At 59.7% G+C, this 49,485-nt stretch carries 60 protein-coding genes and 2 pseudogenes; 29 read left to right on the top strand and 33 right to left on the bottom strand.

Annotated features, from left to right (window positions below):
- Positions 1–3: 3 nt before the first annotated feature.
- Positions 4–480 (bottom strand): hypothetical protein, encoded by a 477-nt coding sequence (locus tag F6X40_RS34305; RefSeq protein ID WP_187630901.1) that lies wholly within the window; start codon positions 478–480, stop codon positions 4–6.
- Positions 481–714: 234 nt separating this feature from the next.
- On the opposite strand from F6X40_RS34305, the gene F6X40_RS34300 reads away from it, so the two are divergent.
- Positions 715–1,608 (top strand): hypothetical protein, encoded by an 894-nt coding sequence (locus tag F6X40_RS34300; RefSeq protein ID WP_187630900.1) that lies wholly within the window; start codon positions 715–717, stop codon positions 1,606–1,608.
- 222 nt (positions 1,609–1,830) lie between these two features.
- On the opposite strand, the gene F6X40_RS34295 is transcribed toward F6X40_RS34300, so the two are convergent.
- The 10 genes and pseudogenes from F6X40_RS34295 to F6X40_RS34255 form a co-directional block, all read right to left on the bottom strand.
- A complete protein-coding gene (locus F6X40_RS34295) occupies positions 1,831–2,496 on the bottom strand; it encodes a hypothetical protein (protein WP_187630899.1) in 666 nt (221 codons plus the stop codon).
- 264 nt (positions 2,497–2,760) lie between these two features.
- Positions 2,761–3,060 (bottom strand): annotated as a pseudogene (locus F6X40_RS34290) (HU family DNA-binding protein); the annotation flags it as partial.
- 36 nt (positions 3,061–3,096) lie between these two features.
- Complete coding sequence (locus F6X40_RS34285; protein ID WP_187630898.1) at positions 3,097–3,258, bottom strand: hypothetical protein; 162 nt, start codon at positions 3,256–3,258, stop codon at positions 3,097–3,099.
- A 75-nt stretch (positions 3,259–3,333) separates the two neighbouring features.
- Positions 3,334–4,617 (bottom strand): RNA-guided endonuclease IscB, encoded by a 1,284-nt coding sequence (iscB, locus tag F6X40_RS34280; RefSeq protein ID WP_187630897.1) that lies wholly within the window; start codon positions 4,615–4,617, stop codon positions 3,334–3,336.
- 289 nt (positions 4,618–4,906) lie between these two features.
- Positions 4,907–5,209: an SPRY domain-containing protein gene (locus F6X40_RS43685; RefSeq protein ID WP_410452558.1), complete on the bottom strand. Its 303-nt coding sequence runs from the start codon at positions 5,207–5,209 to the stop codon at positions 4,907–4,909.
- A 55-nt stretch (positions 5,210–5,264) separates the two neighbouring features.
- Positions 5,265–5,675: an HU family DNA-binding protein gene (locus F6X40_RS34275; protein WP_187630896.1), complete on the bottom strand. Its 411-nt coding sequence runs from the start codon at positions 5,673–5,675 to the stop codon at positions 5,265–5,267.
- A 399-nt stretch (positions 5,676–6,074) separates the two neighbouring features.
- The gene (locus tag F6X40_RS34270; RefSeq protein ID WP_187630895.1) at positions 6,075–7,274 is read right to left on the bottom strand and encodes a hypothetical protein; all 1,200 of its coding nucleotides are present in this window, start codon (positions 7,272–7,274) and stop codon (positions 6,075–6,077) included.
- A gap of 227 nt (positions 7,275–7,501) precedes the next feature.
- A complete protein-coding gene (locus F6X40_RS34265) occupies positions 7,502–7,693 on the bottom strand; it encodes a hypothetical protein (RefSeq protein WP_187630894.1) in 192 nt (63 codons plus the stop codon).
- A gap of 78 nt (positions 7,694–7,771) precedes the next feature.
- Entirely contained in the window at positions 7,772–8,872 is a 1,101-nt protein-coding gene (locus F6X40_RS34260) for an NUDIX domain-containing protein (protein WP_187630893.1), read from the bottom strand.
- An 11-nt stretch (positions 8,873–8,883) separates the two neighbouring features.
- Entirely contained in the window at positions 8,884–10,596 is a 1,713-nt protein-coding gene (locus F6X40_RS34255) for an NAD+ synthase (protein ID WP_187630892.1), read from the bottom strand.
- A gap of 311 nt (positions 10,597–10,907) precedes the next feature.
- Between F6X40_RS34255 and F6X40_RS34250 the strand changes: the two genes are divergently transcribed.
- Both F6X40_RS34250 and F6X40_RS34245 read left to right on the top strand, forming a co-directional pair.
- Positions 10,908–11,150, top strand: coding sequence for a hypothetical protein (locus F6X40_RS34250; protein WP_187630891.1), 243 nt, complete (start codon positions 10,908–10,910; stop codon positions 11,148–11,150).
- A gap of 114 nt (positions 11,151–11,264) precedes the next feature.
- The gene (locus tag F6X40_RS34245; RefSeq protein WP_187630890.1) at positions 11,265–12,284 is read left to right on the top strand and encodes a hypothetical protein; all 1,020 of its coding nucleotides are present in this window, start codon (positions 11,265–11,267) and stop codon (positions 12,282–12,284) included.
- A gap of 177 nt (positions 12,285–12,461) precedes the next feature.
- Here F6X40_RS34245 and F6X40_RS34240 read toward each other — a convergent pair whose 3' ends face one another.
- Positions 12,462–12,845 carry a hypothetical protein gene (locus F6X40_RS34240; RefSeq protein WP_187630889.1) on the bottom strand — a complete coding sequence of 128 codons (384 nt, stop codon included), beginning with the start codon at positions 12,843–12,845 and terminating at the stop codon, positions 12,462–12,464.
- Positions 12,846–13,092: 247 nt separating this feature from the next.
- Between F6X40_RS34240 and F6X40_RS34235 the strand changes: the two genes are divergently transcribed.
- The gene (locus F6X40_RS34235; protein ID WP_187630888.1) at positions 13,093–14,178 is read left to right on the top strand and encodes a hypothetical protein; all 1,086 of its coding nucleotides are present in this window, start codon (positions 13,093–13,095) and stop codon (positions 14,176–14,178) included.
- A gap of 376 nt (positions 14,179–14,554) precedes the next feature.
- Here the strand turns inward: F6X40_RS34235 and F6X40_RS34230 are convergent, their stop codons facing one another.
- Both F6X40_RS34230 and F6X40_RS34225 read right to left on the bottom strand, forming a co-directional pair.
- Entirely contained in the window at positions 14,555–14,947 is a 393-nt protein-coding gene (locus F6X40_RS34230) for a hypothetical protein (protein WP_187630887.1), read from the bottom strand.
- Between the two features lie 376 nt (positions 14,948–15,323).
- On the bottom strand, positions 15,324–15,869 hold the full coding sequence (locus tag F6X40_RS34225; RefSeq protein WP_187630886.1) for a site-2 protease family protein: 546 nt from the start codon (positions 15,867–15,869) through the stop codon (positions 15,324–15,326).
- A gap of 390 nt (positions 15,870–16,259) precedes the next feature.
- Between F6X40_RS34225 and F6X40_RS34220 the strand changes: the two genes are divergently transcribed.
- Positions 16,260–17,609 carry an RNase H family protein gene (locus F6X40_RS34220; RefSeq protein WP_187630885.1) on the top strand — a complete coding sequence of 450 codons (1,350 nt, stop codon included), beginning with the start codon at positions 16,260–16,262 and terminating at the stop codon, positions 17,607–17,609.
- A gap of 88 nt (positions 17,610–17,697) precedes the next feature.
- Here the strand turns inward: F6X40_RS34220 and F6X40_RS34215 are convergent, their stop codons facing one another.
- Positions 17,698–18,000, bottom strand: a complete 303-nt coding sequence (locus F6X40_RS34215) for a hypothetical protein (RefSeq protein ID WP_187630884.1) — start codon at positions 17,998–18,000, stop codon at positions 17,698–17,700.
- A gap of 310 nt (positions 18,001–18,310) precedes the next feature.
- Between F6X40_RS34215 and F6X40_RS34210 the strand changes: the two genes are divergently transcribed.
- Complete coding sequence (locus F6X40_RS34210) at positions 18,311–19,549, top strand: cation:proton antiporter (protein ID WP_187630883.1); 1,239 nt, start codon at positions 18,311–18,313, stop codon at positions 19,547–19,549.
- Positions 19,550–19,945: 396 nt separating this feature from the next.
- On the opposite strand, the gene F6X40_RS34205 is transcribed toward F6X40_RS34210, so the two are convergent.
- Both F6X40_RS34205 and F6X40_RS43330 read right to left on the bottom strand, forming a co-directional pair.
- Positions 19,946–20,323: a hypothetical protein gene (locus tag F6X40_RS34205; RefSeq protein WP_187630882.1), complete on the bottom strand. Its 378-nt coding sequence runs from the start codon at positions 20,321–20,323 to the stop codon at positions 19,946–19,948.
- 942 nt (positions 20,324–21,265) lie between these two features.
- Entirely contained in the window at positions 21,266–21,538 is a 273-nt protein-coding gene (locus F6X40_RS43330) for an ATP-binding cassette domain-containing protein (RefSeq protein WP_222946247.1), read from the bottom strand.
- Between the two features lie 179 nt (positions 21,539–21,717).
- Between F6X40_RS43330 and F6X40_RS34195 the strand changes: the two genes are divergently transcribed.
- A complete protein-coding gene (locus F6X40_RS34195; protein WP_187630881.1) occupies positions 21,718–22,071 on the top strand; it encodes a hypothetical protein in 354 nt (117 codons plus the stop codon).
- Positions 22,072–22,180: 109 nt separating this feature from the next.
- On the opposite strand, the gene F6X40_RS34190 is transcribed toward F6X40_RS34195, so the two are convergent.
- The gene (locus tag F6X40_RS34190) at positions 22,181–22,939 is read right to left on the bottom strand and encodes a hypothetical protein (protein WP_187630880.1); all 759 of its coding nucleotides are present in this window, start codon (positions 22,937–22,939) and stop codon (positions 22,181–22,183) included.
- A 124-nt stretch (positions 22,940–23,063) separates the two neighbouring features.
- Here F6X40_RS34190 and F6X40_RS34185 point away from each other — a divergent pair, with 124 nt between their 5' ends.
- A complete protein-coding gene (locus F6X40_RS34185) occupies positions 23,064–23,615 on the top strand; it encodes a hypothetical protein (RefSeq protein WP_187630879.1) in 552 nt (183 codons plus the stop codon).
- A 466-nt stretch (positions 23,616–24,081) separates the two neighbouring features.
- Here F6X40_RS34185 and F6X40_RS34180 read toward each other — a convergent pair whose 3' ends face one another.
- From F6X40_RS34180 to F6X40_RS34160, 4 genes are all read right to left on the bottom strand, one after another.
- A complete protein-coding gene (locus tag F6X40_RS34180; RefSeq protein WP_316251868.1) occupies positions 24,082–25,755 on the bottom strand; it encodes a transposase in 1,674 nt (557 codons plus the stop codon).
- 1,147 nt (positions 25,756–26,902) lie between these two features.
- On the bottom strand, positions 26,903–27,091 hold the full coding sequence (locus F6X40_RS34170) for a hypothetical protein (RefSeq protein WP_187630876.1): 189 nt from the start codon (positions 27,089–27,091) through the stop codon (positions 26,903–26,905).
- Between the two features lie 229 nt (positions 27,092–27,320).
- A complete protein-coding gene (locus F6X40_RS34165; RefSeq protein WP_187630875.1) occupies positions 27,321–27,530 on the bottom strand; it encodes a hypothetical protein in 210 nt (69 codons plus the stop codon).
- Between the two features lie 29 nt (positions 27,531–27,559).
- Entirely contained in the window at positions 27,560–28,297 is a 738-nt protein-coding gene (locus F6X40_RS34160) for a hypothetical protein (protein WP_187630874.1), read from the bottom strand.
- A 310-nt stretch (positions 28,298–28,607) separates the two neighbouring features.
- Here F6X40_RS34160 and F6X40_RS34155 point away from each other — a divergent pair, with 310 nt between their 5' ends.
- The 3 genes from F6X40_RS34155 to F6X40_RS34145 all read left to right on the top strand — a co-directional run bounded on the left by F6X40_RS34155 (position 28,608) and on the right by F6X40_RS34145 (position 30,623).
- The gene (locus tag F6X40_RS34155; RefSeq protein ID WP_187630873.1) at positions 28,608–29,660 is read left to right on the top strand and encodes a glyoxalase superfamily protein; all 1,053 of its coding nucleotides are present in this window, start codon (positions 28,608–28,610) and stop codon (positions 29,658–29,660) included.
- 101 nt (positions 29,661–29,761) lie between these two features.
- Complete coding sequence (locus F6X40_RS34150) at positions 29,762–29,926, top strand: hypothetical protein (protein ID WP_187630872.1); 165 nt, start codon at positions 29,762–29,764, stop codon at positions 29,924–29,926.
- A gap of 130 nt (positions 29,927–30,056) precedes the next feature.
- Positions 30,057–30,623 carry a hypothetical protein gene (locus F6X40_RS34145; RefSeq protein ID WP_187630871.1) on the top strand — a complete coding sequence of 189 codons (567 nt, stop codon included), beginning with the start codon at positions 30,057–30,059 and terminating at the stop codon, positions 30,621–30,623.
- An 88-nt stretch (positions 30,624–30,711) separates the two neighbouring features.
- On the opposite strand, the gene F6X40_RS34140 is transcribed toward F6X40_RS34145, so the two are convergent.
- The 4 genes from F6X40_RS34140 to F6X40_RS34125 all read right to left on the bottom strand — a co-directional run bounded on the left by F6X40_RS34140 (position 30,712) and on the right by F6X40_RS34125 (position 33,397).
- Positions 30,712–30,999 (bottom strand): hypothetical protein, encoded by a 288-nt coding sequence (locus tag F6X40_RS34140; protein ID WP_222946246.1) that lies wholly within the window; start codon positions 30,997–30,999, stop codon positions 30,712–30,714.
- 458 nt (positions 31,000–31,457) lie between these two features.
- On the bottom strand, positions 31,458–31,646 hold the full coding sequence (locus F6X40_RS34135; protein ID WP_187630869.1) for a hypothetical protein: 189 nt from the start codon (positions 31,644–31,646) through the stop codon (positions 31,458–31,460).
- A gap of 89 nt (positions 31,647–31,735) precedes the next feature.
- Positions 31,736–32,950, bottom strand: coding sequence for a nicotinate phosphoribosyltransferase (pncB, locus tag F6X40_RS34130; RefSeq protein WP_187630904.1), 1,215 nt, complete (start codon positions 32,948–32,950; stop codon positions 31,736–31,738).
- Between the two features lie 45 nt (positions 32,951–32,995).
- Positions 32,996–33,397, bottom strand: a complete 402-nt coding sequence (locus F6X40_RS34125; protein WP_187630868.1) for a hypothetical protein — start codon at positions 33,395–33,397, stop codon at positions 32,996–32,998.
- A 201-nt stretch (positions 33,398–33,598) separates the two neighbouring features.
- On the opposite strand from F6X40_RS34125, the gene F6X40_RS34120 reads away from it, so the two are divergent.
- Positions 33,599–34,066 carry a 3'-5' exoribonuclease gene (locus F6X40_RS34120; RefSeq protein ID WP_187630867.1) on the top strand — a complete coding sequence of 156 codons (468 nt, stop codon included), beginning with the start codon at positions 33,599–33,601 and terminating at the stop codon, positions 34,064–34,066.
- Between the two features lie 137 nt (positions 34,067–34,203).
- On the opposite strand, the gene F6X40_RS34115 is transcribed toward F6X40_RS34120, so the two are convergent.
- The 5 genes from F6X40_RS34115 to F6X40_RS34095 all read right to left on the bottom strand — a co-directional run bounded on the left by F6X40_RS34115 (position 34,204) and on the right by F6X40_RS34095 (position 38,347).
- Entirely contained in the window at positions 34,204–35,064 is an 861-nt protein-coding gene (locus F6X40_RS34115; protein ID WP_187630866.1) for a protein phosphatase 2C domain-containing protein, read from the bottom strand.
- Entirely contained in the window at positions 35,064–35,591 is a 528-nt protein-coding gene (locus F6X40_RS34110; RefSeq protein ID WP_187630865.1) for a hypothetical protein, read from the bottom strand. Before F6X40_RS34110 ends, F6X40_RS34115 begins: the two co-directional genes overlap by 1 nt.
- Before the next feature lie 3 nt (positions 35,592–35,594).
- The gene (locus tag F6X40_RS34105) at positions 35,595–36,284 is read right to left on the bottom strand and encodes a hypothetical protein (protein WP_187630864.1); all 690 of its coding nucleotides are present in this window, start codon (positions 36,282–36,284) and stop codon (positions 35,595–35,597) included.
- Positions 36,285–36,695: 411 nt separating this feature from the next.
- Positions 36,696–37,502: a hypothetical protein gene (locus F6X40_RS34100; protein WP_187630863.1), complete on the bottom strand. Its 807-nt coding sequence runs from the start codon at positions 37,500–37,502 to the stop codon at positions 36,696–36,698.
- Positions 37,503–37,525: 23 nt separating this feature from the next.
- Entirely contained in the window at positions 37,526–38,347 is an 822-nt protein-coding gene (locus F6X40_RS34095; RefSeq protein ID WP_187630862.1) for a hypothetical protein, read from the bottom strand.
- A 154-nt stretch (positions 38,348–38,501) separates the two neighbouring features.
- Here F6X40_RS34095 and F6X40_RS34090 point away from each other — a divergent pair, with 154 nt between their 5' ends.
- The 13 genes from F6X40_RS34090 (at position 38,502) to F6X40_RS34030 (ending at position 46,229) form a co-directional block, all read left to right on the top strand.
- Entirely contained in the window at positions 38,502–38,942 is a 441-nt protein-coding gene (locus F6X40_RS34090) for a hypothetical protein (RefSeq protein ID WP_187630861.1), read from the top strand.
- A 77-nt stretch (positions 38,943–39,019) separates the two neighbouring features.
- The gene (locus tag F6X40_RS34085) at positions 39,020–40,036 is read left to right on the top strand and encodes a hypothetical protein (protein ID WP_187630860.1); all 1,017 of its coding nucleotides are present in this window, start codon (positions 39,020–39,022) and stop codon (positions 40,034–40,036) included.
- A gap of 11 nt (positions 40,037–40,047) precedes the next feature.
- Entirely contained in the window at positions 40,048–40,407 is a 360-nt protein-coding gene (locus F6X40_RS34080; RefSeq protein WP_187630859.1) for a hypothetical protein, read from the top strand.
- Positions 40,404–41,105, top strand: coding sequence for an NUDIX hydrolase (locus tag F6X40_RS34075; protein WP_222946245.1), 702 nt, complete (start codon positions 40,404–40,406; stop codon positions 41,103–41,105). Before F6X40_RS34080 ends, F6X40_RS34075 begins: the two co-directional genes overlap by 4 nt.
- Before the next feature lie 89 nt (positions 41,106–41,194).
- Complete coding sequence (locus tag F6X40_RS34070; RefSeq protein ID WP_187630858.1) at positions 41,195–41,623, top strand: FKBP-type peptidyl-prolyl cis-trans isomerase; 429 nt, start codon at positions 41,195–41,197, stop codon at positions 41,621–41,623.
- 139 nt (positions 41,624–41,762) lie between these two features.
- On the top strand, positions 41,763–41,975 hold the full coding sequence (locus tag F6X40_RS34065; RefSeq protein WP_187630857.1) for a hypothetical protein: 213 nt from the start codon (positions 41,763–41,765) through the stop codon (positions 41,973–41,975).
- Between the two features lie 132 nt (positions 41,976–42,107).
- On the top strand, positions 42,108–42,740 hold the full coding sequence (locus F6X40_RS34060; protein ID WP_187630902.1) for a DUF3850 domain-containing protein: 633 nt from the start codon (positions 42,108–42,110) through the stop codon (positions 42,738–42,740).
- On the top strand, positions 42,737–43,525 hold the full coding sequence (locus F6X40_RS34055) for a hypothetical protein (protein ID WP_187630856.1): 789 nt from the start codon (positions 42,737–42,739) through the stop codon (positions 43,523–43,525). Before F6X40_RS34060 ends, F6X40_RS34055 begins: the two co-directional genes overlap by 4 nt.
- Positions 43,522–43,989 (top strand): hypothetical protein, encoded by a 468-nt coding sequence (locus F6X40_RS34050; RefSeq protein WP_187630855.1) that lies wholly within the window; start codon positions 43,522–43,524, stop codon positions 43,987–43,989. Before F6X40_RS34055 ends, F6X40_RS34050 begins: the two co-directional genes overlap by 4 nt.
- A 179-nt stretch (positions 43,990–44,168) precedes the next feature.
- A complete protein-coding gene (locus tag F6X40_RS34045) occupies positions 44,169–44,912 on the top strand; it encodes a hypothetical protein (protein WP_187630854.1) in 744 nt (247 codons plus the stop codon).
- A 44-nt stretch (positions 44,913–44,956) separates the two neighbouring features.
- Positions 44,957–45,169, top strand: coding sequence for a hypothetical protein (locus tag F6X40_RS34040; RefSeq protein ID WP_187630853.1), 213 nt, complete (start codon positions 44,957–44,959; stop codon positions 45,167–45,169).
- Between the two features lie 26 nt (positions 45,170–45,195).
- On the top strand, positions 45,196–45,405 hold the full coding sequence (locus tag F6X40_RS34035; RefSeq protein ID WP_187630852.1) for a hypothetical protein: 210 nt from the start codon (positions 45,196–45,198) through the stop codon (positions 45,403–45,405).
- A 53-nt stretch (positions 45,406–45,458) separates the two neighbouring features.
- Complete coding sequence (locus tag F6X40_RS34030; RefSeq protein ID WP_187630851.1) at positions 45,459–46,229, top strand: hypothetical protein; 771 nt, start codon at positions 45,459–45,461, stop codon at positions 46,227–46,229.
- A gap of 99 nt (positions 46,230–46,328) precedes the next feature.
- Here F6X40_RS34030 and F6X40_RS34025 read toward each other — a convergent pair whose 3' ends face one another.
- Positions 46,329–46,799: a hypothetical protein gene (locus tag F6X40_RS34025; protein ID WP_187630850.1), complete on the bottom strand. Its 471-nt coding sequence runs from the start codon at positions 46,797–46,799 to the stop codon at positions 46,329–46,331.
- A gap of 155 nt (positions 46,800–46,954) precedes the next feature.
- Here F6X40_RS34025 and F6X40_RS34020 point away from each other — a divergent pair, with 155 nt between their 5' ends.
- Positions 46,955–47,431 (top strand): hypothetical protein, encoded by a 477-nt coding sequence (locus F6X40_RS34020; RefSeq protein WP_187630849.1) that lies wholly within the window; start codon positions 46,955–46,957, stop codon positions 47,429–47,431.
- Between the two features lie 75 nt (positions 47,432–47,506).
- Here F6X40_RS34020 and F6X40_RS34015 read toward each other — a convergent pair whose 3' ends face one another.
- Positions 47,507–48,046 carry a hypothetical protein gene (locus tag F6X40_RS34015; RefSeq protein ID WP_187630848.1) on the bottom strand — a complete coding sequence of 180 codons (540 nt, stop codon included), beginning with the start codon at positions 48,044–48,046 and terminating at the stop codon, positions 47,507–47,509.
- A 273-nt stretch (positions 48,047–48,319) separates the two neighbouring features.
- On the opposite strand from F6X40_RS34015, the gene F6X40_RS34010 reads away from it, so the two are divergent.
- From F6X40_RS34010 to F6X40_RS41930, 3 genes and pseudogenes are all read left to right on the top strand, one after another.
- Complete coding sequence (locus F6X40_RS34010) at positions 48,320–48,706, top strand: DUF6876 family protein (protein ID WP_187630847.1); 387 nt, start codon at positions 48,320–48,322, stop codon at positions 48,704–48,706.
- Positions 48,707–48,744: 38 nt separating this feature from the next.
- Positions 48,745–48,975, top strand: a complete 231-nt coding sequence (locus F6X40_RS34005) for a hypothetical protein (protein ID WP_187630846.1) — start codon at positions 48,745–48,747, stop codon at positions 48,973–48,975.
- 244 nt (positions 48,976–49,219) lie between these two features.
- Positions 49,220–49,485: pseudogene (locus F6X40_RS41930) on the top strand (hypothetical protein); the annotation flags it as partial.

Below are 49,485 nucleotides of genomic sequence, written 5' to 3'. Positions count from 1 at the left end.
GCGTCAGATGTGTATAAGAGAAAGACCACCGCCTAACGAGCCGCGACTCGAATTTGCGCCACCTGTCGGATAGGCGTTGACGGGAGAAAGGTCGCTGTGAAAACCGCCGCGCCCGACCTGCAAAGTGAAAACGGTTCCTGGCGGCGCGGCGTACGTAACTTGAGCGTAGCCGGCGCCGCCGCCCATTGGCGTGGTGCTACTGAACATCTGGTAAGCGCCGCCGCCACCGCCTGCCCACGCCTCGAAGGTGGCTTGAGAACACCCGGCCGGAAGCGTAACGGACTGGTTTGCGCCGGCAAATGCAAAGGCCTGATTGCCGGCGGTGCAGGAAGAAGAGGGCGCCCCAGAAGCGACCAACCCTTTGAAGGGCACTCGCAATGAGTACGTTGGACTCGCAACGGCCGCCGAAGCAGCCACCGACAATGCCAAAATGCCGGGGAGCCACAGGAATAGGGATTTCCGGAAGGGGGCGCTTTTCACGGTCTTCTCATCGAGAGGGAAACCTCGTGTAGCGAGCCGGCCCTCGCCGCCAGAACGACCGCTTGCGCTTTCGCCCGAAATTATCGAGAATGCCTGCCGGAGCTCCTCTCTTCACGCCGCCCACATCGGCGAAGCCAAGGCAAGGGGGATTGCAGTGCGCAAGGCCTAATTTCGAAGACTCTTCTAATTTGGCCGACCGAGTGGGCAAGTCGGCTGAATTTTCGGAGAGTAGTCATGCGCGTTCGTTTTTCATCCACCGACACACCTAAGCTTGCCGCCAAACGTCTCAGCCGTTTCCCCGCATTCTGGGACATACCCCATTCCACGCTGCTCGAACTGACTGTCCATGTGCTGGGCTATTCGAGCTGGCATGAAGTCACACAGGAATGCAAGAAAGGACTGGCCGACCCACTGGACGAAGACCTTTCGCCAGCGGAGCTAGCGGCCCGTCGGGCATATCAGGCGCGACGACTCAAGGAGAAGGTTCCGGAGTTGAGGACGAGGTGTGAGTCGTTGATTGAAAGCTGGGCGCCGTCGGCGCGCCGGCCATCAATGCGGGGCGTTCCGGAAGTCCACGACATCCGCGACGTTAAGCGTGCACGTGACCGCTTCTTCAACGATGGGTTTAACCGCGCCTTCGTCCTGTTCTTCCAAAAGATGCTCGACTGGCCTTTGTTCGACGTGAACACCGCCGCAAGCGAGCTGCAGCCGCTGGCCTACACGAGCTCCGAGCGGATGGACCTGAAAATCCCGCTGCTCGCTCCGGGCGCGCGCGACGCGGCTCCGTTGGGCATCGCACCGAATACCCTCGATAGCCTTGTTGCCCGCTATCCTGACGGCGCTATCGTGTTGCTTGGGGAGCCCACCGTGGATGTCGTCGACGGGCATCCCCTGTTTTCGCCCGGGTTGCTCGTGCTGGACGGACAGAGTCATTCGCTGACCATGTGTGCGGGTCTTGCGAATTTCGACTCGCTGTTTGAATTCGGAGAAAATTGCTACCGGGTGAAGGCATTTTCGGACGTGGGGGAGTGGGCTTCTCGAACTTTCGCAATGTGCCGCAGTCCGTCTTGGCAAGCAGATAACGTGCATGACGAAGAAGGCGAAGCGCTTTTCTGGTCGGATGAGTGACGGCCGAGCGGGCCGCTGGGCCAGCGCCATGCCTCGTCACGGACTCATTGGCGGAGTATCGGCAAATTGGCCCGCGAGCCTCGCGAAACAGCGTACTAAAGCGCTTGGGCCTCAACTGGCTGGCCCGTGTTGAGGCGGGAGCCTGAATTCAAGGTCGGTTGAACGTTCCCACCTGGATGCACCCGAGGCGCAGTGCGGCGCGGGAATGGAGGGGGAGACACTCTACGCGGTTTTTGGTCTTCCTCTCTGTTTTTGGATTCGAGGTGCCGGTTCAGGCGGTTCCTCCCAGTACAGTTCTCGCGATACGTGTTCCAAGGCGGCGCGGAACGTCAGGTAGTCTGTTCCGACGTGCTGAACCACAATGCTCGCGGACCCGTTTTCGTGGACCCTCAAGAACGACTTCGGGCGCGACTTTGCTTGTGAGGTCTTTAGATTGAAGTCGTATCCGTCACGGTCGCTGAACAGAAACGGTTTTAGCGTCTCGAAGCCGACCAGTATCCGGTTGATTTGCGTTGTGTCATCGCGCGCCATCTTGATTTCCAGAACAGCCTGGCCGCTTTTATCGAAATATGCCGGTGGCCAGGGGACACTAAGACCATACGGTTTGAGTGCCGCGCCCAGCGCGTAGCTCGGCTCGAACGAATACGCTCCCGGTATGGAGGAAAGAAGCCATTCCCAGTCTAAGTCGGCTCTCCCTTGTTCGGCCTTGCGAATTTCAAATCGGGATTTGACCAGCTCGTACACTTCCGTGCATTCGTTGAATTCTGGCGTAAATGGGCGAAGGCGTTGAAGATTGTTCCGGCAGCTCGTAACGGCGCGCGCCAACGATTCATCGTCCAGTTCTTTCAGTTGATTCACCAGCGCGATACTCGTTCCCATTGACATCATTGTGGGTCCTCCTTGCAGCTGTCCCGGCAAAGCCTCAGCTTACTCTAGTTGGTAGGTTTTCACCCCGGAGTTACCCGTTGAGGCTTTACGCCCCGACAGGGACGATGAGGAGCGCATCGCTGCCTCCACACCTTAACGAAGAGCTTCGGAAAACGGCCGACGCGGTGCCGGGTCGACAGCGAAATACGTTCTCAGTCATATTGCCGGAATCGCCAAGAAAAAGCCCGCATCATGCGGGCTTTTCGCAAGAGCGGGACGAGGCTGTCAGGCTGCTGCGTCTTTAAGCTTCTTCAGCGGGCGAATCTTCAGGCGGACGGAAGCGGGCTTTGCAGGGAACCAGCGCTCTTCACCGGTGAACGGGTCCTTGCCAAAGCGCTTCTTCTTCGCGGGTACTTGTTGAACAGCGACCTTAAGCAGACCCGGGAGTGTGAACTCCGAGGCGCCCTTCTTGTGAACCGCGCCCAGCATCGTGCCTTCCAGCGCCGCCAATACGGCCTTCACCGACTTGGGTTCGATGCCCGACTGCGTGGCGATGTGGAGTCCGGCTTTCGTGAACGTATCGTGTAACGCTGCGCGAGCGTTACATTGGGCGGTTGTTGATTAACTGTCGCCAAGTGCCTTGTAGGCGAAAACGAGTATCCCAACGATTCCTACTAAGACCATCTGCACGCCGATGGGACCACCGTAAGCCAAAGTCACTCCACCGAGCAAGGTGATGGCGGCACTGGTGACCAGGCCAAAAATTTTTTGACGTTTGTTCATCCGTGGAAATGCTCCTGGAAACCTCGTCCTTCAGGGCGAGGAGGAAAGGAGGGCCGGCGTTAGCCGGCCGCTTTGTTAGTGTGAGTAGCCATAGCCGTCGGCACGCTGTATGACCTTGCAGTGTCGATGACTAATGCCTTGAACGACGCCTTGTGACGTCTGGATGTTAAAGCTGCCAGTAGCGCGAACGGCCACGCGCCCGACGTAGCTTCCGGCCTTCTTGCCGGAAGGGACGACGGCCTTGATGCGGTCACCGGTCTGAAACCCGTGTACACGTTTGGTACGCATCAGGTAGCCGCGCGGGAAGCCTTGCGCGGTCAGGCGCGTGCGCTGATAGCTGCCGCGACCCGCGCACTTGACCTCCAGTGTCGGACGCTTCCAAGCCTGGACAGACTCCACTTCACCAACGCAGACGGCATCGAGCGCGTGCGCCTTCGGAATGTGCAAGCGCGTGCGATTCCACTTCGTGCGCCCGCCGCTGGCAAGTTCAACCGCGAGTTCCGTCTCTTTCAGGGCCGAGGCAAGCGCCCAACGTGTGCTGTTGACGGCGGCAGCGTCGCGCAGCGGAGCTTTCGCCCGCGCCAGGATACGTTTGAGCCGCTGCTCGTCCTTGACGAACTCTCGCACATCGAGCGAGCCTTTGCGGCAATTGCACGGCTCGCAGGCAAGTGTCAGGTTCGACACGCGGTTCGAGCCGCCGCGCGCACGCGCGACGATATGCTCAATCTGCAGCGGCACGCCTTCGTCGTCGCAGTACGCGCATTGTCGCCCCCACTTCTCGAGCAGGTACTCGCGAACCTCATAGCCCAGCAGTTCGCCTTGCTGATACTCGACGCCGGAAATCTCCGGCTTCTGCATCGCCTGCATGTCGAACCGCACGAGCTCCATCGAGAGAGCCGAGACCGGCGCCCAGCGCATCAGCCGCCGGACCCAGGACATCGTCGTGTCGACGCGATGCTGAAGGCTAGGCGCAAGCCAGCCTTCGCGACGTGTCCGATTGTTGAAGCGCGGCGCGCGGTAGCGAAGGTTCGCGCTACGCCGCCTGCGGCGGAAGGCGCGCCGCGCGGTGAGCGCTTCGCTGATTTGACGGCCGCGATGCACGAGGTCGAAGAGGTTCAGTACAGCCACACCTTCGTCGAACACCCGGACCAGCGCGACACCCGTTACCTCGCTGCCCGGGTCGAGCTTGACGCGAAGCGACTGATACGCGCTGTCCTCTGCAAGACGGTCCGTCAGCCGAACCACGAATGGGACCACGCGATGAACGCGCGCCCGACCGCGCGCGAGTAGCAGACGCGCCCGCTGCTCACTGCACGGCATTAACGGCCTGCCTCGTCTGTCCAGCACAAATACTGCCATTTACTCTCCTTTGTCCCTTACGGGACCTTGTGACGGAAGCCTTACGGCTTCGCTCCCCTCGCCCATGTTGTACAGCGGTGCATCCTTGCGACCCGTTTCGTGCCTACCCGAAGCGTGTCTGCGGTCACAGGTTCCAGAGTCCGGAACTGAGGAAAGCATTCCGGAGTGGGTCTTTAACCTCTGTACAACGTAGTCCCCGTACAGCGGGCCTAGGGTCTGGTCAACCTCAGGCTCTTTACAAGCCTCGCCCTTCAGGGCGGGGTGATTGACGCTCTCCCCAGAATCGGCGTCATTTTATTTCTGTGAGGGATGGGTTGTTCGTGCGGAGCCGCTCAAACGAAACTCTGTGGTTATCCATATCAAGAAGGACGGAAACCGTATTCCCCTGACTCAGATGGCCGAGGTTGGCGGTGGTGGCGACCCCGATGTTATATATGCTACCGCTGTTGCCGTAGTACGCCACCCCTCCTGCACCCCCTACATTGTGGCCCGGCGGCCACGTGTCCGTTACGCCAAAGTACGTGTAGTAAGCGTCAGCGACACCGCTTGCGCGTATCTCCCAATACCACTTGCCCGCCGATTTCCCGGCGATGGACCGGACGTTGTCAGAACCGATATTCGCACTGAGGCAGCTATAGACGAGGCTGTCAGGCTGCTGCGTCTTTAAGCTTCTTCAGCGGGCGAATCTTCAGGCGGACCGAAGCGGGCTTTGCAGGGAACCAGCGCTCTTCACCGGTGAACGGGTCCTTGCCGAAGCGCTTCTTCTTCGCGGGTACTTGTTGAACAGCGACCTTAAGCAGACCCGGGAGTGTGAACTCCGAGGCGCCCTTCTTGTGAACCGCGCCCAGCATCGTGCCTTCCAGCGCCGCCAATACGGCCTTCACCGACTTGGGTTCGATGCCCGACTGCGTGGCGATGTGCTCAGCGAGTCCGGCTTTCGTGAACGTATCCTTCAGCGGCTTGATTGTCGCACCGGCTGTGGATGCCTTCTTCGCTGCGGCCGGTGCCGCGCTCGCTTTCTTGGCGGCGGGAGCTTTCGTTTTGGTCGTTGTTGCCATGGTAGTCCTCGTTGTTAGTCAGTGGCCGCTCAAGGGCGCCGCGAGTTGCCGGCATCACTCAAGCTGCCTGCAAGATTACCAACCCACGTGACGTTGCGCAACGCGAAGACGCCTGTAAACAGGGGGTTTGCGGGAACGCATCACACAAAGGCGAGGACGAGGGGCCATTTTCGTGGCCCTAGGCGCGCAAACGCCACGCGGGTAGCCCTTCAACTGCTCTAGTGACTGCCGGCGGTTCCTCACAGACTAACCTACGGCCGCGCCTGGCGCGCAATCACGAAGACGAAAAACAGGGGAGTTCCGGCCGAGGTTGAGGACGAAATCCGGCTATACGGGCCGCCGGCGTTCGCCCGGTTTTACCGCTTCGCGCTGCTGAACAACGGAGCACGCCCGCGACGTTCATACCGACATCTCTTCCGGTACCTTGAACTTGAAGAAGGTCGCGCTATGGCAGTTCAATTTATCTGGGTCGATGTCCTCGAGCAAACGAACCCGATTGTCATTCGGACGGAGCATCTCTCTTACCGCGTCAAACCCCGTCTCCGGGTCGAGAAGGTCTGGCAGATAGGGCCACCTGTCACTCTTGCGCAGCTCCGCGTGCCAGCTGACATAGAGAAACTCAAACTCGTCCTGTTTAATGTCAAGGTAGGCGCCGAGGACGTCCAGCCGACTGATATAAAGCGAACTCTGGCCGGCAGGAAGCTGGTTGATGGCCTCGGCGTTCTCTGCGAGTTGGTTGATAAGTGCCGAGGCCTCTTTACGGGTGAGGACACCCGGTTTCTTCTTTTCAATATCGCGCCGGGTCCTTTCGTTAAGCACCCATGCACCGTTAGGCATCAATTCGAAAAGCTTGTCGGCAATCAAACCTTTCCAGAATGCCACGGCCTGTTTCTCTGGAATTCCCAACGCTACTTGCAATTCGCGGGCGGACCCGGAGCCTCTTTCGTGAAGAAAAACAAATGCGTGGTTTAGTAGCTTTGGCGTAACGGCGTCGTATGAAAGCTCGCTTTTCTTGAAGGTACGGGGCTTTCGCGCAAGGAAGGATTCGTCGGCGGACAACGGCCATGTCACGTTCCGCACCGGCGCATTCCATTTACTCTGCACTCGTGGTCGAACGCGCTTCCACGTGTTGTCGATGTCGCGCTGCAAGACCTCGGAAACGTCGTCTCCAAGTCCTATCACTTTGCGATAGCCCAACTCGCCACACTCGGAAAGGCGATAGCCCTCGAACAGTATGCGGTAGCTCTCTTTCTGCCCGCCGCTGTCCTCGACAATCTGCGGCGACGCGCGGATAGCGAGAATGTCTTCTGTAACGCCGCTCTGCGCTTTCACCCGAATCGCGGCCGGGAATTCCAGCCCCGTGAGTTCGAAAATCATGCGATGGGAAACATCGCAATAACGGCCGGGGAGCGGGTAAATCTTTGAAAAGGGAGCGTTTGAATTCGGGGTCTGGGACAGAAGGCCCGGTGTTAACTCGAAAGGCAGGGGCGGAAGGAAGCCATCGGCGAGTGATTTAGCGGTGTCCTGGAGCGAGTCTATCGAAGGGCTTTCGACAATCTCAATGTTGTCGGCACCCCATCGTAGGTGCATATTTTTCATGGAAAACTGGCAATAATGTAACGATGGCAACGTGGTTGACTGCTGGGCCGCACTATATCCTTTTTTCGGTTCCCTTGCTGCGTATCGGTGTGGACATCAGTTTATACGCACTTGGGCTCAATCTGCAACGGAACCCTGTGTTTGAACAGCCGGTGGAGGGGCGTCGCGACCTGCGACGTGCCGCAATGCGCGGCGCATGAAGAGGACGCCCCGCGTTGCGGAGGGCGTCAGGATGTGGCACTTTCGCCGAGACTCGCGCGGAAGTCCGCGACGAGCTTGTCGACATGCCATGTGTTGACTTCCGGGTAGCCCAATTCGCTGACGATGCCATAGGTCGATGGATTCGCGGCAGCGAAAGCCTCCAGTTCCGCAGCGGGAAGTCGCCGCGACTCAGCCACGAAAGAAACTCGGTGCCACATACCGCTTCTCCTATTCAGATACCGCTTGAAAGCGGCCCCGGCGTCGGGGCCTCGATAGAGCTAGCCGTCGCTTCGGCATCATGCATAGTGAAAGAACCGGTCCCCAATCAGGTGGTGGTCCTCAAACATGTATTCCTCGAGCGAAGGCAACTTTTTCTTCGGGAGCCAGAGAGCGCGCCGCGCATCCGACTTGCCCTGAACGAAGGGGAACTCGCCCTCGGACAACTCCGCGAACGCCTCGTCCAGGACGAAATGGAAGGCGTGCGACATCCGGCGGCCGGCTTCACTTCGCCACGGGTTATCGAACAGTTCCCGGTCCCGGATGAAGGTCTTCAGGTACTCCGGGAGGATGCCGAGCTTTGTCTCCTCGATGAGCTCCCGCATTGCGCATTCGATGACGGTCTCGTCGGGCTCGAGAAACCCGCCCGGCCACGCGAAGGTGCCCGTGCCGATGTCTCCACCGCGTTCAATCAGCAGAACATGGTCGCGGAACTCCGCGACGGCGTCGCCACACGAATGGTTCGGAACATGCGGTGCGGCTTTCCATTTCTCCGCGTCACGGAGGATGGCATAGTGCTGCTTGCGAAGCGATTCGAAATCCGGTAGCTTTTTGAAAGCCATTAAAAAGTCGAATGTGCCTTCCGGGAGCATTGTGCGCAACACCGCCTCTGCACCGCGCTCGTGGTCGCGCTCGAACCACAGGGCGCGTACGTCGGTGCCGTTAAGTCCACCAACGCACAGCTCGTTGAAGAGCTTCCATTCCGGGAATCGATGCAGATAGTAGGAACTACGGTCCTTCTCGTGCCCGATAAGGCCGATTTTGGCGTTTTTGCCGGTGACACTCTGGACACCCTCGCGGACTGCTGCGCACCAGCGCTGGTCATCATAGTAGTCGCGGATATAGACGAACTTGACGCGGCGGTTCTGCTCGTCGGTCAGGCAGGAACGAATCGACGCCTCGCGTTCGACGGCGCGCAAGGGTTGCTTCGGCGAACGCGCACGAAAGCATGAACCGAGTGCGACGACGACATTCTCGGCGCGCTCGAGGCCGCGCTCAAGAAGTTCCTGGTGCCCCAGGTGCATGCCGGGCTGCATGCGGCCAATGAGCACAATCGCGTCGTGGTCGCAATCGGACGGCCACGGGTGCGCAGGGGGCGTGAAAATCATATTCTTGGTCATGGGGGGCTTCCTTAAGCGGCGGAAATAGGAATCTGGCGGCCGTTGCCGAACGCCCGGCTGCGAACGCGGATAATCGGCGCGGCCTGACGGCGCTTGAACTCGGAACGCTTCACCATCCCGAGCACCCGCTCGACCAGCGCGGAATCTCCGTTCGCACGGAGGCGTTCCACCAATGCCTTAGCCTTCGCATACTCGGCCGGGCGCAGGCGCGTGCCTTCCAGATGCCACTTGAGGATTTCGTCGAGCACCTCATACGGCGGCAGGCTATCCGTATCCTTCTGGCCTTCGGACAGTTCAGCCGACGGCGCCTTCTCGATGATGCTGTTGGGGATGAGCTCGCGGCCGTGCAGCTTGTTGTAGAAACGGGCGACTTCGAAGACCTCAGTTTTGTAAAGGTCCCCGATGAGACCGAGGCCTCCATTTGTGTCGCCGTAAAGGGTCGCGTATCCGACCCCATTTTCACTTTTGTTGCCAGTCGTCAGCAACATGCAGCCGAAGTCGTTCGAATACTCCATCAGGATGGCGCCGCGAATGCGTGCTTGCACGTTCTCGCGGGTCAGCTGCGCCGGCGCGCGTTCAAAGGACTTTTTGAAGCCCTCGACGTAGCCGTTGTAAAGCGTGCCGATTTCGTGCGTGAAGAGTTCAATCCCAAGATTGCGGCACAGCGTCACCGAGTCGTCGACGCTGCCGGCGCTCGAAAACCGCGAGGGCATGGTCACGGCCTTGACGTTTTCGGCGCCAAGAGCGTCGACCGCCAGCGCGAGCGTCAGCGCGGAATCGATGCCACCGGAGCTGCCAACGACTACTGACCCGAAACCGACCTTGCGGGCATAGTCGCGCAACCCAAGAATGGTCTGGCGGTAGAAGAACTCCTCGTCGTCGAGATAGACCGGAGCCTGTTGTTCCAGCGGCGCGCGCGATGCGTCGAAAATCCGATACTCCGTGCCATGCGCGTAGAAATGCATTTCGACAAGACTGGTGGCTTCCTCGAACGAAGCCAGTTCAGTCACGATGCCCCGCGCCGGGTCCGCGATGAAGCTGGCACCGTCGAAGACGATGCTGTCGTCGGCGCCGACCTGATTCACATAGACGACGGGCAGGCGGTGCGCGCGCGCAATGTCGAGGAAGAGTTCGTGACGATACTCGCGCTTGCCGACATGCGACGGACTCGCGTTGATGCTGACGATGGCGTCGACCCCTTCTTCGACGAGGTCAGCCACCGGATTTGCTTCGTATTGTTTGCCATCGACATTCCACATGTCCTCGCAGATGGCAAAGCCAATGCGCGCGCCGTTCAGAAAGAGGATTGCGGGGTTATGGCGGCCCGGCTCGGTATGCCTGCGCTCATTGAAGATGCCCCCTTCGACAAGAAGCTGCTTGGAGTAGCGCAGAACGACGTCGCCGTCGCGAATAGCCAGTAGGCTGTTGCGCAGCGGCTTGCCGACACCGGTGTTTTTTGTGAAGGCGCCGACAACGATGGTTGAGGACGTGTGGCGCGATGCTTCGAGGATGGCGTCCAAAGCGACCTGCTGGCGCAGGAGGAAGTCAGGTTCTTCGACGAGGTCCTGCGGATAGTAACCCGACAGACAAAGCTCGCTGCAAACGACCAGGTCCGCGTCGCGGTTCTTGCCGACCGCCGTCAGAATCTTTTGGGCATTGCCCTCGAAGTCGTTGAGCTTGTAGTTAAGCTGGACCATCGCAATGCTTACGCTTTTCTTTTCCATTTCTTTCTTTTCTCGCTGGTTGACGGAGGCCGTCGTGCCATCCTTTACAAAAAGTATAGCACCCTTAGACACACTTTGTATCTAAGGAGTAAAGACAGAATGCGGTCGCTTTTTAAACCGGGGTGAATGACAAGAGAACATGCGTGTAGGGGAGCCCGAATGAACAGGGATACCTTCGGGCGAAACCTGACGCGGCGACGCGGAACGGCGGGACAGGCAGCCCTCAAGATGAGGCTGAAAGGGCGCGCAAAACGGTACCACAAAAAAAGTTAGCTAGACGGTTCAGGTCAAACTTTTTTTGAGGCTTTATCATGCAAGTATCCTCCGCTATCGTCAAACTCTGTGTCGAAGCTAACTATCGTGGCACGCCCATCATCATTGGTCTGGACGGCAACGAGCAGAAAAACACCGACGGCGACTGTGTCAAGATTGCTTTTGACAAGGCGTCTAACACGGCAAGCCTCACTGCGTTCAGTCTCAGTCATCGGAAAATCACCGCGACTGTTGCACTGAACAAGGGCAAGTTCGAAGTTGTTCAACGTGTTTTTCACTGAGAACACTGAGCATTCCTTATTCATAACCACTCCTTCCAGGGGTGGTTATTCTTTTCTGGAATGCCTTCGCCGTACCTATACAGAAAATAACCTAACAAACACGGGAGAACAGCGGTGGCAATTTTCGAAGATGTGGACGGGAAAGCTCAAGTCGTCAGTACGGGACGCGAAAGTGTACGAGGCGAGTCGAAAGGCGAACTCAGCGAATCCTATTCGCGCTCGGTGACGGACTCGAAGGGCGTTACGCAAAGCGAAACCGAAACGCATCGGCGCTCAAGCGAGGGCGACGTGTATCAGTCAACACGAAGTGTCAGCCACCGCGACTCTGCCGGCAACACCATCACCGAAAGCGAAACGCGCCAGGAGGTGGCCCGCAATGGGAGTGAGGGGGCCAGTCGGTTTGAGGCGGGGGCGCACTCGGTGTCAGATAGCATTGGCCAGAGCATGAGCACCTCCGGGTCGGCACATTCATTTGGCCACTCAGGCCAAATCACCGACCAGCGAGGCACGATGGCTTCCTCTATCGACGCGGCCACCCACTCGCACAGCCAAAGTGCGGGCCACGGAATGACGGACGGCCACACCTCAAGTGCGCAGTCCATCAGCAACATTCACGGTGCGGTGCAGGACCACATGCTGCGAAACGGCATGGCGCAGGACGTGCATCGCGCGCAGGATGTTTCGGCGTCGATTAGCCAGGCTATCGAGGCAGGTCATGGGCATAGCGGCGCGTCGGTTGAATTCCATAAGGGCGGCACGGCCGTCGCCACACTCGAAGGGTCGTCTGCAGCGGGGCATGAAAACCGGATTGGGATGGACGTATTCGCGCATGTCGCCGAAAAGGGCGTGTCTCACGAGACGCTCGGCTCCATCCGCGATGCGGCTGGTCCTGGTCACGAGCATCGCAGCGACCTTCAGTTGATGGACGCGGTCGGCGTGAAAGGCGTCGAGAAAATCGCGAAGGAGGGCATGAGCCCGGAATCGGCCGCCTCCATCCGCGAAGGACTCAATGGCGGCAAGGAGAAATCCGCCGACGCGAAAGAGCAGCACACCCAGGACGAGAAGACCGCGAACTCAGAGAAGGGTCAGAAAGCTCAACAGCAGCAGCAAAGCGACGCGAGCATGGCGATGTAACGAGGGCTTCCGCCCGTGACCGCCGAAAGGATGAGGCTCTGATACCAGGGCCTCATTTTTATTTACGTCTGCACGCGCGTCTGCGCCTTAGTCGAGTTGCGTCGGGCTGGGTTCCTGTTCGCTGGACTATGCCTCTGTGGGGGTCGAACCCACCGGCGAGGCCGTGTCTGGCGGCCTTTAAGCTTCGGCGAATCGAAGCTCAGCGCCCTCACGCAACTGTTCCGCCGCTTCCAGCCACTCGCGCCGCGCGCGGAAGAGATTAAGCCGGCCTTTGATGGACGGGCGCCGACGTTGTTCCGCCCGGCTCTTCGCGTGGCGCTTGCGCTCAAGTAGCCGCGACCGGATTTTCAGCCATTCGAGCTTTTGAACCTCGCGCGGACCTCCGCCCTTGAAGCGCAGTCGCACGGAAGCCATCACGTACTCGTGCGGCAGGTTCCCTGAGGGCAAGCCTCGCCGCTCTCGCACATCGCTCTTGAGAAGTTGCAAGCGAAGCCCGCGCATGCGCGTCGGCTTTACGCGGCGGTCGATGTGCTTAATGCGATGCTGCCAAGAAATGCTCACGAGTGGCTCCTCTGTTCACCCAGGAAGTATAACGCGCATCGCATCCAGCCCGCAGTCGCGACTATACTTTACATAGGCCTGGCAACCGCCTGTCGTTCTCCCGCCGGTTTTCCGGTATGGCGAATGGTTGCGAGTATCACCAAGCGTCGACTTCTCCTGGAAACAGGCACGGAAGCGATTTTCGGCAATGGGAGACCCCGAGGACAAACCACATGGCGCTTTCGTGCCAACTTTTAGGAACACAGACATGGAACTTCGTGAATTTAAAGAAAATGTAAAGTCGACGGTTGACTTTTTGGAACGCAAGGGCTTCACAGTACCGCACAGCGCGATGTTGGAGGCCGCGAGCAAACTGCTCGGCGAGCGCGATTTCTCCAGCATGCGTAATTTGCTGGAGGAGCACAGCAAGCAGGTCGACGCGCGTATTTCGGCGGCCGCAGCGGTGCAGCCGGCAGGTCCGAATTCATTCGACGCGGAGAAGGCTCGCTCGGTAGTTCTGGGCCTGCTCGAGGCAATGGAGATGCAGGAACGTCGGGAGACCGGTGAGTTTCATTTAACGGTGCAGGCTGCACGTGCCATATGGGACGCAGCCAAAGCGAAAGGGGCCGTTTTTCTTGGCACTACGCCGCGAGCCGCAGAGGCGAAGCAGCAGCCGTCAGCGGATTCCGTACCCGACCCAATGCAAGTAGCCGATGTAGCTCGACTATTCCATTACTCGGCGGAGAAGACAGGCCTTCCAGCAACCTCGTGGAGCCCTGAGCTGGTCGGAGTGAAACCCGGGCAGCATCCGGAGGACGCAGTTCGTGAGGCGTTCACCAGACGGACCGGCCTCGAGGCTTCGACAGGCGTCAAGTTCTACTGGAGCTGCGCAAACGAGCGAATCGTTGGGCCGTTCTCGGTGAACGTCGACGGGAAACCAGGCGAGGTGATGTTGTCGTTCGCAGCGGCATACTCGCGAGCCGATGAGGTGTTCGCGGCGCAACGAGGTGCGACGGCGGAAGTCACTGTGATGTCAGTCAGCAATGGAGCGCGGTTGGCGGCCTTCCGGAAGGAGCAGCGCCTGCTTGGCCGATTCGTCTCCGTGTGGGAGGATGGCCATGAGGCATCGAGCAGCGCATCGCTCGATTTAAACGACGGCACGGTCCATGTCCTGAGAACAGCGGACGAGGAGGCATCAGAAAGCGATGACTCTGTTCAGGAGTTTTTCGAGATGGAAGACGCAGACGGAGATGACTTCCGCTTTGTGGTCAGGTTCGGTGCAGACGGCCGTCGCTATGTCGAGCGCGACCGATTGCAATTTGCGCGCAATCTCCTGGCGGCAGGACAGAAGTAGTTACCATCATTAGCAACTCAACCCGAGCTTCTCAGCTCGGGTTTTTCTTTGGGGCTCTGCTGGCGAGGAGGCAGGCGTCTGCCGGGAAGGCGGGCGGACGTCACGGCCTTCAGGCGCCCTGGTCTGCTCCGTCCTCCTGCCGAAGGAGGTCAATGTTGGCGCGGGCGCGTTCCTTCTCGGCTACCACGGTGCTATCGAGCGGGTCCATGGATTCGAGCCGCACGAGGTAGGCTTCCCAGGAGGCAACCGGCGCGAGCGGAGAAGGGCTGTCAATGAAGAGCATAGGGCTGTAGTGGGGCGCGGGCGGAGCTTTGACCGCGTGGCATTATTGAGAAGCGCTTAATGCTACAGGAATTCGGTCGGGAACCTCCGCTCTTCAGCCGTACTCGACGACCCGCTCCACGGTCTGAGCGATTTCGCCCCCGGAGACGTTTTTGCGACCAGTGGGAGTCGCCGGCAGATTCCGTTTATGAACGGCGGCGACGACCGGAGCGGCTTTTGCGCGGCGACGCTTCGCCGGCGGTTGAGGAATTGGAGGCAAGGAACCAAATTGCGCGTAGTGGCGCACGGCAATTGCCGCGTCAGGCTTTCGACGATGCCCAATATCATCGGCAAGCTGCTTGAGAAAAGGTTGCAGGTCGGCCTTCCCGTGCGTCTTCACAAAACTGTCAACTGTCTCTGTTATTGCGGCGTGCAAAGACGGCACGGCCAGCGTGCTCGCGATATGCGACGCACCCCGTGCTAGTTCCACTGCATAGTCCAGTTGCACACGGACTTCTGTGCGCACTTCCTGCCCGCGCTTACCCCTCGTCATCGTTTTTCTCTCGTTTCAAGCTAAGCTGACTGACCACTGCTCGTTAAGCAGACGAAATCGCTGGCTTCTTTTTAGTCTTACATTTTACCGAGACAGAAAAAATTGGGAGCCCCACCCCCGCAAAAAGAAATGGTCTACCGCTGTTCGCTTGGGGCAGGAGTGGACCTCGCTCATTCCACAACCGTGCGTACGAAAAGGGGCGGGGTACGGTGCGGTACTTATCACAGTGAGAAGGAAATATTTTTCTTATCGGAGTCGAACGCGTGTCTGACGGCGGCGCCCGCCCGTGGCAAAGCTCCAATGCGGTTTTGCGGTCGTCCACGAACTCTCCTTACGCTGCGGCCCGGTACACGAGGTCGCCAATCAGATAAAAGCCCAGGCCGTAAAGCAGTCCAGAACCCGCTCGATTAGCTACCTCCTTGGCAAACGGTGACAGCGGCCGGCCAAGTATCGCCGACAGCTCGGATGCGGCCACCCACCCGTCAAGAGGCGGCACGGGAACGAGATTGGCCATCCCGAGCACGAAGTGCATCCAGGCCATCGCCGAGAGGCCCTGCAGGGTAGCGGGGTAGAGCATTCCTACCGCCAGAAGCACACCCCCGAAGATGAAAGAGGCTATCGGGCCGCCAATCGCGACAGTGAAGCGGTCCACGTGAGATGCCGCTTCCCACGCCTTTGCGTCGGGCGCGACGGCGGCGCCGATGGGGAAGATACCGACGTGCAGTCGTCCGTAGATGCGCAACGACGGCCCCATGCCCAGTGTAAGCCGCCTGAGGGGAATGTGAAGACGGTACATTTGTACCCAATGTCCGAGCTCGTGAGCGAGCAAAACACTGAGCACGGCGAAGAAATAGGCAATCCAGGCGCTAGTGGGCATTTTCCGGGGGCGATAAGTTGAGGTGTAACGTATATCCAACGGGCGGCAGGGACCCGATGAGCACGGCCCCCGCGCTAACGGCACCGCCCGGACGCACTGTTAAGTCGATATAATCGGGCGGCCCTTTACATTGTTCGGCCGAACCTTTCAAACTACATGACGTCAACCAACCAACCCGGCGGCGCTGGGTTCAGGCCGCCAAAGCTTGGTCTGCTGAAAAGTCAGCTCGAGCGCATAACAAGGCTCGCTCGACATCTACCCCAGTGCCGGCCACTGCACGACATCGAACCCGGCGTGACGCTTTCAGTTGAACAGGCCGACGCGCGGGGCTTTCGACTGGTTCGTGGACAGCGTTGTCGACCGGAGACGACGCTGTGGCTCTCGAAAGAGTTGGCGCGCGAGGCGGCGCGGGAGGCCAAGTCCCTCGAACGGAAGACGGAGATAGCCGAGTCCTTTGCAAACAAAGGGCTCACGCGGAAGTCGTGGGCGACCTTCTGGCAGTACGCCGAAACGCTCGTCTGCGAGGGCGCAGCGGTCCCGTTCAGAATCGAGGTACCGGTTCCGTTTGACCTCGTGACGACGCGATTCCTCAATCAGGCACTTAAGGAGTGTCGGGCGAAGGGTCGCGCGCTTCGCGTTGCGGTGTGCCACGCGATGGCGCGCGCACGGCGAGACTATCAGTCCTTCTCGGAACACTGGGCTGGCGTGCTGCAGGTTGCGGACGTCGAACGACTGGTGTGCCGCGCGTTGAAGAGTCCGTTCTTCACTCCCGATGCCATTGCACACGACATTCTCGAATTGGCCGCTGAGCGCAGGCGGAGTGCGTGGTACCGGGGAGACACTCAAACGGAACCGGGGCGCGCGGAACTGTGGGTCGGAGTTGCGAACGACAAAGTGGACCATGCTGTCGCGCTGGTCTGGAAGATTCCCGGGCAGAAACCGCGTATTCGCTTGCACAGCGCGCGCGTGCCCGTTGAGCATCTCGTCAAAGCGTTCCTCGCGGCGCGGCCAAAGGAGCTGTCCGGTCGGCGTATCCTCGTGAGGGCGCCAGAACGATGCCGCGCGGTACTTGCTGCGCTGCCAGCCTTGGGACCCGAGAAGGCCGTCGTCACGTCGCCGGCGCCCGCTGAAACGCGGATACTCGCCGTGCGGTATCTCACGCAGTGGAAGCGGACCGTCCCCCGAAGGGTTCGCGAGGCGAAAACGCAATTCGCCGGAAAGGTTGAGGGCAATCCATTTGGCCACGTGTCGGTGTTCACGGACGCAAGCGTGCGGGCGCGCGGCAGCGGTGTAGCGGCCCTTGTCTATCCGCCGGAAAGCGACAGCCCTGTCGTTGGGTTCGAGCAGTCCTCAGAGATACGCACACAGGTTCTCGAGGCTCGCGCGGTGGTGCTCGGGCTCCAGATGCTCGAGCGACTGCATCCGGGCCAGCCGGCCAAAGTCTTTACCGACTGCCGGCTGACGGTGGACGCGTTCAAGGCGTTCCGTCACGGCGGCCGGTTCAACTGGAACCTTGCAACCGCTGCTGCGGGCGTCGACCCGCAGTGGCTGCTGGCGGCGGCGCGTCGTTGCGACGTCGAGTATGTTCAGGGACACCGCAACAATCCGGGCAACGAGCAAGCGGACCGGGCGGCGTATCGTGCGGCTCGCTCCGGCCTCGCGATATTGGTTGGCAGCGGCGAGGTCGCGAGCGCAATGCCGCCGGCGGCCGATAGCCTTTCTCAAGAACTTGCCGCATGAAGCCTGCGGCTTGTCTCTTGTTTGGAGTTCTGCGACCGCCGGCCTGTTCTCTGAAATACGCGCGAGCGCGGCGGCGGTGTGGGAGTGGCTACTTGCCGGCGTACTTCTGCAGGAGTGCCTGAACGTCGACGCGCTGACCCTGCAGGAGAAGGAGGCGCGCATGGAGCACCAGGTTTTCAAGCACCAACACGCCAGTGGTCAGCATGTACGTAACGTTGACATCGTTCGCGGACAGGCCAGACCCCTGAAGCTTCGTATGCCTCTCGAGAAGCGCGGTCATGACGAGTCGTCGGAGCTCTGGCTCGCCGAACGGCAAATCGCCGTAGTCGACCGGGTCGGCATTCTCCAGTTCGGCGAGCAAACCGGTGAGGTCATCGACCGTCAGTGCCATGCAGTTCTCCTTGTCCAGGTTACGAGTCCGCGTATAGGCACCAGACTTAGAGCGCATCCGGCCGCTGCTGATGAGATGCCGGAGCGAATGAGCCGAAGCTCTACGCGCACCACTCCCTATCCCTCGTGCGCAGGGGACTCCCTCCGGGTGACCCGCAGCGGAGCGAGCGCTTTATGCGCGACCGGACAAGCAAGGCATTGGCTAGGGAGGAGGGTCCAGCCGCGATGGCACTGGCGGCTAGCCGGGCAGCACCGATTCACTGCTACACCGAGCGCTATATGAATGACTACCCCCTCGTAAGCCACCCCCAATGACCGTATTCCAAGGAGCCGGCGCACTCTTCGCGCTTATCGCCGCTTTCGGCTTCGTCAATCAGCGTTTCATCAAGCTCCCCGACACACTTGGCATTACAGCTGTCGGCCTGATTGCGTCCTCCCTCGTGACCATTCTTGGCATCAGTCACCCGGAAATGGTGTCGGGCGCGCAGCGGCTCGTCGACCAGATTGACTTCCCCGACATCGTGTTCCATGGACTGCTCAGCCTTCTGCTGTTTGCTGCGGCACTCCATGTGGACCTATCCAGAATGAAAGAGTACAAGCTTACGGTTTTCCTTCTCTCGACCGTGGGGGTTGTACTGTCGACCGCCTTTGTTGGCGCAGGGATGTTCTTTGCGGCGAACCTGCTAGGGCATCCCCTTTCACTTGCCTGGTGTCTCGTATTTGGCGCACTCATTTCTCCGACCGACGCTATTGCGGTCATGAGCGTGCTGAAGAAGATAGGCGCGCCTGAGGGCCTCGAGATGCGTATCGCCGGCGAGTCGCTCTTTAACGACGGTACGGCGGTTGTGGGGTTCGTCACGCTTCTGGGAATTGCGACCGGAACCGCGCACTTCTCGGCCATCCAGCTGGCCGTCAGCCTCTTTCGGGAAATCGTTGGCGCGGTGGTCATTGGGTTCATAGTCGGCTACGGAGCGTTCTTTGTCCTGCGAGGCATCGACAGCTACCCCGTGGAGATTCTCGTCACCCTAGCCGTGGCTACCGCCGGGTACAGTCTGGCTGAATCGTTGGGCGTCTCGGCGCCGTTGGCGGTCGTCGTGATGGGTCTGGTTATCGGCAATCACGCTATGACCAAAGTGATGTCTGAGAGGACGCGGGAGCACCTTACGCAGTTTTGGAGCCTGCTGGATGAGCTTCTGAATCTCTTGCTGTTCGGGCTTGTTGGTCTCGAAGTAATCGCCCTCTCAATGCACATGCGATTCGTTTTTCTGGGCCTTGCGGCTGTCCCGATTGTCCTGGCGGCTCGCGCCTCGAGCGTGGCGATACCGACAGCATTCGCGAAGCGGTTCAGGGGACTCAATCCAGGCTATCTGAAGGTGATGACGTGGGGCGGCCTTAGGGGTGGCATCTCCATCGCGCTCGCACTGTCCCTACCCGCGTTCGACGGGCGCGACCTGCTTATCGGCGTGACGTACATTGTGGTGCTCTTCAGCCTCTTGGTGCAGGCAACGACGCTCGGGCCGTTCATCAAGCGACTCAATGTCGGTGCCTGAGAACGGTCCGTGGCTCGAGCGCTGACCTTACAAGCGGGGACCATGCTTGCCACGCGCAGCGCCAAATAAAAACGCCTCGACAATAGCTGTCGAGGCGTTCAATCACAAAAAAGTCACTGGCTGCTGGGGGAGGCAGGCGAGGCCGACTCGATTTCTCCAACGTACTTGAAAGGACGATAGGTCCTGCCAAACATCGGAATCGCGTACTTCTTTTCGCCGAACGACGGCCGCCACGAACAATCCTGACAGTAGTCGTAGCATTGACCCCGGTGGTTCGTCTGGATGTTCTGCTGGTGCCCACAGTTCAGGCACTGGTAACGACGATACTCAGCTTTCAACATACGGGTCCTCGGTTATTTTTAACATCGCCTCCAGCTTCGGAGACTCGGGTACTCGCTATTGCAGATGGACCCGGCCGTCGTCGCCGACATACGCGTCGCATCCACCGTACGGGTGCGACATCTGGGTGAGGTACTCGCCGCGCGGGCCGAGGCCTCGGTCCCAAAAACCGGCACCATGGCGGTTTCGAGTCAGCCAGAAATCGTGGCCAATCTGGATGGACGACAGCCCCTCGAGAGAGACCGCGTTGGCGGTCACGAAGTCTTTGCAATCCGATTCGGCGGTCTCGCGGGCTTCGGCCGAGAAGTCGTCGATGTTGTAGTTCGCACCCAGCGGTTCCTGCTTCTCGTCCGTCGACGACCAGAGCGCGCACTCGAGATACGCGGTAACGACTGGGTCGAAGGGGATGGCGGGGGCTTGAGACGTACAGGTCATGAAAGGTCCTTTCGGGAAAAAATGGGGTTCTTTCCTGTGTAGCGACCCGGAGCAGGACGTGAGCGTGACGAAGCGCACGAGTACAGATTGGTGGAAGAGACGAAGGAGGTGCGACCAAAGACACTGCCCGGGCGCCGATGAGAAACGTGCCCGCCAATGCGGGCACTTTTCGTAGAAAGTGACGTCACCTAGTAGCTATCCCCGTAGTTCGAGAACATTTCGGTGAAAAGAGGTGCATATGTCTCCGCCCTTTTCTGGCTGCAGCCAGGTGCATTTGACGAGAGTATCAATAGTTCGTTGGGCAATCATGTTTCCTGCACGTACGCGGAGATGTTCACGTCGCCGTCATTTCCCGGAATCAATGCATGGGCCTCTTACGCTGGGCGCCCCTCAAGAATGCCGCCACGCCATGCGTGAGGACATCCCGGTGAACAGCGCAGGCATCAGTTTTGGAAGCCCTTATGCTCAGGACGCGCGCCATAGTCTTTGGCGTTGGAAACACCTCTGAGTCGCCATATTTGAAGTAGACCGCGTTATCAGCCACGTCGACACGGTCGACCACCGTTTCGCGCGGCGACGGCCCATGCTTGAAGAAAAAGTCACTTCGGGCTCGTTCAGCGGCACCTGTGAGGGGGCGAATATAAGCAAACGCCACCGACGTACCGGGGGGCACCGCCGGACGCCATCGCGCAATAGGCTCGCCCGTTCGGCAATTAAATAGAATCAGGTACGATATGGTGCCATCACTCTGCATTCCCCCGCCGACGAAGGCTTGTTTTAACGCAAGGTCGAGGTCCTCGACTCGGGGAGAGCAAGCGCTCGGGCCATCGCAATAGGTGGCGGAGTCGGATACATCCCCTGGTGCTGCTGATGCCATCGAGGGTTGCGCTGCGCAGAAGCTCCCAATGAGCCACGCGGCGATGGCGAGACGATGAGGAGTTTTCATTCAATCGTTATTGACAAGGGGCTTGTGTTGGGCGGTCTGAGACTCGCGTCTCCGACCGATGCTTCAAGTGCGCTATCGCGCTTCAGAAGGACTCCACACTCTATAGCGAAGGCGGCGCACAGGGAGCCCACGCGTTGTGGGCGCTTAAGCAACGCCCGCGCTATTGCCAGCCGTTGCTTTTGACCACCGGACAACCCCGCTCCTCGCTCGCCGATTTCCGGCTGATAGCCGTTTTGGAGCCCTTCGATGACGGAGTGGCTGCTCTCCATCTGGCAGGCCTGTGCTACCTGCTGGGGCGACGCGTGAAGTGTCAGCCATTTACTTACACTGTTTTCAGGGTAATCAATTCAACAGGCCCTTGGCACGGCCAACACTGGCATGGCGACGGGGCAATCCGATGAGGGGTATTAAGATGATTTACAAGGGCTTGAACGTTTTCGGCGAACAGGTGTTCGCCGACGCTGCAGGTGGCCGTGAAGTGCACAAGGATGGCCAGGCGCTCGGTTTTCTGTCCTCGCCAACCGGCTTCGACCCGATGAACTCGAACGTCCGCTACAAGACGGTGCTCGAAGTGGTGAATACGGTGTGTGGTCAGCACGAAAGCGGTGGTTTGGCAGCAATCGGCGCGATGGCGGCTATTCGCGCGATGATGGATTACTGGGAGTCGCACCTCGATTCAGGGCATTCGCCGGTCATCATCCTTCGCGATGTCGACGAGCTGGCGGTACGGCTGCAAAACATGCGGCAAGAGCTTGAAGAAGCGCTGCGTCTGAACCCGGATAGCGCTTGCCGAGTCGCATGAAAGTTAGCCGTAGGTCGATTGCGTAAAAGACATGCTTGATTTTGAAGCCAGCCGTGAGCTAATGCTCGTTGCTGGCTTCTTCTTCTTCTTTCGAGGACCGAGCGGGGTCTCAGCCTCTGTCCGCCGGCGGCAGCGCCGCAATCTCCTCGAGCTTGCGGATATACACGTGCGCGTATGTCATCTTGAAGTGGCTGTCGTCGCGCGACGAGTGATTTTCAATCTTGTGGATGGCGGCCGAGGGGAAGGTGCCCGTAATCAGGCGCCGCAGGGCCTCGCGGCTCTGGTCGCAGTCGATGATTTCATTATCCCTGCGCGGCATTCCGTCCGCGAGAACAAAGCCTTGCTCGCGCATTGTGGCGAGCCAGAGTGCGCGGCACTCCTTGTCGGACACGGGCGTCGGCGAATCCATCAAGAAAAAGTCGCCGGTCAGATGGCATGACAGCTTCGCCTTGCAGATACCCGTTTCGGTGAATTCGAGTTCCGAAATATGCCCGAGGCCAGCGCGCCGCCACCAGGTCCGAAGCTGCTCGCTCAGGTTCCGGATGGCCATCTGAACACGCTCTGGGCTTTGACCTTCGCCGAGCTTGCGCTCGAGCTCACGGACGCGGTCGTTTGCGGCGCGGATGTTTGCATGGCGTTCCTCGATTTCAGCGGCGGTCTGTGTGTTGATGCCGGTGAGCTTCGAGAGGTCCGCGAGGTGGTATTCCGTCAGGGAAAGGACGCTTTTGGTCAGGTCGGCGCGAAGGTCTCCGCTCTTGATGCCTTTCGACATGGTCGAAATAGCAAACATTATCTTGCCGAGTTTCTCCTGCGCGACAGCGGCGTCGTCCGCGCTCAACACTATTTGGGCATCCTGGTCGTCAGACACTCGAACTCCTCCGATTTGTTTAGGGGCCGGCGGGCCGTACACGCGCCGCCAGTTTGAGAAAGGCTGCTTTACCGTCCGTCTTGTTCGCTAGACGGAGCAGGCCAATTTTGTAAAGGGGTTCACAATGCAGGGATTCATTGTAGTCGATGTCCAACCGGCGTACCACAAGGGAGCTTCGCATATCACCCGTCCGCTTCTCTTTTTGCTGGAATCGGTGGTTGAACACAACGTGCCGATTTTCCGTGTCAAGGTCAACGAGGAACTTTCGGGGGACACTCCCGAGGACTTCGATGAATACTGGCAGGACGCAGGTGCATCACGGCAGTTGCTAGACCACTCGCGCGTTATGGAGAAGCCGTATGCCTTCCTGCGCGGCTGGATGGACAACGGCGTTCCAGACGACGAAATCGTGGCCACGCTCAAGGAAATGCGCAAACGCGGGGTGAACGATTCGCGCCAACTCCCGAAGGAGGTGCTGGTTTCGTTGAGTGAACACGGCGCGAGCCTTTGCGACCCGCTTTTCTTGCCGTACGAACTTGAGGACCAGGCTTCGACGCTGACGTCGCGCGCGTGGACCACGTGTGGAGGCGGCCGGGACGAATGCCTGAAAGAGTTCGAACTCTGGCTCGACTCGAACGATGTGACGTATTTCCGGGATGAGTCGTTGGTGTACTAGCGCGCTTATTGGAACCCGGGGTAATTCTGCAGCCATCCTTTACAGAGGGTGGCTGTTTTTTTCCCTAGAGTTCACGCAAGGCCCCGGTCCTGTACGTAGCGGACAATTCGGCTTCCTCGCGCTAACTTTGCCAACCCAAGGGCTATCAGCGAAGCAACGAGAACCTGCTTAACTTGGCGCACGAGGCTTGTGAGCGTGCATCCTGAATTTTAATAGCGAACCATCGTCATCGGATAGCCAACCTTCTTCATCTCACGGCGGGACACACGCCCTATACGAATGAGTCGAATAAGAACAGGATTGCCCATGTCGCGCCGCCGTCTGCTGTCCCCTTTGCGTCTCGTGTTAGCCCGCTCCTGTCGCTGCCACCGAAGTGGGTGATTTCGTTGTGCCCGAGACGCGTGTCGAAGCGATGTATGACGGCGCGACGTTTGCCCCTCTTCCCAACAAGCATTGGGTATCCGGATTATCTGGTGGAAACGTTTAAGGTTTCCAGCCGGTACATTCGGGGAATGCACCTGACAACCACGTTGCGCAGATGGCGGATATCGGGCTGCTGCAATGCCCTCTCCAGCCACCGCTTCATCTTCTTTGAAAGGGCCTTGGGTCCTTTCTGTTTCAGAAGCAATGACACACCTGCGCATGCCCTCCCAACGAGGCATAATTCCAATGTTGAGCCAGGGGCGGCTTTGAGGAGGGATTCGCGAAGCCGCAAAATCCAACCCTTCAGCGTTCTGGACCACCACTCGTGACGGCCGGCAGGCAGCACAGCGGACTCCGGCTCCGGCGCGGAACGTCCGCGCTGGCACTTCGCCGCATTCACATCCGCGTGCGCCTTAAAACCACACGATAGACAGGCAAACCTGTTTCCGATGCGGTTTCGTCGATGAACGAAACCGCAGTGGGTACACGTCTGGCTGGTATAGGCCGGATTAACCTCTTCCACTTCAAACCCGAACTCCACGCTCCACTGGGCGAGCGCTTCCTTGAATAGGGCCTGGCCGAACCCCCTGATGAGGCGGTTCAGGGTCCGGCCCAGGCTCATGTCCTGCCCGGTGAAGGCGAGTCTTTCAATCACCACGCGGCGCGGCTGCCGCGCCGCGAGGATGGAGCGCAACCACTTGCGAATATTGGTCTTGAGATAGCCTCGCACCCGAGCAATCAGCGAGCTGTACCGGCGACACTCGCCGAACTTCTCGACTCGGGCCTGTTGCAGGCCCTTCTGCACGAACTGAATCTGCTTATCGAACTGGCGTAGCTTGTTCAGGAAGTTCTCACCGCGCAAGTCGCCTTCCGACGATGCGAGGAAATTGCGCAGGCCGAGGTCAAGCGCCAGGACATCTGTCTTGAAAGCGCTCCACTTTTCGGGTTCGCGCGTGAAGCAGACCTTGAGATACAGCTCGCCGCCTCGTTCGTGCAGCTCAAGAGTCGTATTCATCTCTCCCTGACGGGTGTCGAAGTACTGGGAGCCCTGCAAAGGAATCTCGACGCGCTGGCCGCGCTCAAGCGTGCTGATGCGCGCCCACCAGTTGAAGTACTGATACTTCGACTCCCGGGCTTTCACCAGTGTTGCGCTGTTGATGTTGAACGCCAGCGGAAGGTTTTCTGGATTCGGCAGTTTGACGCGTTGGAGATGTTTCGCGAACCATTTGCGCATCATTCGCGTGGCCGCCTGCGAAATGGCTGTAAGTCGTTCCTCGGGCTTGGCCAGTTTGCGCTTTTTCGTTGTCGCCTTTTGCGCGTTAAGGTCAGCGGCCTTGTTCTGGTCAGCTAGCAACTCATTCTGGCGTGCGTTTGACACGTGCCAGAGCCGCATAGCGTTAATCCAAAACAACTCGTGCCGAAACGAGTCATTGACGCTTGCATTGGCAACGGAAGGGCGCGCACGATTTACGACATTCCCTGTCCATCCCTTTGCTTGTGCGGCAAGTGCGACGAGCATCAGGTCCTTCTGGGACGTCACAAGCTGTGTCGCCGGAAAGCGCGACCCGAGACCGCTCACCGCCATATGCGGGTCGAACTGTCCGGACTGCCAGAACGGCGCCCAGTACCAGCCCCACGCTTTGCAAACGGTTCGTTTCCACTCGGCGCGCAACGCCAGCAGCGCGTGACGTTTGGTCACGTTCAGCTCGGGCGCCACTTTCAAAAAATAACTGCGTGTTATCGCAGTTTTAGATTTTTTCTTAGCCAAGTGTAAAGGGTAGGATTTTCAACGGTAGTTGAGTTTACAATGCGCTTTACAGAAAAGCAACTTTCCACCACTTATTCCGGATAGCCCAAGCATTTTGTGGTCACTCCGTGAATCAAAAAATCCTGGTGGTGGCCGTCGCCATTGTCTGGGTCGGCAACTCGAACGGCACGCCGATGCACAACGTTTCCGGCATGTCGGGCGCGGCGCCCCTGTGGCGAGACCTCATGGACTATCTGCATCGCTCGCACGCGAGCGTCGCATACCGCCGAAGCCGCCTGCGGTGTCAGGGTCGTACGCCAGCAGGGAACCGCCGTCCGGGTAGAGAATCCGGACCTGCCCCGATAGCTGGTAATCCGAGTCTGACAGTCCGTGGGATGACGTCGCGCTGCGTTCTTGGCAGGAACACCTCCTTGCGCGGCGGTTCACCACCGGCGTCGTATGTGAGACGCGCTGCTCGACCAACATCCCCCCGAGCAAGCAGAAGGTGCAGCTGAAGGCGCAGGTCGATTCGGGCGTTTATTGGCGGGTCGACGGAACGCAGCTAGCCGGCGCTTTGTGGCCGGTATCAGCGGGGCGCCACCATATCGAACTCGTTCAGGCGAAGACCGGAAAGGTCCTGGACGCAGTTGCTTTCAACGTCCGTTCCGCCCGGTAGGCTCGCTATCCATTTTGCACAACGTAACACTATGTGTGCGGTGGCGCAAAATGAATAGATGGCTCCGAGACGCGACCGCAACGGGCGGCGGATAGCCGCGCAAAAGGCGCGGCGACCCGCTGGCTATGCCTGCGTTCCCCGCGTCGCGGCCGCCTCGAATTCCCGACGCCTTTTCTCGCGCCGGGCTGCGTTCGCTTTTTGGCGGCGGCTAGTACGCATGCATGGACAAGCGTAACGATGAAAACCCCTTACCAGAATCCTTTGTTGTATCCCGCAGGGACTGGGTACTGGAAGTTGCTCTGACCAAAGTTCGCCGTGGCAACCGGCGCGGGCGTGGTGGCGATGGACTCGAACTTGACACGCTAACGCTCGGTCCGCGCAGGCCTTGTACAGGCACGCGCATTTCATACTGACGACCTCGATGTAGCCCCCATCCGGGTTCTACCAGCGAACACAGTAGCTGCGGTCGGCGGGCGTTTCATCGCCATCGACGGTGTACACCGAAACTTTCCACGACGCGGTCAGTGCGGCGAAGCCTGAGTCGTCCATCGCGCGCGTCGCGTATTTGGCGAGACGTTGTGCCAGTCCGGAAGTGATGGACTCGTCAACGTTGTGCAGGTTGTAGCGCAAGAACTGCCCGGCCTGATTGCGCGGGGCCGCGCACCAGGACTTCGGTTGCAACAGGTAGTGCAGCAGTCTGAAACGTTTGCATGATGTCCTCGTTCAGTGCATTTCACTCCCCCTATAGACGAATCTGCCGCCCCACGTCGCTCACGGGAGCGGAAAGAACAAACGAGCCTCCCTCGGAACAAAGGGAGGCTCGCGCTAATCATGTTGGTCAGCTTGATTGTTGCTCGTTTTATCGGGGACTCGACAGCTCGAGGTAGGTCCGAGCCACATATTGCAACTTGTAAAACTCATCGGCGGCGAACTTCTTGACCATCGCGGAAAAATCGCCTCCCCCATATTCCGGGTCGCGGTATTCCGGGTACGCGTCAAATACTGCCCTCAGCTCAGCCTCAAGCTGTTCGACCGACTTTTCCTCGACCCTCGTGTAGTTCTCGTTCAAGTACTCCATGGTTGCTTTTCGCCCTCTTCCTAAACGATGTACTTGTTGGCCGGGACAAGCTCCGGTTCAACCCGCTTGCTCGGGTCCGTCCAGCGCGCCGCCGTTGCAAGACACTGTTTGCAGGTGATGCGCGAAACGTAGTTCCCGTATGCGTCGCCACTGTGCGTGTCGAGCGTGCTGTATCCTCTGCCATTCGAGCCGCCTTGCGTTGTGCACAGAAAATCATGTGCCCGGCGCTGCAGTTTTCCGTCTGTCAGCGGTTCGAGCAGCAACACGTGGTTCACGCTGCGCGCGTTGCGGCCATCGCCCCAGCTGTTCTCCGAAAGTCCAGATAAAACCGACTTCTGCCCACTCGTCCATCGAACGGGGATATTCAGCTTGGCGTTAGTCTCTTCCGCCCGCTGTCTCCACATCGCGTCGCGTTGTGCGTTCTCCTGCTCCTGCTCCGCCCGCGCCACAGCCAACCGGAGCTTCTCTGTTTCTTCACGAGCTGCTCGAGCTTCGGCCGTTTCTGCGCTGATGTGCCACCGTTCCGCGCAGAGAATGAGCTTCGTGCCAGCCGCCGGCGCAGGCGTCTCTGGGTCGAACTTAAGCTTGTGGCCGAAAATCGGCACGGTGCCGTCAGCGTCCACCTCGGCCTCGAAGCGGCCGAATACCCCCTTGCTCAAGAAATGCGGGTGCGGGAAGTCAGGGTACTTCAGCTTGTACGTCTCTTGCAGCGCCGGGTTGGTCGGTGCTTGCGAACCCTCTTGGCTTTCCTCGGTCATGTTTTGTTTGCCCTTAAGAACGCGCTGCTGAAATCAGCAAGCTATCGTATCTCATATAGCAAACAGTGGCCGATTCTCCGTAGGGCGGTTGGCGCAGAGGCCCCGCCGACAGGGCCATGTTCACTTGCGTTGCTACACTTTGCAAGGCCCTTGAACGCCGACTAGCTCGCACCGGGAAACCGGAATGGTGAATGTTCAGAGCTGTACAAAAAGCCAGTTTAAGCCCTCCATTTATGGCAGCGCTTCTTCTTTGGTAACGCGAGCAACTGAGGACACCCCACGGCGCTGCCGTATCTGAAAGGACTAAATCATGACGCAGAACAAGAAGGTTGAGCAGGTCAAGGCGGCAGCGAAACGCATGTCGGAACGTTGCGCAATGATGGGTATCGAGTTGGCTCAGGGGCAGGCTCTTGAAATGCTCGCTGCAGAGCGCGGTTTCGAGAACTGGCACGCGTATCTGGCTGAGCTGACCACGCCCGCTTCCAAACCGCGCAAGTGGAAGAAGATGGATGGTGCGATGACGGTGGAGCAGTACCTGACCCACCGGAAGCCGAACTGCTGTCCCCGCTGTGGCTCCGAGGATATTGAAGGTGACGAAGTCAACATCGATGGACGCACGGCTACGCAGGAGTGTGGATGTAACGAATGCGAGACGGTCTGGGAGGATAAATACCAGCTGTCAGGCTACGCGCTGCTTTCGGATGGTTTGGGAGCAGAGCCGATTTTGACCATCGCCGAAAAGGAGGAGAAGGAACTCGAGGAAGCGTGGGAAGGCTCGGGCATCAGCCTGTCGTTCCCCGACTGGGTGCGTGAGGCGGCTAATGACCAAAACCACGTGCTCCTCGATACGGCGAAGCGTTATGTGGAACGATTGAACGCGAAACTCCTGCTGGACTCGAGCACCAACGCTTACGAGATGGCGGTGTACCATTCCGATGGTCGTTTCATCGCGAAAGGCACGACCTTTGGTGACAACCAGGGGGACGCGCAGGCTGCATTCGCGGAGACGGTCGGAGTTCGGGCGGACTACATGAGCCTTCAGTTTGTTGTGGAGAAACTCGGTATCGTCTGGGCTACGCCAGAAGCACTCGAAGCGTGGTTGCGTAGGAACAGGGTAAGCGACGCGCTCGACGACCTCATCTACGATGCGGTGCAGGCGCAGGGTCTGCCGGTTGTAAATGAAGAGGGAAGCGCTCACGTGCAGCAAGCGTTGCTTGACGATGCGGACGCTCAGGCCGCTAACATCAACAACGGCGGCATGTCGGCGCAGATTGAGTATCTGCTTGCGGTGTACTCCAAAGGTGAATTGCTTCGTCTGCTGAAGACGGCGCTGGACCTTCAAGGGACGCCCAAGCAAGCTTGACCGGGGAAGCTCGCTGTCGTATTGGCAGCGGGCAACGACTGTCACGCGGTACTTTCAGCGCTATCCTGTACTCAAAGGGAAAGGTCAGAAAGGTGGCACATATGGATTATATTAAATTAGCTGTAGACGTGGTATTTGCCGTCATGGGTGTACTGAGTTTCACGGTTTTGGCGTTTTTGGTGTACATCTTCCTTGAATACGAGGGTGAAAGCTATCTCGATTGGGCGAGACGCTCGCTCAACCGCTTGCTTCGACATGCCCAATAGTCAGCTACATGTACCGTGTGGTTTTTTCTTCTGATTCCAATCCCCGACGCCTTTGGCTCGGGGATTTTTCTTTCCGGACGCGGGGAAACGGGTCGCTACACGACGCAGGTAATCAGATAAGGACATAACCGTGACTCTTGAGAAAGCCAAAGGTCCTGGATACGAGGACTTGCACTACCGGTTCGACGACATGCTGGAGCGTCTCGTGGCCGATTTCAAGGCGGGAAAAGCGCTGGACTGGCCGGTTCTGCGAAAGCGTCAGGTGAAAAGCGTTTGGGCCAGTTTTGCGCGCGACGGCTACGTTCGTGATGAGCGAGCGCTCGACAATATCTTTGCCTCGATACGCGACAACGTCGTTCGGTTGCAGATTGCAAACATTGTATCGGGCCATGAAGTCATGTCGCCAGAAGACCTTCTTGCCGAACATATGCTGGAAGACGAGCAAGACAGATTCTTCTCATGGCTTGTCGACTACGAGGGCGGTTGGCGCATCAGCGACTACGGCATTGGTCCTTTGCAGGATGCCGTGGCGCTTGCGTTCGAAGCGCGTACACCAGCTGCGCGGTTGAAGTATCTGGACCGGGCGCTTCATGTCACCCATATGCGCGGAGACCTCTCGAAGCTGTTTATCGAAGGCGGACGAAGCATAGTAGCGAGCCTCGAGCAGCGTTGCAAGGACGAGGTTGCATCAGCATGATTTATTGACCCGCGACGCCTCAGGCGTTCGCGGGTCTTTTTCCAGCACGGGACAACGCCCGCCAAGCACCGGCCGACCCGAAATCCGCTCAATCGGTGGGCGAGTCGTCCTCGTCCTCGTCCTCGACCGGCTGAAGCGCTTCACCGGTATCTTCGAAGTAGAAATCGTCATGAATCTCGAAAAACACCCCATAGGTGTCTCGGAGCTTGAAGAACTCGTCGGGTCGGAGATTGCGCCGCCATAGGCGAAGCAGTTCGCGCGGCGCGAGCGCCAGTTCGATTTCGGACGTTCGCAAGATGTAGCTGGGCATCCCGGAGAGGACGCTGGGGAGCAGCAAGGGGTCGCCGAACGGGAGTTCCCGCTGATGGCCGAGCATGACTGCGCGGTTCGGGTCGAGGCGAAACTTCCCGCCCTGACTCTCGATTTCGATGTGGATTGGGAATAGCTCAGGGAAGAGCTTCCGGTTGACGGGCGGATACTTCCTCGAAAATACTGTTGGTGTCATAGCTTTCCCCGGCTTATTGGTGAGTCAGCCCGAGGGGCGGCACGTCGCGCGCTCGGGCCGGGCTGAAGGCCAATTCTGCCAGTTCCTGCCGGTTTTTGGAGCTCGTACCGCCAAGACCCCGGGCTCGCCCATTAGGACCGTTGCGCGGGCCTGCAGTAGGGGGACTTCAGGGTCGGGACGGTAAAGCATATTAGTTGCTCCTTCGGTGCTTCGGGTGGTCAGCGACAATTTGCCAGCAATCGGTCGTCGTGGTCGCTGAGAAACGCCCCGACTCGCTGCCTCAACCGTCGGCAACCTTGCGCATAGCCTCGCTGCTTGTCCGGAGGGTCTCAGGCACGCGCCGAGGCGCGTTTTTCGGGCGGTTGAGTGGTGAATCTGAAAAGGACCACTCCCTTTGCCGTGTCGACATAAGCCTTGTGCTCGACGAGCCGCGACCCATCTGTAAACTTGTACCTCTCGGCGAAAAACGCCAGAACGTCTTCGAGGGAAACCTCGTCGTATTTGACGTCGATGTCCACTGTAGCTCCCATTCCTGATTTGCCGGCGCAGCGCCTCGTGCGATTGATTCGTCGTGCGGCGACACGTGAGCCGCCGCCCCCTTTCGGACTTACGCGATAGCGAAAACCTGCTTGAGATTGTTCAGGAACGCCGCGTCGTCGCACATCGTCTTGCCCGGAGAATCCGACACCTTCGCGACCGGCTGGCCATTGCAGCGGACGAGTTTCATGACGTTCTGCAACGGCTCGAGACCGAGGTCGTTGGTGAGATTTGTGCCCACACCGAAGCTGACCTTGGCGCGGTCCGCGAAGTGCACGTACAGGCGCAGCATCTCGGGAATGGTGAGGCCATCGCTGAAGGTCAGCATCTTCGTCTTCGGGTCGACGCGCATAGCCTCGTAGTGGGCAATCAGCCGGTCGCCCCATTCGACGGGGTCGCCGGAGTCGTGCCGAGCGCCGTCGAAGAGCTTGCAGAAGTACATGTCGAAGTCGCGAAGGAACGCCGACAGGCCGACCACGTCCGTGAGGGCGATGCCGAGGTCACCCCGGTACTCGTGAGCCCACGCATCCAGCGCTTCAACCTGGAAGCGGCGCAGGCTGCAGTCGAATGCCTGGTAGGCCTGCAAATACTCGTGAGCCATCGTCCCGATTGGCGTCAGGTTGTGGTGCATCGCGTAGTAGACGTTGCTCGTGCCGCGCATCGTGTCCGGGCACCGCGCGACCAGGCGGTCGAGAACGGTTTCCTGCCACGCGCGCGAGAAGCGCCGGCGCGTACCGAATTCAAAGAAGAGAAGGGGGTTGAGCTTTGCCGGCGCGTTCGCCGCATAGTGGTCCAGCGCGTCCAGCTTCTGCTCAAGGCGCACTTGTCCCTCGGCCAGCACTTCCTCCGTGGCGTGCTGCCGGAAGTACACTTCGTTGACGATGGCGAGCACGTAAATCTCGAAGAGCATGACGTGCAGCATCGGGCCTTCTGCGACGATATCGAGGAAGTCCGGATTCTCCGGGTCAGCGGATACCTTGATGTATTCGCGCTGCAGCTGGAAGAATCGCAGGAAGTCGACGAAGTCTCGCTTCATGAAGCGAAGCGCGCCCAGGTAATTGAGCTCGGCTTGTGTGAAGCGAAGGGTGCAGAGATGGTCGAGCTGACTATCAATCTCCGGCTTGAGCAGCCCCAGCTTCTTGCCGGCCGCATTTCGGCACTTGAACCTATATTGTGCTTGTGCACCGGGTTGAGCATGCAGGATAGCCTGCATCATCGTGAACTTGTAAAGGTCGGTGTCGAGCAACGAGGTGATGACTGGCTGGTGCGATTGCAGCGGTAGCATAATGATTTCCTGAGTTAGGGGCGACTGATTTGAGCGCGCGGGCACTCAGCGGGCGATTTTGTAATAGATGACCGACTGGTCAGTGCCAAAGGGCGAAACTCCAACTACGAAGGCTTTACCAGCGCCGAAACGTTGGTCGACGATTCGCTGGGCAGGCATAGCGGGTACGTCGCTGTCGAGCAAGGACCAGATGCTGTCTTCAGCGGATGCGCAAGTTGCCGCAGAGGGATTCAGGCCCGACCTGCGCGAGACCTTTCCGGGAGGGCAGAAGGTCGGCTGGAGTTCTTCCGCCGCGTTGCTAACCACCACATAGCCGTCATTGCCCAGCGCAGGGGCCGGTGGCGTGGGCAGCGGCTGTGGAGCAGCGGCGCACGCGATTGCGCCAGTCAGTGTGCTGGCGAGTGCGGAAATGATGAGGCGGCGCAAGGTACGGCGGTCGAAGTGCATGCAGATACGATAAAGAATGAGTTGTGAGCGCCGCGCCCGGCATTCAGGCACTTACGCGAGGGTAACGCCATCATTTTACACGGCTTTACAAAAAGCGGTCGGGAGTGTCATGTAAAGCGGCAATTTTGGTAGGGCGCGACCGCTGCCGCGTACCGCTACAATCACTCTGTTTGCAAAAACCGGAAAGACTGGAGATGTAACGTGACGACAAGAAGTCCCTGGAAAAAACGATTCTTTGTGGACTGTGAGTTCACCGATTTTCTCGACTGCGAGCTCATCAGCATTGCCATCGTGAGCGAGACGGGCGACGAGTTTTATGCGGAAGTCACCGACTATAACGACAGCTACTGCTCGGCCTTCGTACGGGAAGCGGTGCTGCCAAAACTTGGGCAGTACGCGGGCCGCATGATGTCCAAGGCGCAGGCGGCAGGGGAGCTATCTGCGTGGCTGGCGGGGTTTTCGCTCAAGCCTAAGCCTTGGCTGAACTTCGACTACGGTGGGGACTATGACCTGGTGATGGACCTGATTGAGGCGCTTCCGAAAGGCTGGAGGGCTGAGCATGTTGGCCTACGTATCGACCTCGCCAAGACGGAAGCGTATTTCCGCAAACACGGCGGCCGGCATCACGCGCTCATCGACGCGCGCGCCAAGGCGGCGAGCTTCGTCTAACATCCGGCGGCCGACGAGCGGCGCGCCGTTTGGGGGGAACTCGACGGAGGTACGTCCGACCAAGGGGCTAAGCGGGCTTCTCTAGCCGAAAACCCAGCCACTACGATTCGACTAACGTGGGCTGGCGCGGCCCTCGGTCAGTCGAAGGTAATGCAGGCAATTGCGATGTCGTCGGCGTAACGGACGTTCCTGCTATGCAGCCTTTCGAGCACAGCCAGGGCGGTTCGCTTAACGAAGCCGCCGGATGTGCCGTTGAAGTTTGTGAATGCGCTGGCCATGTCATACGCATCGATGGACGTCTCTCCACGGAATTTGTGGAGGCCATCAGTCATCACCGCGATTGCTTCGATTTGCTCATCGGCGGGACGGAAGGTGGCTGTGTATGCGCCGACGCTCCGGTCTATGGTGACCGGGTCGCTGCCCTGATTCTGGAGCACGGCTTCTCCAGCGTCATCGCGCGTGAACACATCCCAATCAAGTGTGGCAACTGGCCGTGCCGGGTCCATTTGCGCGAAGAATGTCTCGGCGCCTTGCGGAGATAGCTGACGGGCAAGGTACAGCGGTACATTGTCTTGCCACTCGAGCCACATGAGCCGGGACATGCCCGTGCGATACTTCACCAGAAAGGCACCGTCGCCATAGATGCAAACAGAGGCGTGCGAGGAGTCACCGGCAACGCCGACGAGCGTTGCGAGGTAGTCATCATCGTGCGCGCCCAGCAAGCGGTGCGCCGCTAACCCCCTGACCGTGTCGCGGGTAAACTGCTCGTCGAAATCAACCCGCGCGCCTGCGAAATAGCGCATGCGCAGTTCCCGCCGAAAGGTCTGAAGGTGAGCGCGCGCACCAATATCGGTGTCGGCCAGCGCGCCGCCGCAGCCATCCGAAACCGCTGCCCACGCGAAACGCTCATCTTCAACACCGGACAGGGCGTAGTCCTCACATGGCGAACCCTGTTTGGCGTGCCAGCCGCCAATTGTGAAAAAGTGGTCTGCCTGCATTATTGCTGCTCCTGCTCGAAAGGACTCAGCACCCGCCGCCATTCGCGGCAGTCAAGTGTCCAATTGCTCCGTTCCTCAGGAGCGTCCCACTCGGGCGAGCGACTATCGCGGCTTTGCTCCGACCATACCGCGACATCTTCGCCCAACCACAGGAGTTTCAGCCGGGCCTCGTTCCAGCCGCCCGGGTAGCTTTCGCGGCCCTCGATGACATCTCCGAGCTCGATGCCCATTTCGCGGCACTGGTCGGCTGTCGAAGCTGAGGTGGGGCAGGGCAGCGGCTCGGTGGTCTGCGCAAGGCGTCGGGCGCGCCGTCGCTCGTCGGTGCCAGAAATTGTGAACATGCCCGTCTTGGCTGCGAGCAGCACGAGCGCGCGCACGGATGCCTCGTACTCCCCACGGGTCTCGGCGCCCGCGCCGGCTATCTCGTAAAGCTGGGTGAAGCTGATATCGGGGCGCGTTACGCCGGCAGGCCTGCATGTCACAGAAGGTGTTGGCGCGACGGGTTGATTCTGGTCGTTTGAGTGCATGTGTTAATAGCCGGTGTCGGTGGTCAGGTCCTCAACCTTGAGCAGAGGGCTGGCAATGTTTGCACGGAAGGTATCTATGACGTCTACAAGCGCCGACCTGACCAACGCATCTATCATGACGCAAGACTGGCTATCGAAGTCCATGTCGAAGTAAGGTCTGACGGTCAGTTCGACGCGGTTGCGCTCGGCCACTATCGGGACCGTCTTGCACAGATGCTCCAACTCGGCCTGGAATGCGTGGCATACCACCTCGGCCATCGCCGCAGCGGCGCCTCGCCGGCGAAACTGCTTCCTGACGTAGAACTCGTCGACTCGCACCACCAGACAGATGCACGCGAGGCTGTCCAGGTCTCCGGCAGCTATCGCCATATCCGGGTCCACGTCCTCGCAATACGACAGACTGATGGAAAACGCGACATAGGCGACTGGAACACCGCTTCGGTTATGGGCAACGAGGCAGTACTTGTCGGCGCCTTTTTCGCGAATGACCCCCTTGGGGTTTTCAACAAACGGGGGAGCGCCGCAATCGTCGTGGAGCGGATAGTGCCGCCCAAGCGAACTCGAAGCCTCTTTTTCCACAAGCGGATGCGCGAAGGGTTCGATACAGGGAATTCGCTGTTCCGCTTGGAACAGTTTCACAAGAGTCTCGACGTCGTGCCGGTACTCCGGCTCAGTAATGTCGTAGTCTTCCATCGGATGGTCGTCCGTACGGGAATATCCCGACACGAGCCCGCGATTGTGCTGCGGCGCGTGATGGACGAGGGAACAGGCGTCCAAGGCGAGGAAAATCTCCCGAAACGTCGACGGTGAAAGCGGCAGGACGGCGGAACTTAAGGATGCACCTGTTGGCATAGTGGGGAGTTGATGGAGTGATTTATGAGACTTTCGGTTAGACCCTGACTGGGGAAGACGTAAGCAGGATGTCCCGCTCACGTTCTTTGGAGTTTCAGGTGCCGAGAGGACGCTCGGCAGGCGGGTCAGTCAGGGTTCGCCGAGCCTTCGCGCGCGGCGGGCTGCGGGGCCGCGCGCGCCCCCATGCTGCCTAACGCGTCGCTTGCCATAGTGGGCCTCCATGGCCTATCTCCAGCTGGCACTTGGCCGGTTTCACGACCTCTCCTGTTCGGACGCTGCGAGCGTGGCGAGGATTCCCCGAAAACAGTCCCCTGCACCTACAAGGGTTATGCGGCTGAGCCCGTCATGTGCCAGCGACCTGATTTGGTCTGCGACGTCGTCCAGCCCGGGCGCCGTGCTAGTTGGGGGAATAGGGGCGGTGCCGACCGCTTCCGGTGCGCCTCCCACCTTGCAGCATCCCTCCAACACAGCTTGGTATGGGCAGCTATCGCAAGTGCGCTCTACCGGCTCCGCTTCAGCCAGAGGCATGCGCGCTTCGCCGGCGGAGGCGACTTCGAGGGCGTCGCGAACGCGTTTGACGGTGCGCAGGCATACATCGTCAAAACCTGAATTCTCGGTGTCGATAATCACGCCGTCCAGTTCGTAGGCCAGCATCTGAAGGCGCGTTGGCCAAGCATTACCCGCATCCTGAGCGGTGGAGGTGGCATCGACCGAGCGGCAAAAATCGGCGTAGGCTTCGTCCAACACCTTATTTGATTCCGCTACTTCGTCCCGGGTCATCCGGACGCGCGCATCGGGGCCGGACGACAGTGCGCGCGCCTCAGCCGCAATGGATTTGGCATCAGCCTCATAGCCGTGCAGAGATAGCAACCCGACAGCGCGCTTCAATACCTCGAAAAGCGGGTTGCCTTCGAGGGCTGCAATCTGCGCAGCCTTTACACTTTGGGCTGCACGGTGGTCGGCTTCCCAACTGATAGCCTTCTCGCAGATATCAACCGGAGGGTTCTCGCAAACGTCGCCTCCAATCCTCGCGCAGTAAGCGCACTTAGAATCGTCCATTATCTAAACTCGCAATAGGGTAGTCAGGCGTTTTCCGCCGCATGGTGAAGCTCAACCGACTCAGAAGCTGCGGTCTGGACGCCAAGCGCTTTCATCTCTTCGATGAATGCTTCACCCTGAGCAGCGAACCCCGCCATTGCCGACATGCAATCAGTCAATAGCACGAACTTTCGCGCATAGGTGGGCGGCAGGTTCGCGATAGTCTGGCGCATCGTCGCGGCGACTCCGTGGGAGGTCGCTTCGCCGGCGACGAGCACGATGTCGGCCGGCGCCAGCGCGTGCAGCAGTGCCTTGTTCAGTGAGGTCGACGGGTCCAGCGGGTCCGGTACCTGTGCCTCGAGCGCCGAGACGTAATCGGTAAAACAATTCATACCCTTCTGAACGAAATTGACCCTCGTCAAATGGCGGCGCGCCCAGATTTCCAGATGGTGCTGCAACGGCTCATACACGTTGGCACCCCAGCTGCCTGCGATGCAGTGCTCTGGCAAAACCACATGCGGCCCCCGGCCGCGCGATTCCAGCGCCTTCAGATAGGCAAATGCGCGCATCTGCTGGTCAGGGCGGCGCGTCCGCCAGCGGCCGTCTACCACATCGCCCATACGAATCGCCGTGAATGGTTCCGGCGACTTGCCGTCGTCGTTCTCCCACATCATCGGACTGGAAATGTGAAGCGGGCTGTGAGAATCGACGGTCACGTGGATAGCGTCGATGGCCATCCCCGCGCGGGCATGAAGAGCGCAGAGCCGTTCCATGTCTGCGTAGGCACCCGGCACGACAAGCGAGCCGTCGGGATGGCAAAAGTCGTTTTGCGGGTCAATCAGCAAGAGGTGCACGTTCTTTCTCATCGCGGACTCGGCTTTTCAGTTGGTATTTGTAAAGGGTAACACAGCTTAGACGCAATCTGCATCTAAGATATGGTAAAGTGTTTTCAATCAAGGCCGGTGGCGAATTGGTGCGCTGTCTGCCAACAACAATCCTTTACAAAGGTTGCTCACGCAAATGCCGAATACTCAATCCTGCTTCCCGCTTGAGGGTCCGGACGGCGCTGGAGGCACACGCATTCTCGTCGAGAACGCTGTGGAAGTGCTCCTGTTCGACACGCCGAGCGGCGACATCCGGGGCACCGTGCTCGGCTTTGGCCTGTTTAAGGGGAAGGGTAAGCGCATTGCGCACGCGTACATCCCGGTTGAAGGCGAACCCAAGATTTCGCTGGACGTTCCGAAGGCTGTGACGGTTGAGGACATCGCGCGTATCGGTGGCGTCTTGGCGCTTTTCGTCGAGAAGCTTAACGATGCATGCGCGAAATTCGGCAGCGGCGACTCGGCAACGGTGGGGGACGAGAAAGCGCCGCAAGCCGTCCCAGGCAAGGACCGCTGCCCTGCCTGCGGCCACAACTGGGACGCCCACGACTTCGGCGTGCCGCGCCCGTACTGCCCGTGACAGCCCGAATGGCGCGGCCACTCGCCGGCCATTGCCAGCAAGGCTGGACACTCAAAACCCTTAGCATGAGGTCATAGATGACTCCCTCCGACAAATCCGAAGTTCTTCGCCGGCAGTTATTTGGCCGGCCGCGTCGCGCGGGCACGGCTAGCCCGCACGCCGCGACTTTCGCGCCGGAGGAAATTGACCGCGCGCTACAGCGCTTCGAGGACGGCATCCGGGAAGGTGCTGGCGACGAAACGAACGACGCACGCGAAGTCGTCCGGGCGATGCTTGCTGGCATTGCCGTGGACGGGTACCCAGCGGCGTGGCTGCACATTCTGACCAAGCCCGGGCGGCGCGCGGAGTACGCGTCGGTATCAGACGACGAGGAGCCGGACGACATTCGGTCATGGGTGGGGCAGGGCGCGATGCATCAAAAGCGGCCGCTGTTCGATAATCCCGCCATTGTGAGTCCGGCGCTCACGGAGCGCGTCATCGAGGCGATGGCCTTCAATATCGCTGAGCAGGTACGCACGCAGGTCGTGCGCGCCATGTCGTCGGACTCGGAGTTTCAGGCGGGCGTTCGTTACATTGCCCAGCAAGTCATTTCCGACATGGCCGGCGCGGCCGGAGAGAGTGACGATTCGACGAATGAGCCGGTCGAGATGGCGCTGTGCGGCCCGTCGCAGGTCTTCCTGAAGCCCAACCAGTCGTACCGGTTTTATGTGCACGAAGGGTGCGCCGCATGTGAAGCTGCCGCGCGCGCCGCCGAGGGCCTGCTTCCCGACATTGCGCAAGAGAGCGATAGCGAAGCCAACGCGGCCCCAAGGATGGAACGCTTCGAGAGCCTTGTGCAGCGGTTTCAGGTGCTCGCGGACACTCGGGGATGCACGAAGACCAACTCGTTCACGGTAACACTCGAGAAGCCGAAGTGGTACGGCTGGCAGCTCGCGCTCGGCGGATATGACGTGCCCGAATGGCCACGCCATCTTGAGCTGGGGCGATTCGGAACGTTCGACGAACTGTTGGACGCTTTCGAGAACAAGGTCGTTGAGGCAGAGACGGTGCTTGCTGCCCTCGACGGTGGCGCGCGTAGCGCCGACGAGCATTGAGGAGAAGGAACGTGACGTCACAAATGCACGAAGCAGCGGGCAACGCGTCGGCCACTGAGCCGGAGGCCCGGCTCGAGCGTCTTATTGAGCGCTTCCAAAGCCTTGCGCTCAAGACGGGGCGCAGCAAGACCGGGTCGTTCTCGGTAAGCGTTGGCAAAACGATGGAGTGCGGCTGGCAGGCGGAGCTGGGCGGGTATGACATTCACGACTGGCCGCGTCACGTCTATGTCGGGCCATTCTCAACATTTGTCGAAATGCTTGATGGTCTTGAAGCGAAGATAGCCGAGGCTGTGGCGCTCGTGCAGGCCGGCGAACCTGAATTGCATCTGGCGCCGGGAGCCGATGACGAAGCCGCAGCGGGGGCCGTTTGAACACCCAGGGCGAGAAGGGCCGGAGCGCGAGCGAGGGAGAGTACCCGCTCATCAAGACCTCGGTCGACGTGGTGTTGCTCACGCTCTCCGGACACAAGCTGAAGGTCGGCCTCCATGTTCGCCCACGCAACCCGCTGGCGGGGCGCCTCGCGCTTCCTGGCGGGGTAATTCACGCCCAGAGCGACCGGAAGGCTGAGGACTCCGCGCGCCGGGTGCTGCGCGACAAAATCAGCATCGCGCCGCCGTATCTCGAGCAGTTGTACACCTTCACCGGTACCGACCGCGATACCGGCAACTGGTCCATCAGCATCAGTTACTACGCAGTGGTGCCTGAGACCGTGCTCGAGCCAAGCGGCAACTTGCAACTGCATGACGTTGATGCGCTTCCGGAGCTCGCCTTCGACCACAACGAAATTGTGGACATGGCGGTCTCGCGGGTGCGCAACAAGGCGCAGTACTCGACGCTTCCGCTTTTTTTGCTGCCTGAGCGATTTACGGTCCACGAGCTGCAGCAGACCTATGAGGCGGTGCTCGGTGAGCCGCTCGACAAGACGCAGTTCAGGCGGCGGGTACAGCAGTGGAATGCGCTTGAGGCGACCGGTGAGACGACGGTGCGTTCCGGCGGCGCGCCAGCGACGTTGTATCGACGCAGCGCGAACGCGTTGGCGGGCCTCACGTATTTCGACCGCTCGCTGTGAGGTTTTGCATAAATGTGGCCCATCCAGGCACTAGACGGATTTCTTACCGAGGAGCATCCCGCTCCTCTTCTTTGAAAGGTGATGTTGTCATGAAGAAAAGCCTCCGCGCTGTATCGGCTGTCCTGTTGTCGACCGCAGTTCTTATGTCGGCTGCCCACGCGGCTGCTCCGGCCGTAAGCGGCGCAACCGAAACGTTGCCGTCGGGCGTCACGGTTCAGCAGCTCAAGGAAGGCACGGGCGCACAACCGAAGGCGACCGACACGGTTCAGGTCAACTATCGCGGCACGCTCGCTGATGGCACCGAGTTCGACAGCTCGTACAAGCGCGGCATGCCGGCGACATTCCCGCTCAATCATGTCGTGCCGTGCTTCTCCGAGGGCCTGCAGCATGCGCATGTCGGCGGCAAAGTAAAGCTGGTCTGTCCGCCGGCGACCGCGTACGGTTCGCACGCTGTCGGCGCAATCCCGCCGAACAGCACGCTGACCTTCGAAGTCGAGCTGCTGGGCATCCAGAAGTAAGCACCGCGCGGAGCGGCCTAACGGAGAGGTTTCCTTTGCGCCGCCTTCTTCGCGCAAGCCGACTTTTCAGAATAGAAGGTGGAACAGGTATGTTGCGGGAACTTGGTACTTTCAGATTGTCGGGTAGAAAGGAGAAGTCGTGAAACGGTACGTTGTGGTGTTTATAGGTGAAGGCGAGGTTCCGAAGGACGACATCCGGAAGATTCAGGAACGGCAGGGAGTGAGGGTTATTAACCAGCGGCGTGAACGTTTCCTCGTTGAGTTTAACGGCTCCGCCGATGAGCTTCTTGACGGCGTCGGTGCCGCAGCAACTTGGCTGGCCAGCGAGCAGCGAATCTACACGCTTTCATAGCTAAGGCGTGGGGTGCTCGTCCGATGTGGTTTTGTTTCCTCAGTCTGACCATCACACGGGCGACTGTTCAAGCGCGCAAAGACTTTCCACCCTTCAAAGCGAATAGCCGAAAATTCAGGACACAGGTTGAATATGGCCGAGCATGAGCTGAAGACCGACCCCGAGGTGTTTGCGGCGGTGTTGGACGGGTCCAAGACCCACGAAATTCGTTTCAATGACCGCGATTTCAAGGTGGGCGACAAACTGCGGTTGCGCGAAACGCGCTATTCGGGCGACGAGATGCGCTGTCGGCCACGTCCGCTTGAATACACCGGCCGTGAAACCACCCGCATAGTAAGTCACGTGCTGAGCGGCTACGGACTGCAACCCGGTTGGGTGGTTTTGTCGTTGGCTCCTCGACAGCTCGCGACCGAATCAGCGGGCATTCGGGCATACATCCAGCCGCGCGCGCCTGCGCGCACCCTCGATGCAGCACACAGCGAGGTGATGGAAGACATCCATGCGATGAGCGCGGCCGAACTGCGGGCACACCACGAGTCCTTCAGGAACGGCGACATCGCGAAAGCCCTCGGTGAGCTTCGCGCCGTTGGCGACCCGTCCGAGTGCGCGCCCGTACGCCGGACATCGTCGGCGCGCAAGAACGCGGTGCCCACGCCTGAACGAATTCGCGAGATAGCGGAGCAATTTTTCTCTGACGGCACGTGTGACGATGACCTGATTGGTTTCGTGCAAGCCGTCTTCAAGGCTATCGAGGAGAGGGAATGAGCGTTCACGGGGATTTTGACAAATACTCTCTGGACGCCTCAGACAAGGTCGTTGCAAAGCTATCGGTGTTCATGGACAAGGGGGTGTTCACCGGCTTCGTTCAGCAGGCCCTGTACGATGCGATGTTGCACGCCCACCGCGTGACCGAGGAGTTGGCAACAAGCGGAGACGGGCGCGCGCAAGGGACTGCCGAAGCAACGGGCGTCGAGGCTACCGACGCTATGGCGGGTGTGCCGGCGTCGGACGATTGGCTCGGCACGCCGGCGTTGATGTCTCTGTACGAGGCGGCCAACCGAAATTCGTATGCACGTTTTGAGCGCAAAGCCAGAATCATTTTCAAAGCAAGCAGGCAGCTCCATGCGATACGTTGCGGAAACGGCGGGGCGGCGAACAGGCCGGTCTTCGGGGACGAGTGCGAGCAAGCGCTGATGGCGTGGTTTCTTGCGTATCGGGAATGGGCGGAACTGCCCAGCGAGGCGTTGCCCGGGCAAGTCCGACAAGCACACGGGAAAGCGAGCGACGCATACGAAAGAGTCCGCGCCGCCGTCGACGCCCGCAAGCTAGGGGACGAGACGCAAAAGCGGGTGCGTGCGGACCAGCATCCGAGCGACTTGCAGCCGGCGAACGACACGGGGTTCTACGCGGGGCTGAAGGCAGCAGCGCATATAGTTGAGCAGATGGCGGACTCGCGCACGGAAAGTTCGTACAACGGCCACGACATGGCGCGGGCTTGTGCCGCAGCAATCCGTACTTTCGCCGCTAACATGCAAGGAGAGGAAGCATGACTGAGCGCGGAGAGTTCGAGAAATATTTCAACAATCCGAGGCGCCGCGCGACGCGTCAGCCGGTTCACATCGAAGATGCGTACGAGATTTGGCAGGAGGCCCGCCGGGTACCCGAAGACAGCGGGGAAACTGGTGAGCCGGCGGCGCATCCCGCCGACCTGGGGACAGCGCACTACTACACAGTGGCCGAGCTTGCGGAATTCGACGGTGCCGGTCGGGGTGCGGGCAGCCGGGAGGTCAATGCAAGAATTCCGTTCCCGGCGTCAGCCGAACTCATGGAACAGTTTGGCAGCGGTAGGCCCTTGTCCAGGCCGCTGGATGATTACTGGCGAGGCCCCTGCGAGGACGATAGCCCGCTTTCGTACGAATGGAAAGACAAGCCCCACCGTCTAGTCTACGACCTGATAGCGGCGGTGCTTTATTACTCGCAGTGCAACCGCGCCGCCAACAACGCGACGGCCTAGACGTGGTACGAGCCTGCGAGCGAATTCAACGATTACGAGGGCCGCCATCGCGTGAGTATGACTAAGCCAAAGCCTTCTGTTGCGTGCCGACACATTGTCGCGCTCGCGCCCATTGTCGAGCAGCTTGCTGCGGGACCGGGTAACTGAAATTGCGGGTAGCCCCGAAAAGGACAAGAACAATGCAAAAACCACAAGTATGGCCGGTGATTCACTTCCTTAACGAGGAGCTCGCCTTGCATAACGCGGGCATTGCCAACGACGCCGGTGCCGTAGGCGTGTTCCTGATTTCAATGCACGGCGACGACGAGCCGCTTATTGACGTCGCGAAGCGCGTCAAGCAGGCGTACCCGTCGCTGAAGGTCGGGGTGAACCACCTGTCGCTCGCGCCGTTGCTCTCGCTACAGCTATCACTCAACGCAGGGCTGGACGCGACCTGGACCGACGGCCCGGGTGTCACTGGCAGCGGTGTCTCGCAACAAGCGCGCGACGTCGCAAGTCTGCTAAAGCTCTTTCCAGAGCACCAGTTCTTTGGCTCGGTAGCGTTCAAGTATCGCGCTCCGGAGCCGGACCCGGAACGAGCGGCCGTCAACGCCATGAACCTCGGCATGATTGCGACGACAAGTGGCGATGCGACCGGTCGGGCAGCCGACCCGGGAAAGATTGCCCGCATGCGCAGGGCGGTCACACTCGCCGCGCGCCCCTCTAACGCGGAGCACAAGGGCGACGCGCCCGGAACTGGCGACGAGTTCCAACTGGGCATCGCGAGCGGCATCACGCCGGAGAATGTTGGCGACTTCATGGGTCTGGTCAGTCACATCCTGGTGGCCACCGGCATTTCTCATGACGAGCACCGCCTCGACTACGAGAAGCTCGCGCGCCTCATCGGGCGAATCAACCAAGCTGTGCCAGACGCCGCCGCGTGAGCGCGAGGGCTACACCATGTATCCGCTTATTCAGAGGTAACCCGATGGAATATCTGCACACACTACCGAAGCTCTTGCAGTATGGGGTAGCGGGCGTGGCTGCCATTATCGTCATGGCGATGGCTGTTTTTGCCTCGTACTGGCTCACGCGACCTGAGCCGGGCCAGGCGACTGCGCCGGACGGGACGGAGCCGCTCGACACCGCCACGGTAGTGACCGTGGCCACTGCGGTCTCGACCACTACGTGGCAGAACTAGCAGCGGCCGTTATCAGGAGGGATGTTATGGGTTTCTTCGAAGCACTCGGACGGATGGTTATGCGCCGGGAAGCAGGTAGGCGCGAGAAGGGTGCTGCCCGACTGCGCGCGGCTGAAGCGCATCTCGAGGGCCTGCGACGTGAAAAGGCGCTGCGCGAAACGCGAGACCTGCTTGCGCTCACCGAGTCCGATGTCATGCATACGTATGTGGCAGCGCTCGAAGGAGTCACCGCGTGAGCACGAAGGTGTACACAGGCTTTCGGTGGAACGGCGACAGCATCAGCGATTTCATGGCGCTGATGCGGCGGCTCGAAAACAAGGTGAAGGCGCTGTGTGACGAACGGCTGGAGACTTTCCTCGCGCGACGCGCCGCTGAGCTGGTTGACGACGCGATACTCGCGCGCGCAGCAGGGCGAACCCCAGCCACAACCGTTCCGCTCTCGACCGCGCATCGCGAAATGCGGGGGCGCCGGCAAAAGGTGCTTGCAACGTGCATTCGCGACCCCGAGGTCGATTTCGAGGTGAAGGTTGCGCTGTGGCATGTGCCGGACCTTCATGGCTTCATCGGGCACGTCATTGCAGAAGACGAGGAGGCTAGCTACCGGCTATTGCGCCGGATGCGCGGCGTGAGTGACTTCGGCTATTGGAGCAGCGTCGAGCGGCCGCGAAGCGTTACGAAGCTCGAGTGGACGAAGAGGGGAGACCTCTGGAAGCGTGTGACGCGCGGAGAGTTCGGCACGGCGCTCGTCTTTACCTTCGACGCTCTCCTGTTCCCCGAGGAGGCGGCCATTGCGCGGCGCTTACCCTCGCACGAGGCGCGCATCGAGGAAGCCGCAATCGAGGCTGCGCGAGGTCGTTGGCTTCGCGCGCGAGAGACCGAGGTCACTGAGCACAACATCTTCGGGCTGATGCGGGAGTTCAGCGCGGAGCGGGCGGACCCCTCCGCTCTCGGCGCGCAACTGTACCAGGAAGAGCATCATCGCATCTCCGAACTGCTGCCGGCGGACGTTGCTCCGTTGCTGCGCAATTGCGGCGCGGACGTCACGGTGTTGCCGGAATGAAGGCGCGACCTGAGCCAGGGCGGAGCCTCTGCCGGCGCTTAGGTCCGGCCGGACCCTCGAGGAGGAAATGCTTGACGCTCGGCGGCCGTCACACCTTCTTCAGGCCTCCGACTTCTTGGCAAGCGGCCTGACGTTGGCAGAAAACACCGACCACCTTCCGGGTGCAGCCGCAATGACACCGTGTCGCACGCGTGCGTTAAACAGCAGGACTTGCCCCGGGTACAGGAAGACGTCCGCGCCGCCAACGATGAACTGGACCGCATAGGAGCGATTCGGGGTCTCCTGGGTCCAGAGAACCGACCAGTCGTCATCCGCATGCATCGGCACGCCCAGGCTGGCTGCAAAAAGGATGCTGCGGTCGTCCGAAATTTGATACCCGGAAGTGGCGAGGAATTCTTCCAGCTCTCCAGGCACCGCGACGAAATTGTCGAATCGACCCTTCGCGAAGCGGGGGTTGCCCGCTCTACGAACTAGTGCTGCGTCGGGCGCCAACCAACCGAGTTCTGCAAGTGATGGGCGGCGAGGGCGGCGCGCGTCCGGCGCGTCCCCGGCGACTGTCGGTGTGCTCATGCGCTTTTGAAAGGGTGGATTGTGCTCCTATTCTAGCGCGCCTTTACAAAGGGGTGCGCGCTCGCAATCAACCTGAAGCTTTCACGGGAAAACACTTACTCGGCTTCTCTCCCTCGGATTTCTACACAAGACACCTTGTCCCTGAGAAATCCAGCATGAAAGATACGGTCCGCCTAGTGGTGTCAAGCATTACGGGCAACGATGCCGCCGAAGAAAAAATCGCAGTGTATGTCAACGACGTGCTGATGGGAGACTACCGCTTCCGTCCAGGCATGTCAGTCGTGGAGCAGGGACTCATTCTTGCGGGGTTCATGCGGGTCGACATCACGGGGGAGGGAATGGTCGCGTCAAGTCTCTCGCTCGAGGATATGCTTGAGTGGTCCGACGCCATGCGTGTGCGCGTGGTCGCCGCCCCCGATGGGCATCGCGGCATTGTTCAACTCAAGCGATTCAGGCCCGAGGCCTTCGACGAGTGTCGCTTCGACATCTTTATCAACGACGTCGGCGCGTGGGAGTGGGCCATGCCCGACCTGAATATCGGCACGCTTGCAACAGTTCTGCGGCAAGCCGCGCTCGACGTCGAAATTGTCCTGCAGGCAGAAGCGCGCGAACACGCGCCGCTGGCGGTCTGAGCGCCAAAGAAAAGCGAGTTCCCGTAAAAGGAACTCGCTCGAATTAAAGACTAACTCCGTGGCCCACTGAGCAGACTAGCGGCGCCGGATTTCTTCTTCAAGACGCGGACGGCGTTCAGCTATCCAGGCCATGACGTTGTGATAGTCCAGCTTCCACTCCCAGCCGACGACAGCTCCGGGGAACATGCGCCCGACTGTTGCGATTGCCGCATCGACCTCGATGGCGACAGGCGCTTTTGCGGCGAGGAAGAACTCGAGCATGCCTTCCTTTTCATCCCCAGCGGCCTGGTCGAAATCGAACTCCACTTCCCACAGAAACTCGAGTGTGTAGTCCTCCGCCTGTTCGAACCAGTCAGTGACATCGAGCTCGAACACTGCGTCATCGTCCTCAAGTTGAACCCGGGCAATGATGCGGTTTTTCGCGACGTCGACAACTGTCGGTGATGCTCCCGGCAATGTTGCTTCCAGCTCCATATACGTCTTCTTGCCGACCATCCGCGCAATCAGATGCAGCGCATCGTTGTGTGACATTGACGACGCATTCGGTCCGAGCTCCTTCAGGGTTGCGCGAAGGATACGAACGGCGGTTTTGACTTCCTTGACATCCTTGAACATTTGAAACTCCTAGCAGGCCTCGCTGGCCGTAAAGCTCCCCGGCGCAATTGCCGGTTGGTGCTCGCATTGCCAGACGAGGCCCACTGGGAAGTGGGTAGATTTCGCATGGGTTTGTCCTCAACCACGACTGTGCCGTACCCCGGTGGGGCGCGAGCGGCTGGCGCGTGATAGCCAACAACGTGTAGCGAGCCGGACGACGACCGCTGCGGCAGCACCGGCGCAGGAGGATTCGCTACACTACGCTCCAATGTGGAGAAACTAAGGACAAACGAAATGAACGCAAATGAGTTGCGCCAGAATTTGGCCCACTGCACCGGCACCGAGGGCTACCATGGCCTCGGCCCCCTGTTTTCAAAGGTGTGCCTGACCGATGGCGCGCTGCTACTCGCAGACAAAGGTGAATGCGTGTGGCTGATGACTGACAGCGCTGCCTGGCTGCAGCATCAGAATGCTGAGCAGCTGGAATACTTCGTGGTGATTCGACTGAAGGTCAATCCCGACAAGAGCTTCCTGCATACCATCGAAGATGGTAACGGCAAGGTTCTGTGGAAGAACGAAGGTAACTGGACGGATTTTCCGCTCGAGGAAGGCATCGCGCTGTACGGCGAGTACAACGAGGAACTCGGTCGCTGGGTGATTCTCCTGCAAAGCGAGCACTGACAGAAGGTCGCGTCGTCGGGCTATTTCGAGCAGTACCCGTGATTTCTAATCCCCTGTTGACCGTTCGGTCTTCAGGGGATTTTGTTTTGGGGGTTCCGGGGCGTTTGCCCACGGAGCGGCTGCTTTGTGGGCATCGCCAAATTGGTGAGCCGCACTGGCCGTCGCTCCTCGACGCAGTTCTGAGCTTCGTGCGCGATGGAACCGAAACGCTTTTCGACACCCATGTTGTACAGCGGCGCATCCTCGCGAACCGTTTCGTGCTTACCTGAAGCGTGTCTTGCAGTCGCAGGTTTCAAAGTCCCTGCCAGGCATTATCTCCGCCAGGGCACGTTTTCCCGCTCCGGCTCCCTCGCGCACTTTCCGTTCTTCGCCTTGACACGGGCGTGGTGCGCCTGCTTCCGACCTTCGCGAATGCGCCGAGGTACCTAGACCTAGAAGACATCGGGCCTCGTCGCCACCGATAAGCGGTCGCGGGGAGGGCTTGCTTTTTCCATCTTCCAAGTCTCGGCCTTAATGAAAAAAATCGTTCGAAAAAGCCTTCTTGCCGTTCTTCTTGCGTGCGGCGCTATCGCCACAGGCGCCAGCGCAACCGGCGGCACATACACCCTGCGAGTGCACTACCCGGGGTTGGCTGGTCCTGCAGGGGACACAACCCAGAGCGCGCACCAACTGGTGTCCTTCACCTCGGTCGGCACGAATACATGGACGGTGCCACAGGGAGTAACCAGCGTTGCCGTGCTTGTTGTCGCAGGAGGCGGGGCGGGCGGCACGTACATGGC

The organism is Paraburkholderia sp. UCT31, assembly GCF_014397655.1.
Lineage (GTDB): Bacteria > Pseudomonadota > Gammaproteobacteria > Burkholderiales > Burkholderiaceae > Paraburkholderia > Paraburkholderia tuberum.
Note: the sequence above shows the minus strand (reverse complement) of the source record. Positions and strands in the feature narration are given on the sequence as shown.

Coding starts and splice junctions, on each gene's coding strand:
- F6X40_RS34300 (WP_187630900.1), top strand. CDS start 715: ATGCGCGTTCGTTTTTCATCCACCGACACACCTAAGCTTGCCGCCAAA.
- F6X40_RS34295 (WP_187630899.1), bottom strand. CDS start 2,496: ATGATGTCAATGGGAACGAGTATCGCGCTGGTGAATCAACTGAAAGAA.
- F6X40_RS34285 (WP_187630898.1), bottom strand. CDS start 3,258: ATGAACAAACGTCAAAAAATTTTTGGCCTGGTCACCAGTGCCGCCATC.
- iscB (WP_187630897.1), bottom strand. CDS start 4,617: ATGGCAGTATTTGTGCTGGACAGACGAGGCAGGCCGTTAATGCCGTGC.
- F6X40_RS34275 (WP_187630896.1), bottom strand. CDS start 5,675: ATGGCAACAACGACCAAAACGAAAGCTCCCGCCGCCAAGAAAGCGAGC.
- F6X40_RS34270 (WP_187630895.1), bottom strand. CDS start 7,274: ATGAAAAATATGCACCTACGATGGGGTGCCGACAACATTGAGATTGTC.
- F6X40_RS34265 (WP_187630894.1), bottom strand. CDS start 7,693: ATGTGGCACCGAGTTTCTTTCGTGGCTGAGTCGCGGCGACTTCCCGCT.
- F6X40_RS34260 (WP_187630893.1), bottom strand. CDS start 8,872: ATGACCAAGAATATGATTTTCACGCCCCCTGCGCACCCGTGGCCGTCC.
- F6X40_RS34255 (WP_187630892.1), bottom strand. CDS start 10,596: ATGGAAAAGAAAAGCGTAAGCATTGCGATGGTCCAGCTTAACTACAAG.
- F6X40_RS34250 (WP_187630891.1), top strand. CDS start 10,908: ATGCAAGTATCCTCCGCTATCGTCAAACTCTGTGTCGAAGCTAACTAT.
- F6X40_RS34235 (WP_187630888.1), top strand. CDS start 13,093: ATGGAACTTCGTGAATTTAAAGAAAATGTAAAGTCGACGGTTGACTTT.
- F6X40_RS34225 (WP_187630886.1), bottom strand. CDS start 15,869: ATGCCCACTAGCGCCTGGATTGCCTATTTCTTCGCCGTGCTCAGTGTT.
- F6X40_RS34215 (WP_187630884.1), bottom strand. CDS start 18,000: ATGGCACTGACGGTCGATGACCTCACCGGTTTGCTCGCCGAACTGGAG.
- F6X40_RS34210 (WP_187630883.1), top strand. CDS start 18,311: ATGACCGTATTCCAAGGAGCCGGCGCACTCTTCGCGCTTATCGCCGCT.
- F6X40_RS34205 (WP_187630882.1), bottom strand. CDS start 20,323: ATGACCTGTACGTCTCAAGCCCCCGCCATCCCCTTCGACCCAGTCGTT.
- F6X40_RS43330 (WP_222946247.1), bottom strand. CDS start 21,538: ATGGAGAGCAGCCACTCCGTCATCGAAGGGCTCCAAAACGGCTATCAG.
- F6X40_RS34185 (WP_187630879.1), top strand. CDS start 23,064: ATGCAGGGATTCATTGTAGTCGATGTCCAACCGGCGTACCACAAGGGA.
- F6X40_RS34160 (WP_187630874.1), bottom strand. CDS start 28,297: ATGACCGAGGAAAGCCAAGAGGGTTCGCAAGCACCGACCAACCCGGCG.
- F6X40_RS34155 (WP_187630873.1), top strand. CDS start 28,608: ATGACGCAGAACAAGAAGGTTGAGCAGGTCAAGGCGGCAGCGAAACGC.
- F6X40_RS34150 (WP_187630872.1), top strand. CDS start 29,762: ATGGATTATATTAAATTAGCTGTAGACGTGGTATTTGCCGTCATGGGT.
- F6X40_RS34140 (WP_222946246.1), bottom strand. CDS start 30,999: ATGCTCGGCCATCAGCGGGAACTCCCGTTCGGCGACCCCTTGCTGCTC.
- pncB (WP_187630904.1), bottom strand. CDS start 32,950: ATGCTACCGCTGCAATCGCACCAGCCAGTCATCACCTCGTTGCTCGAC.
- F6X40_RS34125 (WP_187630868.1), bottom strand. CDS start 33,397: ATGCACTTCGACCGCCGTACCTTGCGCCGCCTCATCATTTCCGCACTC.
- F6X40_RS34115 (WP_187630866.1), bottom strand. CDS start 35,064: ATGCAGGCAGACCACTTTTTCACAATTGGCGGCTGGCACGCCAAACAG.
- F6X40_RS34110 (WP_187630865.1), bottom strand. CDS start 35,591: ATGCACTCAAACGACCAGAATCAACCCGTCGCGCCAACACCTTCTGTG.
- F6X40_RS34105 (WP_187630864.1), bottom strand. CDS start 36,284: ATGGAAGACTACGACATTACTGAGCCGGAGTACCGGCACGACGTCGAG.
- F6X40_RS34100 (WP_187630863.1), bottom strand. CDS start 37,502: ATGGACGATTCTAAGTGCGCTTACTGCGCGAGGATTGGAGGCGACGTT.
- F6X40_RS34095 (WP_187630862.1), bottom strand. CDS start 38,347: ATGAGAAAGAACGTGCACCTCTTGCTGATTGACCCGCAAAACGACTTT.
- F6X40_RS34090 (WP_187630861.1), top strand. CDS start 38,502: ATGCCGAATACTCAATCCTGCTTCCCGCTTGAGGGTCCGGACGGCGCT.
- F6X40_RS34085 (WP_187630860.1), top strand. CDS start 39,020: ATGACTCCCTCCGACAAATCCGAAGTTCTTCGCCGGCAGTTATTTGGC.
- F6X40_RS34070 (WP_187630858.1), top strand. CDS start 41,195: ATGAAGAAAAGCCTCCGCGCTGTATCGGCTGTCCTGTTGTCGACCGCA.
- F6X40_RS34060 (WP_187630902.1), top strand. CDS start 42,108: ATGGCCGAGCATGAGCTGAAGACCGACCCCGAGGTGTTTGCGGCGGTG.
- F6X40_RS34055 (WP_187630856.1), top strand. CDS start 42,737: ATGAGCGTTCACGGGGATTTTGACAAATACTCTCTGGACGCCTCAGAC.
- F6X40_RS34050 (WP_187630855.1), top strand. CDS start 43,522: ATGACTGAGCGCGGAGAGTTCGAGAAATATTTCAACAATCCGAGGCGC.
- F6X40_RS34045 (WP_187630854.1), top strand. CDS start 44,169: ATGCAAAAACCACAAGTATGGCCGGTGATTCACTTCCTTAACGAGGAG.
- F6X40_RS34040 (WP_187630853.1), top strand. CDS start 44,957: ATGGAATATCTGCACACACTACCGAAGCTCTTGCAGTATGGGGTAGCG.
- F6X40_RS34035 (WP_187630852.1), top strand. CDS start 45,196: ATGGGTTTCTTCGAAGCACTCGGACGGATGGTTATGCGCCGGGAAGCA.
- F6X40_RS34030 (WP_187630851.1), top strand. CDS start 45,459: ATGGCGCTGATGCGGCGGCTCGAAAACAAGGTGAAGGCGCTGTGTGAC.
- F6X40_RS34025 (WP_187630850.1), bottom strand. CDS start 46,799: ATGAGCACACCGACAGTCGCCGGGGACGCGCCGGACGCGCGCCGCCCT.
- F6X40_RS34020 (WP_187630849.1), top strand. CDS start 46,955: ATGAAAGATACGGTCCGCCTAGTGGTGTCAAGCATTACGGGCAACGAT.
- F6X40_RS34015 (WP_187630848.1), bottom strand. CDS start 48,046: ATGTTCAAGGATGTCAAGGAAGTCAAAACCGCCGTTCGTATCCTTCGC.
- F6X40_RS34010 (WP_187630847.1), top strand. CDS start 48,320: ATGAACGCAAATGAGTTGCGCCAGAATTTGGCCCACTGCACCGGCACC.